The 57671-nt window shown below is 46.5% G+C and carries 47 protein-coding genes and 1 CRISPR repeat array (2 of these 48 cut by a window edge); of the genes, 20 read left to right on the top strand and 27 right to left on the bottom strand.

The genetic code is table 11. The annotated features are described in order from the left end of the window. Positions 1–2637: a CRISPR direct-repeat array (repeat unit 37 nt; unit sequence GCCGCAATTAACCTAAATCCCTATCAGGGATTGAAAC); it reaches 3554 nt to the left of the window's first position. Positions 2638–2695: 58 nt separating this feature from the next. The 4 genes from QUA80_RS07510 (at position 2696) to QUA80_RS07495 (ending at position 6229) form a co-directional block, all read left to right on the top strand. Further along, positions 2696–2872, top strand: a complete 177-nt coding sequence (locus tag QUA80_RS07510; RefSeq protein ID WP_333422898.1) for a DUF2442 domain-containing protein — start codon at positions 2696–2698, stop codon at positions 2870–2872. A 424-nt stretch (positions 2873–3296) separates the two neighbouring features. Beyond that, positions 3297–4202 (top strand): D-hexose-6-phosphate mutarotase, encoded by a 906-nt coding sequence (locus tag QUA80_RS07505; RefSeq protein WP_333422865.1) that lies wholly within the window; start codon positions 3297–3299, stop codon positions 4200–4202. A 220-nt stretch (positions 4203–4422) separates the two neighbouring features. Then, entirely contained in the window at positions 4423–5949 is a 1527-nt protein-coding gene (locus tag QUA80_RS07500; protein WP_333422863.1) for a phosphomannomutase/phosphoglucomutase, read from the top strand. A gap of 52 nt (positions 5950–6001) precedes the next feature. Continuing rightward, positions 6002–6229: a hypothetical protein gene (locus QUA80_RS07495; protein WP_333422861.1), complete on the top strand. Its 228-nt coding sequence runs from the start codon at positions 6002–6004 to the stop codon at positions 6227–6229. Between the two features lie 486 nt (positions 6230–6715). On the opposite strand, the gene QUA80_RS07490 is transcribed toward QUA80_RS07495, so the two are convergent. From QUA80_RS07490 to QUA80_RS07480, 3 genes are all read right to left on the bottom strand, one after another. Continuing rightward, positions 6716–7117 (bottom strand): hypothetical protein, encoded by a 402-nt coding sequence (locus QUA80_RS07490; protein ID WP_333422859.1) that lies wholly within the window; start codon positions 7115–7117, stop codon positions 6716–6718. Positions 7118–7353: 236 nt separating this feature from the next. Continuing rightward, positions 7354–8940, bottom strand: a complete 1587-nt coding sequence (locus QUA80_RS07485) for a serine hydrolase (protein WP_333422857.1) — start codon at positions 8938–8940, stop codon at positions 7354–7356. 296 nt (positions 8941–9236) lie between these two features. After that, positions 9237–10025, bottom strand: coding sequence for an RNA methyltransferase (locus QUA80_RS07480; protein WP_333422855.1), 789 nt, complete (start codon positions 10023–10025; stop codon positions 9237–9239). 229 nt (positions 10026–10254) lie between these two features. Here QUA80_RS07480 and QUA80_RS07475 point away from each other — a divergent pair, with 229 nt between their 5' ends. The 3 genes from QUA80_RS07475 (at position 10255) to QUA80_RS07465 (ending at position 12838) form a co-directional block, all read left to right on the top strand. Continuing rightward, complete coding sequence (locus QUA80_RS07475; RefSeq protein WP_333422854.1) at positions 10255–10410, top strand: DUF2256 domain-containing protein; 156 nt, start codon at positions 10255–10257, stop codon at positions 10408–10410. Between the two features lie 71 nt (positions 10411–10481). Next, positions 10482–11417 (top strand): isoaspartyl peptidase/L-asparaginase, encoded by a 936-nt coding sequence (locus QUA80_RS07470; RefSeq protein WP_333422852.1) that lies wholly within the window; start codon positions 10482–10484, stop codon positions 11415–11417. Positions 11418–12085: 668 nt separating this feature from the next. Then, a complete protein-coding gene (locus QUA80_RS07465) occupies positions 12086–12838 on the top strand; it encodes a hypothetical protein (protein WP_333422850.1) in 753 nt (250 codons plus the stop codon). Positions 12839–13000: 162 nt separating this feature from the next. Here the strand turns inward: QUA80_RS07465 and glmU are convergent, their stop codons facing one another. Together glmU and QUA80_RS07455 are read right to left on the bottom strand one after the other, a co-directional pair. Then, positions 13001–14392: a bifunctional UDP-N-acetylglucosamine diphosphorylase/glucosamine-1-phosphate N-acetyltransferase GlmU gene (glmU, locus tag QUA80_RS07460; RefSeq protein ID WP_333422896.1), complete on the bottom strand. Its 1392-nt coding sequence runs from the start codon at positions 14390–14392 to the stop codon at positions 13001–13003. A gap of 84 nt (positions 14393–14476) precedes the next feature. Beyond that, positions 14477–14782, bottom strand: a complete 306-nt coding sequence (locus tag QUA80_RS07455) for a hypothetical protein (protein ID WP_333422848.1) — start codon at positions 14780–14782, stop codon at positions 14477–14479. A gap of 114 nt (positions 14783–14896) precedes the next feature. On the opposite strand from QUA80_RS07455, the gene QUA80_RS07450 reads away from it, so the two are divergent. Next, positions 14897–15943: a hypothetical protein gene (locus QUA80_RS07450; RefSeq protein ID WP_333422847.1), complete on the top strand. Its 1047-nt coding sequence runs from the start codon at positions 14897–14899 to the stop codon at positions 15941–15943. A 26-nt stretch (positions 15944–15969) separates the two neighbouring features. Beyond that, the gene (locus tag QUA80_RS07445; protein ID WP_333422845.1) at positions 15970–16794 is read left to right on the top strand and encodes a sulfurtransferase; all 825 of its coding nucleotides are present in this window, start codon (positions 15970–15972) and stop codon (positions 16792–16794) included. Between the two features lie 331 nt (positions 16795–17125). Here QUA80_RS07445 and QUA80_RS07440 read toward each other — a convergent pair whose 3' ends face one another. The 8 genes from QUA80_RS07440 to rfaE2 form a co-directional block, all read right to left on the bottom strand. After that, the gene (locus QUA80_RS07440; RefSeq protein ID WP_333422843.1) at positions 17126–18598 is read right to left on the bottom strand and encodes an MBOAT family protein; all 1473 of its coding nucleotides are present in this window, start codon (positions 18596–18598) and stop codon (positions 17126–17128) included. 763 nt (positions 18599–19361) lie between these two features. Beyond that, positions 19362–19520 carry a hypothetical protein gene (locus QUA80_RS07435; protein ID WP_333422841.1) on the bottom strand — a complete coding sequence of 53 codons (159 nt, stop codon included), beginning with the start codon at positions 19518–19520 and terminating at the stop codon, positions 19362–19364. Between the two features lie 52 nt (positions 19521–19572). Further along, positions 19573–21111 (bottom strand): ATP-binding protein, encoded by a 1539-nt coding sequence (locus QUA80_RS07430; protein ID WP_333422839.1) that lies wholly within the window; start codon positions 21109–21111, stop codon positions 19573–19575. Then, the gene (locus QUA80_RS07425) at positions 21108–22127 is read right to left on the bottom strand and encodes an ATP-binding SpoIIE family protein phosphatase (protein WP_333422837.1); all 1020 of its coding nucleotides are present in this window, start codon (positions 22125–22127) and stop codon (positions 21108–21110) included. Before QUA80_RS07425 ends, QUA80_RS07430 begins: the two co-directional genes overlap by 4 nt. Before the next feature lie 220 nt (positions 22128–22347). After that, positions 22348–22746 (bottom strand): anti-sigma regulatory factor, encoded by a 399-nt coding sequence (locus tag QUA80_RS07420; protein WP_333422835.1) that lies wholly within the window; start codon positions 22744–22746, stop codon positions 22348–22350. 135 nt (positions 22747–22881) lie between these two features. After that, entirely contained in the window at positions 22882–23286 is a 405-nt protein-coding gene (locus tag QUA80_RS07415; RefSeq protein WP_333422833.1) for an STAS domain-containing protein, read from the bottom strand. Between the two features lie 56 nt (positions 23287–23342). Beyond that, positions 23343–24212, bottom strand: coding sequence for an STAS domain-containing protein (locus QUA80_RS07410; RefSeq protein WP_333422831.1), 870 nt, complete (start codon positions 24210–24212; stop codon positions 23343–23345). Positions 24213–24329: 117 nt separating this feature from the next. Beyond that, complete coding sequence (gene rfaE2 / locus QUA80_RS07405; protein WP_333422829.1) at positions 24330–24824, bottom strand: D-glycero-beta-D-manno-heptose 1-phosphate adenylyltransferase; 495 nt, start codon at positions 24822–24824, stop codon at positions 24330–24332. 496 nt (positions 24825–25320) lie between these two features. Between rfaE2 and QUA80_RS07400 the strand changes: the two genes are divergently transcribed. From QUA80_RS07400 to QUA80_RS07390, 3 genes are all read left to right on the top strand, one after another. Further along, entirely contained in the window at positions 25321–25551 is a 231-nt protein-coding gene (locus QUA80_RS07400) for a hypothetical protein (RefSeq protein ID WP_333422827.1), read from the top strand. A gap of 67 nt (positions 25552–25618) precedes the next feature. After that, positions 25619–26449, top strand: coding sequence for a hormogonium polysaccharide biosynthesis protein HpsJ (gene hpsJ-B / locus QUA80_RS07395; RefSeq protein ID WP_333422825.1), 831 nt, complete (start codon positions 25619–25621; stop codon positions 26447–26449). Between the two features lie 90 nt (positions 26450–26539). Beyond that, positions 26540–27457, top strand: coding sequence for a glycosyltransferase family 2 protein (locus tag QUA80_RS07390; RefSeq protein ID WP_333422823.1), 918 nt, complete (start codon positions 26540–26542; stop codon positions 27455–27457). A gap of 518 nt (positions 27458–27975) precedes the next feature. Here QUA80_RS07390 and glgB read toward each other — a convergent pair. The 3 genes from glgB to QUA80_RS07375 form a co-directional block, all read right to left on the bottom strand. Continuing rightward, the gene (gene glgB, locus QUA80_RS07385; RefSeq protein WP_333422821.1) at positions 27976–30270 is read right to left on the bottom strand and encodes a 1,4-alpha-glucan branching enzyme; all 2295 of its coding nucleotides are present in this window, start codon (positions 30268–30270) and stop codon (positions 27976–27978) included. A 618-nt stretch (positions 30271–30888) separates the two neighbouring features. Then, on the bottom strand, positions 30889–31161 hold the full coding sequence (locus tag QUA80_RS07380) for a hypothetical protein (RefSeq protein WP_333422819.1): 273 nt from the start codon (positions 31159–31161) through the stop codon (positions 30889–30891). Positions 31162–31595: 434 nt separating this feature from the next. Further along, a complete protein-coding gene (locus tag QUA80_RS07375; protein WP_333422817.1) occupies positions 31596–31820 on the bottom strand; it encodes a serine protease in 225 nt (74 codons plus the stop codon). Positions 31821–32157: 337 nt separating this feature from the next. Between QUA80_RS07375 and QUA80_RS07370 the strand changes: the two genes are divergently transcribed. Continuing rightward, positions 32158–32736: a hypothetical protein gene (locus QUA80_RS07370; protein WP_333422815.1), complete on the top strand. Its 579-nt coding sequence runs from the start codon at positions 32158–32160 to the stop codon at positions 32734–32736. A 210-nt stretch (positions 32737–32946) separates the two neighbouring features. After that, a complete protein-coding gene (locus tag QUA80_RS07365) occupies positions 32947–34848 on the top strand; it encodes a penicillin-binding protein 2 (protein ID WP_333422813.1) in 1902 nt (633 codons plus the stop codon). A gap of 250 nt (positions 34849–35098) precedes the next feature. On the opposite strand, the gene QUA80_RS07360 is transcribed toward QUA80_RS07365, so the two are convergent. Beyond that, positions 35099–35716, bottom strand: coding sequence for a type II secretion system protein (locus QUA80_RS07360; protein WP_333422811.1), 618 nt, complete (start codon positions 35714–35716; stop codon positions 35099–35101). A gap of 210 nt (positions 35717–35926) precedes the next feature. Between QUA80_RS07360 and QUA80_RS07355 the strand changes: the two genes are divergently transcribed. Further along, the gene (locus tag QUA80_RS07355) at positions 35927–36247 is read left to right on the top strand and encodes a hypothetical protein (RefSeq protein ID WP_333422809.1); all 321 of its coding nucleotides are present in this window, start codon (positions 35927–35929) and stop codon (positions 36245–36247) included. On the opposite strand, the gene QUA80_RS07350 is transcribed toward QUA80_RS07355, so the two are convergent. The 6 genes from QUA80_RS07350 to QUA80_RS07325 form a co-directional block, all read right to left on the bottom strand. Beyond that, a complete protein-coding gene (locus QUA80_RS07350; RefSeq protein WP_333422807.1) occupies positions 36244–36882 on the bottom strand; it encodes a Uma2 family endonuclease in 639 nt (212 codons plus the stop codon). The two genes, QUA80_RS07355 and QUA80_RS07350, sit on opposite strands and share 4 nt — an antisense overlap. Positions 36883–36998: 116 nt before the next feature. After that, complete coding sequence (locus QUA80_RS07345; RefSeq protein ID WP_333422805.1) at positions 36999–37619, bottom strand: type II secretion system protein; 621 nt, start codon at positions 37617–37619, stop codon at positions 36999–37001. 59 nt (positions 37620–37678) lie between these two features. Continuing rightward, entirely contained in the window at positions 37679–38734 is a 1056-nt protein-coding gene (gene hpsC / locus QUA80_RS07340) for a hormogonium polysaccharide secretion pseudopilin HpsC (protein ID WP_333422804.1), read from the bottom strand. A gap of 57 nt (positions 38735–38791) precedes the next feature. Further along, on the bottom strand, positions 38792–39529 hold the full coding sequence (locus tag QUA80_RS07335; protein ID WP_333422802.1) for a prepilin-type N-terminal cleavage/methylation domain-containing protein: 738 nt from the start codon (positions 39527–39529) through the stop codon (positions 38792–38794). 2 nt (positions 39530–39531) lie between these two features. Next, on the bottom strand, positions 39532–44511 hold the full coding sequence (gene hpsA / locus QUA80_RS07330) for a hormogonium polysaccharide biosynthesis protein HpsA (RefSeq protein ID WP_333422799.1): 4980 nt from the start codon (positions 44509–44511) through the stop codon (positions 39532–39534). Between the two features lie 793 nt (positions 44512–45304). Continuing rightward, positions 45305–47890 (bottom strand): PAS domain S-box protein, encoded by a 2586-nt coding sequence (locus QUA80_RS07325; RefSeq protein WP_333422797.1) that lies wholly within the window; start codon positions 47888–47890, stop codon positions 45305–45307. 2 nt (positions 47891–47892) lie between these two features. Between QUA80_RS07325 and QUA80_RS07320 the strand changes: the two genes are divergently transcribed. Together QUA80_RS07320 and QUA80_RS07315 are read left to right on the top strand one after the other, a co-directional pair. Next, positions 47893–48249 carry a hypothetical protein gene (locus tag QUA80_RS07320; protein WP_333422795.1) on the top strand — a complete coding sequence of 119 codons (357 nt, stop codon included), beginning with the start codon at positions 47893–47895 and terminating at the stop codon, positions 48247–48249. 484 nt (positions 48250–48733) lie between these two features. Further along, positions 48734–48901, top strand: coding sequence for a hypothetical protein (locus QUA80_RS07315; RefSeq protein ID WP_333422794.1), 168 nt, complete (start codon positions 48734–48736; stop codon positions 48899–48901). Here QUA80_RS07315 and QUA80_RS07310 read toward each other — a convergent pair. Together QUA80_RS07310 and QUA80_RS07305 are read right to left on the bottom strand one after the other, a co-directional pair. Further along, a complete protein-coding gene (locus tag QUA80_RS07310) occupies positions 48898–51036 on the bottom strand; it encodes an ATP-binding protein (protein ID WP_333422792.1) in 2139 nt (712 codons plus the stop codon). The two genes, QUA80_RS07315 and QUA80_RS07310, sit on opposite strands and share 4 nt — an antisense overlap. Before the next feature lie 148 nt (positions 51037–51184). Next, complete coding sequence (locus tag QUA80_RS07305) at positions 51185–51529, bottom strand: slr1659 superfamily regulator (RefSeq protein WP_333422790.1); 345 nt, start codon at positions 51527–51529, stop codon at positions 51185–51187. Between the two features lie 567 nt (positions 51530–52096). On the opposite strand from QUA80_RS07305, the gene cynS reads away from it, so the two are divergent. From cynS to QUA80_RS07290, 3 genes are all read left to right on the top strand, one after another. Next, the gene (cynS, locus tag QUA80_RS07300) at positions 52097–52540 is read left to right on the top strand and encodes a cyanase (RefSeq protein ID WP_333422788.1); all 444 of its coding nucleotides are present in this window, start codon (positions 52097–52099) and stop codon (positions 52538–52540) included. A 359-nt stretch (positions 52541–52899) separates the two neighbouring features. Continuing rightward, positions 52900–54279, top strand: coding sequence for an ATP-dependent protease ATP-binding subunit ClpX (gene clpX / locus QUA80_RS07295; protein ID WP_333422786.1), 1380 nt, complete (start codon positions 52900–52902; stop codon positions 54277–54279). Positions 54280–54334: 55 nt separating this feature from the next. Then, entirely contained in the window at positions 54335–54943 is a 609-nt protein-coding gene (locus QUA80_RS07290; protein WP_333422784.1) for a type IV pilin-like G/H family protein, read from the top strand. Here QUA80_RS07290 and QUA80_RS07285 read toward each other — a convergent pair. Further along, positions 54935–56209 carry a serine/threonine-protein kinase gene (locus QUA80_RS07285; RefSeq protein ID WP_333422782.1) on the bottom strand — a complete coding sequence of 425 codons (1275 nt, stop codon included), beginning with the start codon at positions 56207–56209 and terminating at the stop codon, positions 54935–54937. The two genes, QUA80_RS07290 and QUA80_RS07285, sit on opposite strands and share 9 nt — an antisense overlap. Positions 56210–56296: 87 nt before the next feature. Beyond that, positions 56297–57671 carry the 3' portion of a serine/threonine-protein kinase gene (locus tag QUA80_RS07280; protein WP_333422779.1) on the bottom strand. It continues 605 nt past the right edge of the window, so only the last 1375 of its 1980 coding nucleotides appear in the window; its start codon lies off the right edge, out of view; it ends in the stop codon at positions 56297–56299.

Here is a 57671-nt window from a genome sequence, read left to right as displayed (position 1 = left end):
CAGGGATTGAAACATCGCAGTACCCAGCCATTTCCAAGTCCCTTTAACGCCGCAATTAACCTAAATCCCTATCAGGGATTGAAACGGCGCTAAATTTGAAGAGTTCAGAAAAGATATACGCCGCAATTAACCTAAATCCCTATCAGGGATTGAAACTCGGAGCTAGTGAAATTATTACTAATAATTTACAGCTCTGAGCCGCAATTAACCTAAATCCCTATCAGGGATTGAAACAGAACAGTGCGCCAGTAAAATGACAAAATGGCTGCGCCGCAATTAACCTAAATCCCTATCAGGGATTGAAACTTTGTGGATTACACTTAATAGTTTATAGGCATCCAAGGATGAGCCGCAATTAACCTAAATCCCTATCAGGGATTGAAACTTATTTGATGAAGCTGCTATTTTTTTGGGTGATTCTGTTGCCGCAATTAACCTAAATCCCTATCAGGGATTGAAACTTTAGCCTGACGGCGCGTGATAAGCCCGTCAAGTCTTTGCCGCAATTAACCTAAATCCCTATCAGGGATTGAAACTTGAATGTTGCCGCGCAAGGATTCTTAAATCAAGCCGAGGCGATCGCGGCCGCAATTAACCTAAATCCCTATCAGGGATTGAAACAACTGTTGTAATCGATAATAAGGTACATAATTAGAGCCGCAATTAACCTAAATCCCTATCAGGGATTGAAACCCACCTTACCCAGCATCACCAGTCGGATAAGCCTAGCCGCAATTAACCTAAATCCCTATCAGGGATTGAAACAAATATCAATAAAAGGTGCTGAGGCAGGGATTAATATAGGCGGGCCGCAATTAACCTAAATCCCTATCAGGGATTGAAACATTAGTAAGACCTTACAAACCCCCAAAAACTTAGCCGCAATTAACCTAAATCCCTATCAGGGATTGAAACTGGTGCGATGCCTACTTCAATTTTCGCCCCAGCAAGCCGCAATTAACCTAAATCCCTATCAGGGATTGAAACTTCGGAATGCTGCCAAGTAGCCGATCGCATTGTATGCCGCAATTAACCTAAATCCCTATCAGGGATTGAAACTGACTGCTTTGCTGGTGAGGTGCGCCCCAATCATCCCGCCGCAATTAACCTAAATCCCTATCAGGGATTGAAACGACCAATGCTAAAGCTATTGATCTTTCTTCAGTATTGCCGCAATTAACCTAAATCCCTATCAGGGATTGAAACAGCTAAATAGCAGTACCACTGACTGCCACTGCGTTCTCGCCGCAATTAACCTAAATCCCTATCAGGGATTGAAACTCGAGAAATAATTTTATTTTTTAAAAAAGGTAGCGGCGACTGCCGCAATTAACCTAAATCCCTATCAGGGATTGAAACGAACAGCAGCAAGATCCTTACGCAGAAGATATTGCCGCAATTAACCTAAATCCCTATCAGGGATTGAAACCCGTCAGCAAGCGGCGATCGAACTCGAACGCCAAAAGCCGCAATTAACCTAAATCCCTATCAGGGATTGAAACTATTTCCCTATCGTAATAGTGATTCTTACAGGTAAAGCCTGCCGCAATTAACCTAAATCCCTATCAGGGATTGAAACGATGCTTTAGTTGCTATTACTACAAAAAATCTTATGCGCCGCAATTAACCTAAATCCCTATCAGGGATTGAAACTTTAATTTTGACTTTAACCGGCCAATATCCGCGATGTTTGTGCCGCAATTAACCTAAATCCCTATCAGGGATTGAAACCGGCTATTGGTAAAATACGTTCTAAGCGATTTCCCATTTCGAGCCGCAATTAACCTAAATCCCTATCAGGGATTGAAACTTTGCAGCTCGCTTGACAGATTCTTCTTGATGGTTCTCGCCGCAATTAACCTAAATCCCTATCAGGGATTGAAACTTATCAATCTTTTTATCTCGTTCAAATTGTTGAGCGGCCGCAATTAACCTAAATCCCTATCAGGGATTGAAACTGCAAAAACTAGCCAAAGATTTTCTGTCCCAAATTTTTGAGCCGCAATTAACCTAAATCCCTATCAGGGATTGAAACGCCAAATCTCTAATCGCGATCCACCGAGAAATTTTAGGCCGCAATTAACCTAAATCCCTATCAGGGATTGAAACAATCTCAGGGCTTACCCTCTGGCTGGCTCCCCCTTTCAGCCGCAATTAACCTAAATCCCTATCAGGGATTGAAACTTTCTGGGCAATTATTGCCGAGTTGTTAGCCTTGAGCCGAGCCGCAATTAACCTAAATCCCTATCAGGGATTGAAACCCGATCGAAGTAAACCACGTACCGCCATTGAAGCTCGTGCCGCAATTAACCTAAATCCCTATCAGGGATTGAAACGGGAAAAATCGCCAAAAGCCAAGCAGAAAGGGACGGGCCGCAATTAACCTAACTCCCTATCAGGGATTGAAACTTAAGCCATCAATTAATCTATCCAATTCCTCTAAGCTCACGCTGCAATTAACCTAACTCCCTATCAGGGATTGAAACTACTCAATTAGTTGGGATTCGTCGAAATCTAGCCAACCTGCGCCGCAATTAACCTAACTCCCTATCAGGGATTGAAACACTTGGTAGCGCTTGAAGGCCACTTCTTTTGCCCATGCCGCAATTAACCTAACTCCCTATCAGGGATTGAAATTGGATTCACGATCCAAAAACTTGGGAAATTACACTCGATAGTAAAAGAAAATTAGCAAATTTTATTCAGGCTTGGTATCAGTATTTGGGCAATTCAAACGGATGAGAGACTTAAGCAACTCAATTTTACCAAAGACACAATTAGCCTCGATTTGATAGATGGGCAAACCATGACCGTACCTCTACTTTCGTATCCCCGATCGCAGAATGCGACACCCGTACAGCGGCAGAAGTAGCAAGTATGCGGCGCTGGCTAAGGCATCCATTGGTAAGAAATAAACGAAGACCTCAGAATGGAAAATAATTACCTGAGTTTCAAAGCTCTTGTTTGCACTTAAATCAACAACCTTTTAGCGCTTTGCTTAATCGTATTATCTGGGTAGATTTTGAAAGTCAATGATTCGGGCTACTGGTATGGCATCTACGGTAATCAACAGTAACAAATTGCATAAAATCGATTGATGTGAAGACGTGAAGCTAGCATTAATCATGTGCTAATTCAAGAGTCGGAACGGAAGTTCGATCGCACGCAACACACATCATTCTCCACATCACCACTGTGTTAACCGATCGCACCCTCCCAGGTCAAACTCAACTATACAAAAAAATCTAGCCACCATAATATCGGATAATTGTGAAGCAATTAACCAGGCAAACAGCATGAGTATTGACCAATTAAACACAGACTACGGCATTGCCGGCCACCTCACCTTCGCCACCGGAAACGGCGGTTTCCCGATGATTCACATCGACAACGGCCAAGCCAAAGCTTTAATTTCTGTGTATGCCGGCCAAGTGCTCTCCTTCCAACCAGCCACCGAAACCGCAGACTTGATGTTCGTCAGCGAAAAAGCCTACTACGCCGAAGGTAAAGCCATCAAAGGCGGTATACCCATCTGTTGGCCCTGGTTTGGCCCAGATCCCGAAGCCTTGGGGCGTCCCAGTCATGGGTTTGTGCGGAATCGCCTCTGGAATGTCGTCAACACCGCCACAACCCCAGACGGCGCAACCAAAGTCACTCTAGGGCTCAAAGATACCGATGAAACAAGAGCAATTTGGCCCCAAACCTTTGAACTGGCGATCGCAATTACGATCGGTACCAGCCTCACTGTAGAATTAATCACGCGCAATCTAGGTGACAAAGCCTTTCCCCTCACGCAAGCTTTGCACACCTATTTCCAAGTCGGCGATATCAACCGCGTGCAGGTTTTGGGTTTAGAAAATAGCCAGTATCTTGATAAAGTTGATGGTGGTGTAGAAAAAACTCAAGGAGGTCCAGTAGTAGTAACAGGTGAAGTCGATCGCATTTATCTCGATGTCTCCAATGAATTAGTCATTGACGATAGCGCCCTCAATCGTCGGATTCGCATTAAATCATCTGGTAGCAAATCCACCGTAGTGTGGAATCCCTGGGTGACAATTTCTGCAAACATGGCCGACCTTGATGATGCAGATTACCAGCACTTTCTCTGCGTAGAAACGACAAATGCGGCTACAGATACTGTCGAAGTTCCCGGTCACGGTGAGTTCCGATTGCAGGCAATTTACAGCGTTGAACGCGACTGAGGAATGAGAACTCAATCTCAGCGGTGATGGGGCAAAATTTCAGATAATTGGATTCAAAAACTCTATCACCATAACCCATAATAGCGAATCCGAGATTTCTACCGTCTTGATTTATTAGTCCGCGCGGGCGAAGCCTGGTAAGCTTAGGCGAACGTTGTTTGTATCGGTTTCAACTGCCGGTGTCTCTTTACTTTCTACCTTCTAATTACCATCAACTATCATGCAAAACTTCAACTGGACAAAACTTCAAAATGGCTCGGATATTCGCGGGATCGCCCTCGAAGGAGTTCCCGGCGAAAAAGTCAACCTAACGCCGGAAATTGCCACAATCTTAGGTAAATCCTTTGTCAGTTGGCTGGTGCAAAAAGTCAACAAACCCGCCGCAGAATTAACGATCGCGATCGGGCGTGACAGCCGCCTATCAGGGCCAACCTTAATGCAATCAGTCACGGACGGGATCGCCTCAGTTGGTTCAACAGTTTACGATTTTGAAATGGCTTCAACCCCCGCCATGTTTATGAGTACCATAACCCCTGGTTTTGATTGCGACGGCGCGATTATGCTCACTGCTAGCCATTTGCCATTCAATCGCAACGGCTTAAAGTTTTTCACCGCCAAAGGTGGCTTACAAAAACAAGATATTACCGATATATTAACACTAGCTGCTACCAATGAATTTCAGTCAGCGGCAGCGCCCGGTAAAATTATCAAAAATGATTTTATCTCAGTTTACGCTCACCAATTTGTCACAAAAATTCGGGAAGCAGTCAATCATCCCGATAACTTTGAGCAGCCTCTGACAGGGTTAAAAATTGTTGTGGATGCGGGGAATGGTGCTGGCGGATTTTATGTCGATCGCGTTTTAAAACCTTTAGGTGCAGACACCACAGGGAGTCAGTTTTTAGAACCCGATGGCACTTTCCCCAATCATGTGCCCAATCCCGAAGATAAACAGGCAATGCAGTCAATTTGTCAAGCGGTAATTGAACATCAAGCTGATTTTGGGATTATTTTTGATACCGATGTCGATCGCAGTGCAGCAGTGGATGGAGTCGGCAATGAACTTAATCGCAATCGCTTAATTGCTTTGATTTCTGCGATCGTATTACAAGAGCACCCTGGCTCTACCATTGTCACCGATTCTATCACCTCCGATGGCTTAACGCAATTCATCGAACAGGATTTAAAAGGAATTCACCACCGCTTTAAACGCGGCTACAAAAATGTGATTGACGAGTCGATTCGCCTCAATGAAGCCGGACTGGAATCATGGCTAGCCATTGAAACCTCGGGCCATGCAGCTTTAAAAGAAAATTACTTTCTAGATGATGGCGCTTACTTGGTCAGTAAATTATTGATTGAGTTGGCTAAATCAAAGCTGGTCAATCAATCTTTGCCGGATTTAATTGCGAATTTGAAAGAACCGGAAGAAAGTGCAGAATTTCGGATTAAAATTGGTGTAGATGATTTCAAAGCGCACGGCGATCGGGTTCTCGAACAACTGCAACAATTTGTGTCAATGCAAGCAGACTGGAAAATCGTTCCGAAAAACTATGAAGGTCTGCGAATTTCCTGCACGTCAGCTAGCGAATCCGGCTGGTTTCTGTTACGCTTATCACTACACGATCCGGTGATGCCTTTGAATGTTGAGTCTAATGTTAAGGGTGGTGTCGCTCGCATAGTGACTCGGCTTTTAGCTTTTTTCCAAACAACAGAAAACCTGGATTTATCGGCACTGTCGAGGTAAGCTTCACTCTAGACTATTAGTTAGTAAACCAAACCGTAGGAGGAATTCGATCGTGTGGCTTTTAATCATTAAATGTTCTGCAGCAAGCTGGGATATCCATTCCAAAGCTTTCAAAGCGATTGCTGCCAAGTATCCGGCTACTCCTCTTGCTTCCAAAAAGATGAAAGCCGATGGTCAACGCATCATGGAATATCAACTGGAAAACGTCAATGACGTAGAAGAGTTTATGGAAGAGTGCTTGACCTTAGATGGTTTCACCGCCTCTTTTGAATCACTATAAATAGAGGTCAATCGATTTTAGATTTTAGATTTTAGATTTTAGATTAAAGAATTGAAGCATTCACCCCAGGAATAAATTCGGGGGCTCCTTTATCGGATACAGGTTTTTTATTTCTGGGTCCTGAGTGTGTGAAGGAATGAATCCGGGGGCTTGTATCCTGGATGCTTTCGGTCACAAGACTCTAGCAATGCTCAATCTGTATTTCCTAGCCTTTGAGAATGAAGAATGGGGAATTAATCGTGAGGTAATAGCGGGGAGATTTGATCCAGTTTTATGAATTTGGAAAACTGCTATTAAATCTCAATGCAGAACAGCTTGTTTGTTACACGGATTTTTTGCGGGCAGGAATAGTTGGAACAGTTTGTATAGTGCAGGCTACAACTCTTGATAGTTCGTTGACAGTTCGATCGCCTGTTAGCGCAGCTTGCACGAGACGATCGCCCAAAATCATGCTACAATTGGCGATCGAGACTGTCCAAAGCGTTGTTAAAGTGGGTTTGAGTTGCGAATTGGCCCGTTGTAATCGACTGTTACCCTCCCCTCTTGGGAAACAGTAACAACCGTCTCTACCGTATAGACCGACGAACCGGGTCTGTAACCTTTAAAAGTAAATGTCCAAGTACCATTGCCATTGTCTACAAAAGGCGATTGGGCCGAAACACCGTGCATCGCAGCTTCGGCTCGATACTGCCCCAAACCTCCATTAGCAATTTCTGCTGCTTGACGGGCTAAGTTTTTCGCCCGATTGAGTTCGATATTGTTGGAAATAACAGTAATTTCGTTGAGTTGAGTTTGAGGAGAACCAACGGGATTGCTCAACGCGGGGAAGATTCCAACACCTAAAGTTGAGAGCGCTAGCAAACAAGCAAGTCGGATGTTTAGTTTCATAATACAAGCTGATTTATAGTTTGTAAACTCTACAGGAGATGCGCTAAAAGACCCGGAACAGCCAAAAATTGTTTGAGCGGCCTCGAATTTTTGACCCCAATCAAATTCAGTCACCTCATTGCGGCGGGTTTTTTACTGAAATTGTTGCCGGATTGGACTATTGCAAGTCTTACCCGCCGCCAAGCCGTCTGGAATATATAATAACCAATCCATCGAACCTGAAATCAATCATCGATTTATTTTTGAATTTTCACGTTTGAATCGGCTGGCGTTTCCCCGTCGTTCAAATAGCGGTAACTCATCCGAGAAATATCCCGAATCAATGTTTGAGCCGGCTTCTCGGTTTCCGGCGGATGCTTCACCATCACCGCCACCAAATAACGCTTGCCGTTCGGCAAATCCACCATCCCGGCATCCGCTAGCATTGTATTAATATTGCCAGTTTTGTGAGCAATAACTGAACCTTCGCCCAAACCTTTCGGCAGCAAAGAATCGTTTTGAGTTTGGCGCATGATTTGAAAAATACGATCGCGCGACTTGACCGAAACCAAATTTCCGCGATCGACCTGGGCGATGATATTAATCAAATCCTTCGGACTGGTAGTATTAGTTCCCTCCAAATCCGGCAAATTATTCCGCAGAACCGTGGTACTCAAACCCCAGTTTGCAAAATGCTGATTCAAAACCTCAGCACCTCCCAACAACTCAATCATCATATTTGTTGCCGTATTGTCGCTGACAACAATCATCTTTTTCGCAACTTCCAAAGCCGAATATTTCTTACCCGGAGCGTCGTCTTGCATCTCCCCAGAACCGCCCGCAATGTGTTCCGGACGCAGCGTCAACATCTGATCTAACTGCACTTTGCCTTCATCTACTGCTTGGAAAAAAGCTACTAAAATTGGTAGTTTAATCGTGCTAGCCGAAGCAAAAGCAGCATCGCCGTTAAAATTTAGGTAGCTTCCTGTATCTAAATCAACTAGAAATATTCCGGCTGTCAAAGTAGGATTTTCTGTGGCTAAAACCTGAACTTGGGTTTTCAAAGCTCCTAATTCTTGATTCAGTTGCAGCGCTTCTGGGGCTGCGGGTGCCGCAGATGCGCTTTCGGCTGGGTTTGGCTGCCCTGGGGCGGTTTGTTCTTCTGCCGCTACACTCGATCGGCTCACGGCATTTACCACCGACAGCAGGGTACCGCAAATCACCGCTATCCCAACTCCCAAAATCAGCAAGCGAGTAGCGTAAACCAACGGCGGCACGTTCGCAGGTGCTGGTCGTTTGCCCGGTCTCTGGCTCGCTTGCGGGCGCGGTTTAGGCACGGGGGCTTTTTTGGCATTTGGGGGCATTTCCGTGTCCGGAATGCGCGCTGGGGGGGGAATGGGGCGACTTCCACGGGTGGGAGGGGGAGCGGCAGTTCGGAGCGGGCTGGCGGGATTGCTGGCGATCGAACTCAGATTTTCCCGTTCCAGATTCGGGTCTGGAAACTCGAACATATCGACAGCAGCGAGACCTTTTTTGCGCGGTTGGCGACTCTTCGACTGGGGAGTTTTGCTGGTGGTTCTGGGTTTTCTGGGATTAATTGCCGATCTGGGATCGGATAAAAAGTCTTGTGCAGTAAATTCTTCCGAAGGTGAGGGAGAATTGGGTCTAATTGTGCTGCCGCGGCTTGGTTGCGGTGGCAAAGTCGCAGGTTCTGGCGATCGAATTTCCGGGTTGCCGTTTTGCGGTTGGGGAGGGCGGCGGCGGCCGGAGTTGCCAGACTGACTTGCTTTGCCGGACTTAGGCTGCTTTGAGCCGGAGTTGGGAGAGGATATCGAGGATATCACCGATAGTATCGATCCTTTGGGAAACCGCTCTGCCACGTCTTACTCCTTCATCACTACTGTAAATTACAAGTTTAAGATTTTTCAGCTTGCCAGCCAATCAATTTTAGATTTTAGATTCTAGATTTTAGATTTACCCCAGACGCTGCACGCTATCAGAAACCCGGTTTCTTGCCGGGAAATTACCCCAAAGCTTAGGTTTTTAGTCAAGAAACCCGGTTGTGAAGGTGACAAGTGGGTAAGTCAAGTTCTAGCGCCAAAAATCCTCAATCTCACATCGCAAATTATCAGCATTTCCCCTAGCTATTCGTTGGATTTTCTGGCAACGCCCCATCTAGAGTATCAGAAACTGTCTCTCGCGGGTAACTTTTTATTGCCCATTCTGTTTGGCGCAGCACCCCCCTCAGCATAGCGACTTCATCCACTGTCGGATATGCCCTGTTGTACAAACGGCGAAATTTTTCCATCCGACTTGCTGCTGTGTGCTGCTGCAAATATCCAATTTTGAGCAGCAGCGTTTCTAATTGCTGGTAATATCCCTCTAAATTTTCCAAGGGAGCCGATTCCTCCTGCCTGCTGACAACTGACAACTGACAACTGACAACTGACTTGTATAATTCGTAACAGCAGATGGCGACTGCTTGGGCGAGATTTAGGGAAGTGTAGGCATCGCTGGAGGGAATGCGGATCAGTCGCTGAGCGCGGTTTAATTCGGCATTGGTCAAGCCGCAGTCTTCTCGGCCGAAAATAAGAGCGCTGGGGGCTTCTAGGAGCCAAGGCAAGGCGTTTGCGGGATCTTCTAGTTGTGCGGGCAACGATCGACAATCATCGCCTGTAGTGGCGATCGATCTGACACACCCAGCCAAAGCCGACGGCAAACTCTCGACTACTTTCGCAGTTTCCAGGATGTCGGCGGCGCGAACAGCCATCAGTCGGGCCTCTTCGCCCAAATAATCGCACTGGGGATTTACCAAAATTAATTGGTGCAAACCCATATTTTTCATGACGCGGGCCACAGAACCGACATTCAATGGGCCTGCGGGTTCGACTAAGACTATTCGGATGTTGGTGTCGGCCGTTTCGAGCATTTTTAATTGGGGAGATTTTTAGCTGAAATTGGGTTGTTTCTTCAGCAACAGGCTTTGCGGCCTGTTCCACAATCAAATTTAACTATGAGTGGAACAGGCATCTTGCCTGTTCACAATTGCAAGATGCCTGTTCCACAATCAAATTTAACTATGAGTGGAACAGGCATCTTGCCTGTTCACAATCAGAATAATACAATATCTAAGTCAGTAATGTACTGTCAAAATTAGCATGGCAAAGCAGCGATCGAAATCCGATTTACCGACAAAAAATTGCCCGGTGTGCGATCGACCTTTTACTTGGCGCAAAAAATGGGCGGACTGCTGGGATGAGGTTAAATACTGCTCCGAACGCTGTCGCCGCCGCCGTTCGGGCGATCGAGATTAAGAATTGAGGGCAAGTTGCTCGATCGAGGTAAGATTGCAAAGGAAAAATTTTAGGTTATTAGGTTATAAATTATGGCATCGCAACAAATAAAACCAAAGCTAGTTATTCACGGCGGTGCCGGCAGTTCTCTACACAGTAAAGGCGGAATTGAGGCGGTGCGGAAATCGCTTTACGATGTTTTGGAAGAAGTTTATCCGCTGCTGAAAAACGGTGCAAGTGCCGTAGATGCAGTGGTCAGGGGCTGCCAATTGCTGGAAGATGACCCGCGATTCAATGCCGGTACGGGTTCTGTGGTGCAGTCGGACGGTCAAATTCGGATGAGTGCTTCGCTGATGGACGGTTTGATGCAGCGTTTCAGCGGGGCGATTAATGTTTCTCGCGTTCAAAACCCGATCGAACTTGCTAAATTTTTGCAGAATTCGGACGATCGGGTACTTTCTGATTTTGGTTCGGCGGAATTGCTGCGAGAACTTCAATTGCCGATTTACGATCCGATGACGGATTTGCGCTTGCACGAGTGGATGCAGGAACGCCAGGGCAATTTTAGCAAAGCAATGGCTGACGTGGTGGCCGAACCGGCGGGTATGGGTACGATCGGAGTCGTAGCTTTGGATGTCCAGGGACGCTTGGCTGCTGGGACTTCGACTGGTGGCAAGGGTTTTGAGCGCATCGGGCGGGTTAGCGACTCGGCGATGCCGGCGGGAAATTACGCGACCCGAAATGCGGCGGTAAGCTGTACGGGGATTGGCGAACACATTATGGACGAGTGTTTGGCGGCGCGAATTGTGATTCGGGTGACAGATGGTTTGAGTTTGAAAGCTGCTTTTGAGCGTTCTTTTGCTGAAGCTGACGATCGCCAACGGGATTTGGGCGCAATTGGAATTGATGCTACCGGTGCGATCGCTTTCGGCAAAACTAGCGAGGTGATTTTGGGTGCTTTTCACAACGGTATCCAAATGGGCGATACTTTGGAAATGAGCAAGGGAACGCTGATTTTTATTGCTTAAAAGGGATCTTGAAATAGTCAGTCTGCGGTTCAGATACCCGACTTTTTGAACAAGTCGGGTATCTGAACCGCGTTAGTTTTATATCAAATCCGGTGGCATCAGAATTGATATTATATAGCGCTTCTCATAAAGATGAGGTATTTACTAATTAATTAATTAATTAACAATTCCTCAATCCACCAATCTAAAATCTAAAATCTAAAATCTAAAATCTAAACTTGTACCTCATCTATCTGAAAAACGCTATATCTAGTCCGATCGATTGACCGTAATATCCCAGCCGGGCGGGTTTTTGAGATTGGAGATTGTTGGCAGATAATTACGCAGGCGCAAATAAGCCTAACAATGTAACAAAATGTGAACCTACACTTGCCTTTACAATTACTTTCCTTCGCAGCGCGAAAAGTAACGTTTAACTAGCAAGAAAATCATTAATATATTTTTAAGATTCATCTACTTTAAATCATAAAAAGCTATCTTCAAACTAGCTGCGGGTACACTCGCGACATTGGTTGGCCGCCCGACATTCTAGTGCTAAGCTATTCGCCAAACAAACAGGGTCATAGCATAGGACGACTTCAAATCATATATTATAAGTTAACAATTCGGTAGCTCGGGGTCAATAAGTCGATCTGTAGCCTCATTTTTGGAATCAAAGAAGGAAGTAAATGAAAATAATCAAGGAAACAGCAACTGAATTAATAATTCAGACTCAAAGCATATTTGATTTTTGGCTCCCTAGTTGTTTATTAATGGCATTTGGACTGTTCTGGCTGACTTTTGATTATCATAAAACAACCCTGATCTGCCAGAGATTGCAGGCAAAACAAGGAAATTGCCAGTTGGTGCGATCGAATTTACTGGGGTCGAACATCAAAGAAATTCAGCTTGCTTCATTGCGGGGAGCTAAAGTTGAAAAATCTGGCTATAAAAGCAGAGTTGTACTTTTGACTTCTGTTGGCGATGTTCCTTTTACTGCTAACTCGACTACCTGGGGGAACAAAGACGCTGTTGCTTCTAACATCAATTTTTTTGTAAAAAATCCAAAAAATCGATTGCTGCGCTTAAGCCAAGACGATCGCTGGTTGGGATACATAGGAGGCATATTTTTGCTCGCAGCAGTCGGAGCGATCGTCTTGAGAAATCGTGAAACCTACAGCTTCGATGGAACTTTAAACACATTGACTGTGAAACAGCAGGGTTTGTTAGCGCGTAAAGTCATTACACACTCTCTGTGCCAGATTTATGGCGTAGAAGTCGATCGAACAAAAGATATGCAAAATGACACTTGGTACCAAATCAGACTGTTAGTTTCTGGAGGAGCTCGCATCTCCCTGCCCAATACTATGAACCTCTACCAGCAAGAAAAAATTGCCAAAGCGATTAACAACTATCTGAACGCCAAAAATAATACAAAATAGCCGATCGCCAGAAACCCGATTTCTCAAGCTTGCGGACTTATGCAGAAACCGGGTTGTTCACCAAAATCTCGCGCCATTGCGCCATCGCTCCCGTTATAAAATGGTATCGAGCGCGCAAGTCCCGATGGGTGAGAACTCCTCATCAAAAAAGCCAACAATCGTTCACTTTTTTAGTTCTTTCAACTTCCAACCTGGTTTGACAACTTGCCGGGAACGGGCAACTACTAAACAGTCATTGGGCACATCTTCCGTCACCACAGAACCCGCAGCTACAGTAACATCTTCTCCCAAACTTATCGGTGCTACCAGCACGCTGTTGGAACCAGTTTTAGTCCGATCGCCTATTTGAGTTTTGTGCTTGTTTTTTCCGTCGTAATTCGCCGTAATCGTCCCAGCACCGATGTTGACTTTTTCTCCCAAATTCGCGTCGCCTAAATAAGACAAGTGAGCCACATTAGTTCGATCGCCGATTTGAGTATTTTTCAATTCTACAAAATTGCCGACGCGGCAGTTCGCCCCAATTTCTGCGTGTCCCCGCAAGTGTGCGTAAGGGCCAACGCGCGAATTTTCTGCCACAATACTGTCAGAAACCACCGAATAAAGCACAGTCACATTTTCTGCAATTTGACTGTTTTCGATCAAACTGCCGGGGCCGATGCGACTCCCAGAGGCGATCGAAGTGTTTCCCCGCAAGTGAGTTTGCGGTTCAATTACCACATCCGGCTGCAACTCTACGGTATCGTCGATCGTAATGCTGTTGGGATCTAGCAGCGTCACTCCCGCCGTCATCCACTTGTCCTTTACCCGCGTTTGCAAAATATCGCAAGCTGCGGCTAAATGCTTGCGATCGTTAATTCCCAATATTTCTTGATAATCTTCCACATCCACCGCCATCACAGGACTGAGGAAATTTACCGTATCAGTTAGGTAATATTCTTTTTGGTCGTTGTCTGCCTTCAATTCTGGCAAAATTTTCTCTAAATCCGGCCAGTGAAAGCAGTAAACACCTGCATTAATTCGGTGGTTTTGCTTTTGTTCTGGTGTGCAGTCGCGGTCTTCGACAATTTGCTGGACTAAGTTTTGACTGTCGGTAAATACTCGCCCGTATCCTTGAGGGTTCGGCAAATTAGCTGTCAATAAAGTAGCAGAGTTTTGGTGCTGTTTGTGAACAGCCATCAATTGTTTGATAGTTTCTGCCCTCAGCAAAGGTACATCTCCATTTAATACCAGCAAATCTCCTTTCCATCCCTTTAAGTGAGGCAGCAATTGTTGGATGGCGTGACCGGTTCCCAATTGTTCGGTTTGTTCTACAAATTCTAGGGAAGGAGATTGAGGATTTTTCCCCCCCGATCTTTCTTGACCTCGAATTAGGGATTCTTTAACGAGTTCGGCTCGATAACCGACAATGACAATTTGCCGGGAAATTTCAATTTCTTGACAACTTTGGAGGACTCGTTCAACTAGCGATCTACCGCCCAATTCGTGTAGAACTTTGGGCAAGTCAGATTTCATGCGCGTGCCGCGTCCAGCCGCTAAAATTGCTATTGCTACCATTGTGCGATCGAGTTTTTGGCTATAAAAACTTGAATATTGACTAACTGATGATATCATTCGCTGTCCGTCGATGGCACTGCGATCTCACAAATTTTTCATCTCAAATTTGCCATCTCGCATCCGCGCGATCGAGGCTTTTTTCAGCCGGATGTCGGTTTTAGGGACGATGCTTGCGGTTCGACTTAAGGCCGTTGCGGTATCTGAAGTTGCGTCCCCGGTATCAATTACCAGGTTGAAGCAGCAGTATTTGGCAACTTGGCGAGAGGATTTTTGGCTGTACTGTAAACCTGAGTTCGGTTCGCCGAAAGGACTGAAGTCTTTTCCCAAGGGATGCCAGGGGTAGCGAAAGTGATAATTGACATCTTTGGGCTTGGATTTGCCGCGATACATTATACTATTTGTTGAATTTCAGTTATGGTGTTTTCAACTCCAAAAAACTATTTGTGACTTTTTCATTTTTTCTGCCTTCTACCTTGTATCTTCTGCATTATCAGGTGTCCAGCTATGACAGAGCTTAATTTTCAGGAACTTGCCAAGCAGGGAAATCTCGCCACTGCGATCGCATCTTCGCTCAACAGCCAGTTGCAATCTCAAGGCATCACAGCCTCCGCGAATCTCGACGGCGACTGTTTGGATGTAATTCTTGAGGCAGAGCAGGTACCGGTAGAAGATACTTTAGTTGATTTTGTCCGCAGCGAGCTGACGAATTTGCAGCCGGATTCGATTCGGAAAGTGAAGGTTGAAGGCCGAGAAAGCGGTAAGATAGCTGCTGCTTGGAGTCAAGAGTTTAGTTTGGAGAACAGCACTTTTGAACGGCAGAGCTTTGGGGAAGAATCTGTGGCAAATCATGCTGTTGCGAATACGGACGATCGCACAGAAACCCAGAATAATATTGAGGATGAGAAACCGCCGGAACTTGCTGAATTTGAGAACCGGCTGCGATCGACTTTCATTGTAGTCGGGCTGGTGACGGGTATGTTGGCGATGGCCGTGGTGGCGTTTGTCGGTAAGATTTGGAACCAGCCGGGAGACACTGCGGGGAATAATCCCGATGAAACAGCAAATTTAGCAACTGCACCGGATACTTTTCGAGAGGCCGTTAACAGCGCACTCCAAGCAGCAGAACTGGGGCGATCGGCAAAAACCAAGGAAGATTGGGCGAAAATTAGCGATCGCTGGCAAGAAGCGGTTTCATTAATGAGAAGAGTACCGATGTCTAGCCCCAACTATCAACTAGCTCAAGCAAAAGTGATCGAGTATCAGAAATATCTACTTTACGCTCAAGAAGCAGCAGTAAATCCCCCTCCACCCACTCCAACTCCCGCAACTGCAGAAAAAGCACCTTCGGAGAAAGCAACTCCTAAAAGATCCAATTCGCCAAAAGAAACTTCGGAGAAAGAAAGTCCTAAAAAATCTAATTCTAAAAAAGAAACTTCGGAGAAAGAAAGTCCGCCACAATCCAATTCAAAAAAAGGAACTGCGGAGAAAGAAACTGCTCAGCCATCTCCTGCCGACAAAGCAGAATCAGAGAAAAAAGCTCCTTCCCGATAAATGTTAAAATAGAGATTTGAAGAATTATGACTGACAACGACTTAATCGTTTCTCCTGAATGGTTAGCCACGAATACCGACAATCCGCAAGTGGTAATTATTGACTGTCGGTTTTCCCTCGCCGACCCTGAATTGGGACAAAAACAATATCAAGAAAGTCACGTTCCGGGAGCTTTTTATTTAGATTTAAACCGCGACCTTGCGAGTTCTGTTGGCAAACACGGCGGCAGACATCCGCTGCCAAATATTGAAGAATTAGCTGCGAAATTGAGCGCGATCGGCATTAATTCAGCAGAAACTTTAGTCGTCGCTTATGACGATTCGCGGCTGGCTTTTGCGGCTCGCTTGTGGTGGCTGCTGCGGTATATGGGACACAGCAAAGTAGCTTTGTTAGACGGGGGTTTCAGCGCCTGGAAAGCGGCGGGCTATCCGGTAACAAATACTTTGCCAGAAGCCCGCGAGGGTAAATTTATTGCTCGTTTGCAGCAGGATTTGGCGGTAGATATTGAGGCTGTAAAAGAACGAAAAGACTTGCCGGGAAAGGTTTTGGTTGATTCCCGGGAAAGCGAGAGATATGAAGGTTTGCGGGAGCCGATCGATCCGATTGCAGGTCACATTCCGGGCGCGGTTAACTATCCTTGGCAAGGGGTGACGGATGACACTGGAAAAGTGCGATCGACTTCCGAACAAAAACAGCGGTGGGTGGATGTAGAAAAAGCGGACGAAATTATTGTTTACTGCGGTTCTGGGGTGACTGCTTGCGTCAATTTACTGTCTTTAGAAATCGCCGGAATTCCCGATGCTAAACTTTATGTCGGTAGTTGGAGTGACTGGTGTTCTTATCAGTTGTAGAGTGTACGAGCGAGATGATTGTTGACTGTTGACTGTGAGTTGTAGGGTAGCCGGCATTGGTGTCAACTTAACGTTAAACCCTCAGTCCGGCAGCGGTTGAAACAAGACCCTCAAAGCGAAATTCCTCGCTATGAGGACTAATGAGTTCTTCAGTCCTCTTTGAGAGGACTTTAGCTATGAGACAGGGAATTCATTCCCTGGCTGTTGGGTGAGTGGGAGGACTGGCGAACTAAAAGCTTAAGTTGACACTAATAGGTAGCGGGGAATCACTTCGGCGCACCTCAATGTCGTCGTAGGGTGCGCTGCACCTTACGCCGAATTAAAAAATACCCTAAAAATCAAAATAAATATAAGGCAAACCGCCCTCGGGAGCCAACACCCAAACCGCATACAAACAAAGCGGCACCAAGACTAATTTCACCGGCCAATTTAACTCCAATTTCAAACCCCGACTCAACGCATAATTCCCCAGCATCGCCGCAGCCAAAGCGGCCAAAATCCAAGTTAAATCCACTCTTTCCAAACCCAAAGCTTCGCCATAAACTTTATCTGCAAACTGCACGTCAGCAGCGTGTCCCCACAAGTGCGAAATCGCCCATCCAGAATCCTTTAAATCGGGAAGGCGGAAAAATATCCAACTACCAAAAACCATCGCCTGAGTCAACAGCCAACCGATCGCAATCCCGATCGGATTTTCCCACAAAAACTCAATCTGCAAGCGCTTAAACAGCACATCAGTCAGCCTGTGAACCGCCAAAGCTAAACCGTGCAACCCCCCCCACACAATAAATCCCCAAGCTGCCCCGTGCCAAATTCCCGCAATTAACATGACGATCGACAAATTCAGACAAGTGCGCCACAAACCGACTCGCGAACCCCCCAAAGGAAAATACAAATAATTCCGCAGCCAATCCCCTAAAGTCATGTGCCAGCGCCGCCAAAAATCCGCTATGCTGGCACTAAAATAAGGGAAATCAAAATTTGGTGGCAAATACCAACCCAGCAGCAAAGCAGTACCGCGCGCCATGTCAACATAGCCGCTAAAATCGAGATAAAGTTGCAGCCCGTAAGCAAAAATTGCCAGCCACAAATCCTCGCTACCCGCCCGCTGCAAGTTGGTAAAGCTTAAATCGACATAAATTCCCAAGTTATCTGCGAAAAGACCTTTTTTTACTGCACCGAAGGCGATCGTCCAAAGTGCCTCAGAAAGGCGATCGGGCGTCGGAAAATTCTGGGATTTCAGTTGATAGATCAAGTTGTGATACCGAGTAATCGGGCCGGAAATTAGTTTCGCAAAAAACAACTTGTAAGCAGCAAAGTGCAGCAGCGAAGTAGCAGCAGGCGCGCCTCGATACACGTCAATCAAATAAGCAATGCACTCAAAGCAAAAGAAACTCAATCCCAGGGGTGCGATGACGTGAGTTTTCACCCAGTTAGCACTGTCGAGAGCAAAAGGCCAATTGAACAAAGTGCCGATCGAACTCAAGAAAAAAGGCACATACTTAAAACCCAAAAGCAGCAACACATTCAGCCCAATTCCTATCCACAGCAGCAACAAACGGCGACGGTTCCAAGATTCATTAGCAATCCGCCAATCTAGAGGTTCCCCAATCGCCATAGCCAAGAAGTAATTAAACAAAACGCCGACTAACAGCAGCGGAATGTACACAATTTGCAGCGAAGCGTAAAAAATCAGACTAGCGGCCAGCATAATGAACAGCCGCCACCACCGCAGCGGAACCAACCAGTAAGCCGCAAACAAAACTAACAGAAACAGGGCATATTGAAGGGAGATGAAAGTCATACCATTTTAGATTTTAGATTTTAGATTTTAGATTGGGGAATGGCTTACTCTATATGGGTTTGGATTTTGCTTACAGTTGCATTATTTCTTTTAACAGGTCTCATTTTTCACGAATAAATAAGCTCTAATATTGCATCGAGACACGGCGCCGCACCCAAAGCGTGTCAATAATTCGGCTAAAACCCTCTGTATGTCTCATTTTTACCCCAGCCTCGATCCCCCTCGCATCCCGCGGCTGTTTCATTCTCAGGAAAACGAAGGTTTTGCGGGGGTAGTGCCAAGAGTGCCTACCGCCACCGACGACCCAATGGGCGTTTCACGCCTCGGGGCAACCACGGGGGCATTGCTGCGGAACGAGAATGAAACAGCCCTGCCTTGCATCCGCCTTAAAAAGGTTGACTTTGAAAGTGCTTCCAGTTTCCCCCTTAAGAAGCTAGGGGGGATCGAGACTCTCGTCAGAGTCATATTTATCATGGATTTTAGCCGATCGCTGACACGAAAAAATGCTCTCGGTAAGTCCCTACTAAATAGTGGGCAACTGAGAGCTGCTATATTTTACAGCACAAATTTTAAATGCTGTTGCAAATTAAATAAATATTGCCTGCTATCAAATAATATCAGTTTTAGGACTGACGCACGGGTGGTCAGAAACCGGCTTTTTATGGCAAAAATACTGCATTCCGACCTTGAAAACTGGTAAAAACCCGGTTTCTTTGCAATTTATGCGTCCAGGACTAAGTTTAAAAAAGTCTTGCTACAATCCTCAACCTGATACCAATTCAGTCCTGGACTGCACAACTTTATCGGCAGACAAATCGTCGTATTCCCAAGTTTCTAAATGTTTTGTCGCAGGTATTTGACAAGTAGCCGAACCGGAATTCAACTCTTCCAAAACTTGAAATCCTGTCATGTCCGGCATCATAAATATCGATAAAAATTGCTTGCGGTTGCTCTTTGATAGCCGAGAGCAAACCTTAGCGCCGTTGGTCGCTTCGATCGCAGTACAATGAATTTCTGCCAGCAAGTCTTTCAGCAAATACCGAAAAACTATCTTCATCCTCCCCACTCAAAACTTTTGCTGCTGAATCCGGCGCTGGCGAGCGAGAACTTGCGATCGCCAGCGGTATTTCATCTTTCCGATCTGCCGACATTTCCAAAGGGTCTTCTAGATCTCCAGGATACAGTATCGGCAGTTTGACAAAAAAAGTCGAGCCGACTCCGGGCGAACTTTTGATTTCAATACTTCCCCCCAAAAATTCCGCCAGTTTTTTGCACAGAGACAATCCCAAACCAGTGCCTTTGACGCGCTTCTGTAAATAATTTTCCAGTTGGACAAATTCTTCAAAAATCCGCGTTTGGTCGGCAGGGGAAATGCCAACGCCCGTATCTGCCACGGAAAAAGTAACTGTTCCCTCGTCTCCTATTTCTGCTGCAACTCGAACTTCGCCTGCTTCGGTAAATTTGAGCGCATTAGAAATCAGATTGCGTAAAATTTGAGAAACTTTTCCCTCGTCGGTGGTGAGGGTTGGAAGTTCGAGAGGCGCTTCAAAAATCAGAGCCACAGCAGAGTTTTGGGGCAGCAGGGGGCGCATCATTCCCCGCAGCGCGCTGAACAAATCTTCGACTTCAAAATCAGCCAAGCGAACAGTTAGTTTTCCGGCTTCCACTTTGGCTAAATCTAACGAGTCGTTGACAAGTTCTGCGAGAGACTCGGCGGATTTGTAAATGTAACTTACTTGCTTGTCCTGTTCGGCTGAAAGTTCTCCGTCGAGGCGATTTAACAATATTTCCGAAAGGCTCATAATTGCCGTTAGCGGAGTGCGAAACTCGTGGCTCATATTGGAGAGAAAGCTGGTTTTGAGTTCGCCCTCTCGCCGGAGAGATTCGGCTTTGTCGTTCAATTCAGCGTAAAGTGCCAGGACTCCGCGATTGGTATCTTCTAGTTGTTGATTTAACTGTACGAGTTCTTCTTGACGCTGGCGGAGTTCGTCTAAAGTACGCAGTAATTCTTGATTTTGCTGCTGAATTTCGGCGTAGGGATCTTCGGGAATTTGGCGCGCTAGTTTGTCAACTAATTGATTTAGTTCGATCGCACTCAGCGCAGGCATCTGTTTGGAAAACTGCTTAACTAATTGTACAGTCGTTCCGCGATCGGGCCCCGAGTCGATTTGCACTTCGTCCATCAACCGTTTCGCTGCTGCTAAACCGAGTCCCGCGCCGGTTTGCGATCGAAAATTTGGGCCCAACACAGTCGCTAAATCAGCAATTCCCGGCCCGGTGTCAGAAATCCGAGTCCGAAAAATTTGGGGCGATTCCCCTTCGACAATGAATTCTACTTTGCCGCCGCCTGCATATTTGAAAGCATTGCGGGCAATTTCGGAAACTGCTGTGGCGATGCGCGTTTGTACTTGGGAATCGAATCCCAGCCCTTTAGCAATTTGGCGAGCTCTTTGGCGTACTTGTACGATGTCTTGTTCAAAACGGACTTCCGTCGTCAGGATTGGGTAACTCACGCTGCTTCTCTTACCTTGGCTACTATAACTGTCATGTCATCGCGAGTGCGTTTGAAGTCCCGGTAGAGCACGGCTGCGATTAAAGCAGGATGTCTGGAGGCTAAACCCGGATAGCGGTTTAAATTCCACTGCGCCGCCAAACCATCGGAGTGCATGATGAGTAGGGACTGCTGCGACCAAGGATAAACAAATTCTGCTACTTTTCGCATCATATGTCCAACTGTGCCGTTGTAGGAAACCATGCTGCGGGTTTGGTTATCTGTTACAACTACACCGCTGATGTTGCCAATTCCGGCAAAACAAATTGTTTGTTGGGTAGGATCTATTTGGGCGATCGCCGCTGCCGCTCCTCTGGTACTTTTTAAAGCAGCGTGCGCCTTCTCTAAAATTGCTTTCGGCCCGAGTTTGGCGTTTTCTTGAAATACCCGCACTGCTTCGCGAGACGCTTCCTGGGCCAAATCGCCGTAACCTAGCCCGTCAGCAACTAAAATCAGGTTTTTGTCAAGGTGATTTTCCGCCGCCCAGGAATCGCCGCAAATTTGCTCTCCTGTTTTTGGCAAGTGGATGACCCCAAATTCCAAGTAATTGCTGTTTTGGGAGGCTTCCCGGCTATTTTGGGTCGGTTCCAGCCGGGCTAATAAGGCTGTCCCCAGTTTCGGTACAGAATGAATATCAAAAAAATTAGAGAGGCGTTTAATTGCCCCCAGTCCGGTTCCCGGGGTTCCCGCTGTAGAAAAACCGTCCTGCAGACACAGCCCGACATTTGCCATTCCCTGGCCCCGGTCTAGCGCTACTATTTCAATGCTATATCCTGCTGCTGTTTTGAATGTTCGCAGCAAAAGTTCTCCTTCGCGGGCGTGCTTGACCGCGTTTTTTGCTGCTTCGGTGGTAACAATTGCCACTTTACCGCGATCGGTCTCGTTAAATCCGACTTCGGCCGCGAGGGCGACTGCGATTCGCCGCGCTTCTCCGACTTGACTTTCTTCTGTTACGGGCAGGGCTACGGCATCTATCATTTTTTATAAGGTCTCATAATGAAATCCTCCACACGCCAACCCTCTCCGGGTACAGTGCGGGATTCCAAGAATCACTTCTTGGCTTTGCTGGTTGCTCTTTATACCAATTAAAAAAATAATACAACTATACGCAAGCTCCAAACCCCGATCGTCCTCACTCGTGCTCAATTCTTTAATCTAAAATCTCAACTCTCAAATCGTCTTGTTAAAGATTACTTCCTCACCGCCAGCGGACGATCGAAATTTTAGTCCCCTTACCTACTTTGGAAACAATCTCAAATTCGTGCATCAACCGCTTAGAACCGCTGAGTCCCAAACCCAAACCGTGATTAGAAGTATAACCGTCAGTCATTGCCAATTCGATGTCTGGAATTCCCGGGCCCTTGTCTTCAAATATCAGCCGCAGCCCTTTGCGGGTGCCTAATTGGAGCATTTCGATAGTTACAGTTCCCCCTTTGCCGTAGTCCACAGTATTGCGGGCGAGTTCGCTGGCTGCGGTAACGATTTTCGTTTGGTCTACTAAACCGAATCCCATTGCTACAGCCCAAGTTCGCACTTGCTGTCGGACGTGGACTATATCGGATGACGATCGGATTTCTAGTGTCTCACGTTTTGACATGGCGGCTACTGTACCAAAATAGAACTTCTCCACAAAACATAGGACTTACGCTCATCAACTTAGTTTCTGCTTAGAAAGCTTAAGTTTGTCAACAATGTATCTACAAACAAATCAGGTTTTTTTACTGCCTGTGCCTCAGTCATGGGAAAATTTATCGACTGCTTCCGCTTTCTCGTCAGGAGACAAACCCAAGGATTTTCGCAATAAAATCATGCCTTTTTCAACGCTTAAAGCTGTGCGAACTCCTGTCAGCGAAAGCCCCAACTCAACGAGGGTAATCGCAACCGCTGGCTGCATCCCGACCACAACAGTCTCCGCATCTAAAATTCGCGACATACTAGCGATATTGTTGATGATGCGACCGATAAAAGAATCTACTATTTCTAGGGAAGAGATTTCTATTAAAACACCTTTTACTCCTGTTTTGACGATGCGGTTTGTCAGGTCGTCTTGCAAAGTCATTGCTAAGCGGTCGTGCATATCTACTTGAATTGTTACTAGCAGAAATTCTCCCATTTGAAGTATCGGTATCCGTTCCACAAATCCACCTCTATTTTAATTTCCACTTAATTTTTTAGGCAAATAGGCAATAATTTTTATCTTTCCTCTTGAATATTTTTTATAGTTAAACCTTGGCGCTGCAAAGCGACTTTAAAAGCATCTGCTAAAGTCGCTTTTGTCAGAATATCCTGCAAGTCAACTCCCAAATGAACTATGGTTTGAGCTATTTGCGGGCGAATGCCGCTGATGATGCACTCAGTACCCATTAAACGGGCGGCGGCAACAGTTTTTAATAAATGTTGAGCAACTAAAGTGTCAACAGTCGGCACACCTGTAATGTCTAAAATCGCAAATTCTGAGCCGGTTTCCATGATTTCCTGCAACAGAGTTTCCATGACTATTTGAGTGCGGGCGCTGTCGAGAGTCCCGATCATTGGCAAGGCAAGAATTCCTTGCCAAAGCTTGACTACGGGAGTTGACAATTCGAGCATTTCTTGCTGCTGGCGTTCGATGACTTCTTCGCGAGCTTTGAGAAAGATTTCTGTCACCCAAAGGCCTAGCTGGTCTAATAAACTGGTGGAAAGCCAAAGTTGTTCGACAAGTGCGTCGCGGTTTTGTGTGAGTTCGCGACAAAGCCGATCGAACAATGGCTTTTTGAAGCATAAAATGAAACTAGCTATCTCTGAGGGAGTAAAGCCTCTCTGAACGCGCGATCGCGAAACTTCTGCTAGCAGCACCCGCATATTTTCCCATTCGGGTGTCTGGATGTCGCTAAAGTTACCGTGCCCGACTGCAATGTGGAGCAATTGCAGGAACTCTTGACACTCGGATCGCAATTCTTTGGCTCTCATCAAGTCGTCCCGCCGCAGCCCGGTATTTTGCAGTTCTTTGAGCCAATCTGCTAGTAGCTCTGCTTTGTGTCTTTCTAGGATTTCCGCGATCGTGTTATTGCTTGTGAGTTCCATTGAAATTATCTCCTGCGTAACAATTGGGATGAAGTTGTACGAGCGATCGCACTAAGAGTTTTTTTTGATGGGGCAACTTTTGAGTTTAGCTCACTGTTTGCTATTTGCGATCGGGGGTTAAACGCCTAACTCCAAAATGCGTTTGACGATCGCGCTGGTAGAACTGGGAACTTCTATTTCGATCAAGGAAATTTTGCCACCTCCGGCGATAACAGCCGGTGCTTCCGGCAGAGTTTCGAGTTGATAGTCGCCTCCTTTAACGTATATATCTGGCTTCAGGATATTTATCAGTTTAGTTGCTGTAATCTCGGAAAAAATTACTACGGCGTCTACTGGTTTGAGGGCTGCTAACACTTCGGCTCGCTGATTTTCCGGTACGATCGGGCGGGGCGGCAATCCCGGCTGCTGCGGTTTGATAGCTTGCACGCTGGCGTCGCTATTGAGGCCCACCAGCAGCGATCGCCCCAACTTTTTTGCTGCCTGCAAATAGCGGACGTGGCCGCAGTGCAGGATATCGAAGCAGCCGTTAGTAAACACGATCGGACGCCAGTTGTCCGGATCGGACGCGATCGATCTTTCAAGTTCTCTCAACGTGTAAACACCAGAAACCATTGCTCTGACCACCAGCAAATTTGAACAGCGATGAATTATCCTACCAAAAAATGTGATAGAAGAACATCTTTGCCATTGAACAATCAATCACTCAAGCTGCCAATAATTAGTCCTTGGCAATTAGTAACTGGTAATTAGTAATTGCTCGCTCTTAAGCAAGAAGGAATAAGCAAGAATGCTATAGCGTCGAAGCTGAGCGGGTCAACAGAAGGAAAAAGTAAAAAACAGCTACTGGTGTATCTGTGACTTCCCGTGGTGCTGTTGGTAATTGGAGGTTAAAAAGCTTGGGAAACAATTATTTATTCCAGCCTTCTCTTATATCAATTACTATAAGACAGGGGATGCGAGTTCCACAGCCTCGGGCAGGCGATCGGGTGGTGGGAGCCCTAGGGGGTAAAACCCAACAAAGCCCGATCTTCATGTGTCTATTATCTCTGACACCGCCGCGAGCGAAAGCTAGTTAAAAGCACCGAACCCAAGCGCGCACAACTCATCTATGCCCTGCACTCGTCAGACTCTAGAAAAAGCCAGCAGTGGCTTGCTGCCGTTTCTGTGCGCTATCTTGACCAAGCTTTACAGCCACCCCAGAAGCGCGCCGCCTGCTGTGCCAAACTCTCCATACCCGTGCAGAAACTCGACCCTTTGGGGTCGCAACCGCACCCCAGAAAACCCAGGGGAAAGTCGAGGTGAGTACCCGAACGAGCTATTTTGGTGGAAAATAACTTAACTCGTTCAACAAAATCCAGTCAACTACCCCTTTGAATCTAACGGTGTAGAATTATCTAACACGAATTATGAAAGCAACTAATAGCCGTCAATTTTCTTCAGTAGCTGCTCGAACTCTAAAAGTAGTCGGGATTATCTTGATTCTGTCTGCTTTGCTTGACTGCATTGTTCTGTCGCTGCCGGGAGAAACCTCCGACATTCTCAATCGAGGCTGGCAGCTTGCGGCAGCAACTCAGATAGTTGACCGAGGCATTATTCCTTTGATGGGTATAGCCATGTTAATGACGGGCTTTTGGGTGGACAGCAGCAGTGGAGTCTCTCAAGAGAGGCGCAATGTTTGGCTGGACTTGCGATTCTGGGCGCTGTTGATTTCCAGCTTGTTAGGGCTAATTTACCTGTTGCTGGTTCCCGTTCACCTCAACAATACTCGTTTGGAACTCAAGGATGCTCTCACTCAAGTGGATAAAGAAGCGGGACAAGCGGAAGGTCAACTAGAGGCGCAAATTAAAAGCGATCAGTTTAAAGCTCAGGTAGAACAGCTCAAAAGCCAGCGCCGTACTCAGATAGCCGACCTGCTGCAAGACGAGGGGAAACTGCAACAAGCACTCAAGAGTCCAGATGTTCCCAAGGAATTGAAAGCTGTGCTTGAGGAGTCGAAAAAAGACCCGAAAGCACTCGACAAATTCCTCGAACAGCAAGCCCAAGAACTGCCAAATCAAGCTCGCAACGAGATTCGCACCCGCAAGCAACAAAAAGAGAAAGAGTTAAGAACTCGATCGAGAAATTCGAGTTTGCAGACGGGAATCAGCAGTTTGCTGTTAGCGATCGGCTACATTACTGTTGGTTGGACTGGATTGAGAACTATGGGAATTCTGCGGTTCGGCCGCCGCAAAATGTGATCGGCGCTGGCAGGGATCGCGCAAGTCGAGACATCCCTGAGAAATAAATACTTGATTTGCCTGATAGTTTGCCCTTACTGAAAGCTGGGAATGTTCTCAATTTATATTCTGACTTACAACGAAGAGATTGATATCGCCGCTTGCATTGAATCGGCACTGCTTTGTGACGATATCATTGTAGTTGATTCTTTCAGCAGCGATCGCACCCTTGAGATTGTTCAGAACTATCCCGTGCTCCGGGTGCAGCACCCTTTTGAAACTCACGGACGCCAGCGGACTTGGATGCTGCAAGAAGTCCCGTGCAAATACGAATGGGTTTACATCCTCGAAGCTGACGAGCGGATGACGCCTGCACTTTTTGCTGAATGCTTAAAGGCGATCGAAAGTCAAGAATATATCGGCTATTACGTAGCGGAAAAAGTAATATTTATGGAGCGCTGGATTCGCCGCAGCACTCAATATCCCCGCTATCAAATGCGCTTGTTTCGCAAAGACCAAGTGTGGTTTACTGACTACGGTCACACTGAACGGGAAGTCTGCAACGGGCCTACTCACTTTTTGAAGGAAAGCTACCCTCACTATACTTGCAGCAAAGGTCTTTCCCGCTGGATTGAAAAGCACAACCGCTACTCGACTGACGAGGCTGCTGAAACTCTCCGCCAATTAGAAGCAGGTCAAGTAAATTGGTGGGATTTATTGTTTGGCGCGTCGGAGGTCGAAAGGCGGCGCGCTTTGAAAGATTTTTCTTTGCGCTTGCCTTTGCGCCCTGTCGTGCGCTTTTTCTATATGTATATTTTACTCGGCGGGTTTCTTGACGGTCAAGCGGGATTGGCTTGGTGCACGCTACAAGCTTTTTATGAATATCTAATTTTGCTGAAAGTTTGGGAAATGAAGCATATGCCGCTGCCCAATTTAGACGGAGTGGAGGAACCGTCTATTTCGGAAGTAGTAAAAGTTGAGCCGTCTAAAGTTTCTTATAATCTTGGCGCTTCCGATACTCGAAATTAAAAATCCGTAAGCGGTAATCGGTAATCGGTAATCGTTAATCGTTAATTCGCAATTAAACCCAGGCGCATCTAAATTTTACAGTCAAGTGCGATGAAATTTATTGTGGGGTTCCCGCCAGAAAAATATAACGCAAGATGCCGGACAGCTTAATACCGCGTTAAAAAAATAATTCAACTTTAGGCAAGCTCTTAACGAGGAACTTCTTCAGTCATTCCCAATTCTTCAATTCTAAAACCTAAAATGGTATATAGCGCTTCTCATAAAGATGAGGTATTTACTAATTAATTAACAATTCCTCAATCCCCCAATCTAAAATCTAAAATCTAAAATCTAAAATCTAAAATCTAAACTTGTACCTCATCTATCTGAAAAAGGCTATAGTTTCCGTTCTGGATATTGGCCGCAACAAAACAGAAAAAAAACCCGGTTTTTTGGAGAAACCGGGTTTCTGAATACCCTCAAAGTTCTACGTTTAATAAAGTTTTGATTTTTCACTCAAAACTATCACCACTCACAACTTAAAACTCTTGAGATTTTGCTGTTGTTTTTGCCCGATCGAGCTTTAAAATCAACACCCCCAAAGGTGGCAAACACAAGTCGATCGAATAAGCACTGTTGTGGAACCACCACTCATCAGTCCACTTACCGCCCAAATTCCCCATATTGCTGCCGCCGTACTCGCGCGCGTCGCTGTTAAACAACTCCGTATAGAAACCTGGTTCCGGCACTCCTACCCGATAGTGAGAGTGCGGCTGCGGCGTAAAATTGCACACCGTAACCACAAACTCGTCGCCATCCTTCTCTCGGCGCACAAAAGCCACGACGCTGTGCCGGTTGTCGCTGCAATCAATCCACTCAAACCCGTCCTCAGCAAAATCTTGACTGTAAAGTGCCGTTTCGCTGCGGTATAAATTGTTCAAATCCTTAAAAAACAGCTTCAACTTTTGGTGCGGCTCAAATTGCAGCAAACGCCACTCCAAATCCCCCCAAACGTTCCACTCTTGCCACTGGCCGAACTCCATCCCCATAAAGATCGTTTTCTTTCCGGGATGAGTAAACATAAAAGTAAACAAACACCGCACGTTTGCAAACTTTTGCCATTCGTCTCCTGGCATTTTCCCGATGATGTGGGCTTTGCCGTGGACAACCTCATCGTGGGACAAAGCCAGCATGAAATTCTCGCTGTGGTTGTACCACATACTGAAGGTTATGTTGTTCTGGTGGAACTGGCGGAACCACGGGTCCATGTGGTAATAGTCGAGCATATCGTGCATCCAACCCATGTTCCACTTCAGGTTGAATCCCAAACCGCCTACATAGGTCGGCCAAGATACCATCGGCCAAGAGGTAGATTCTTCGGCGATCGACAGCGCACCTGGGAAATAGCTAAAAATGACGTGATTGGCCTGCCGCAGAAAATCCGCCGCTTCGATATTTTCCCGGCCCCCGTACTGATTGGTCAGCCATTCTCCGGGTTCGCGGCAGTAATCCAAATAAAGCATCGAGGCCACTGCATCTACGCGAATCCCGTCGATGTGGTACTTGTCAAACCAGAACAGAGCGTTTGATACTAGGAAATTCCGCACTTCGTTGCGGCCGTAGTTAAATACTAGGGTTCCCCACTCTTTGTGCTCGCCCTTGCGGGGGTCGGCGTGTTCGTACAAGTGAGTTCCGTCAAAGAAAGCCAAACCGTGTCCGTCTTTGGGGAAATGTCCCGGTACCCAGTCCACCAGTACGCCAATGCCGTTGGCGTGGCACTGGTCAACAAAATACATCAAATCTTCAGGTTTGCCGTAGCGGGAAGTTGGGGCGAAATAGCCGGTTACTTGATAGCCCCAAGAACCGTCGAAAGGATGTTCTGCTATGGGCAGCATTTCGATATGAGTGAATCCCAAATCTTTGACGTAGGGTATCAGCCGATCGGCTAATTCCCGGTAAGTCAGAAAGCGCGCCCCGGGATTCAGTTCCGAAACTTGTACTGGTGGTTCTATTTCTCCATTTGGTAGCACGGCGGGTTCGTCGGTAGCCGCGTGCAGCCAAGAACCGATGTGGCATTCGTAAACCGAAATCGGCTGGGTCAGTGGGTCTGTGTGCCGCCGCTGTTCGATCCAAGCGCTGTCGTGCCAAGTGTAGGTATCTAAGTCGGTGACAATTGAAGCTGTTTTCGGCCGCACTTCTTGCTGGAAACCGTAAGGATCGGACTTTTCGTAGGGATGTCCGTCTTGGTTTTTCACTTCGTATTTGTAGGAAGTTCCCACTTCTAGTCCCGGAATAAATAATTCCCAGATCCCGTTTTGCGATTTCCGCATTTGATGTTTGCGGCCGTCCCAATAGTTAAAATCTCCTAAAACAGAGACGTTGCGGGCATTTGGGGCCCAAACGGCAAAATATACTCCTGTGATGCCGTCTACTTCGGTGAGGTGCGCCCCCAATTTTTCATAAATCCGGTGGTGGTTGCCTTCTGAGAATAAGTGAATGTCAAATTCTGTGAGTTTGGGCGATCGAAAGGCGTAGGGGTCGTAGATAAAGCGATCGTGTTCCCCTTCTTTGACCCGCAGTTGATAGTTTGCTAGTTCTGGGGTTTCGATCGTGCATTCAAAAAAGTGAGGGTGGTGTACCGATTGCATCGAGTATTCTGCCCTCGCTTCTGGCACAACCACCGATACGGCATCTGCATTCGGCAGATAAGCTCGCACGGCCCAGGCTTTTTTGCCGTTGTGTTCGATCGCGTGGGGGCCTAGCACTTCAAATGGATCTTGGTGCTGATTCCACACAATCCGGTCAATTTGTTCAAAGGGGACGGTCGCGGGCATAAAACTACCTACCTGAATCTTTTAACTAAATGGCTTTCAAAACCTAGAGCGGCGCTGCACTTTACATTTCGATACATTTTTTATCGCTAATCGTACCACTGATTAGTATGAATTTGCCTGCTGTCTGGGCGGCAGCGCGCGCCCTTGCCCAGACAGCAGGCAATCTGATTGCCTTTTCGGCGGTCGAACTGGGGTTTTACTACTAACGGCTAACATCTAGGTATTGAAATCTTAAAACAAATTGATTTTTTTATATTTACCCCCAAATATCATTGACTTTTTCTAAACAGTGTGATATTCGATAGTTTTTCTAACTCTCAGGACGCTCCGCACTCTTGACGGTTCCGAAACCGGGTTTTTACACAGATCTCCCTCGCACACACTGGTCGGATTTTCGCGAAAAAACTGGGTTTTTGCGCCCAGAACTAACTCTGATGGATTTGCCAGCGCAGGGAGGGTCAAGGAGAGTGAGTTTTGGGAGTCGCTAATCATTATATAGCTGGAATTTTCTGGCTTTGACGATCGCCCTGCGGTTGCGGTTTCACATCCCGGAGGCAGAGTTTCCCTGCAAAGTCGGTGAATTCGATCGATGGGATCTAATAGCCAAGGACACTCAATTCAGTATTGAGGAATCACAGCTAAAGGACTCAGCAGCGCCGCTGCTGCAATATCTGGCACGATCGAGGAATCCCGTACCACACAAGCACCATCCTGCCAGCGAAGGTGCAACAGGCCTAAAGAGCGCTCAGGCGCAACGGGAGGGAGTTTTGCCGCCCGGTTAATGCCGAACTCGCGGCGCGCCAATTGAATTGCTAACTGGCTCAAAACAGACGGGTAGATTTGCTTGCCCGCACCGGCGCAAAACTCGCAGTCAATCAATCGAGTAGCCATGCCCATGCTTTCATCGAGCCAGTCTCCGAGCGTCTAAGCCTCAGCTTGCTTTTCTCTCGTCTGCCGGCAACAGAGGTGGGAAAGGAAAGCGAGACTCGAGTGCAAAAAAATTTGCGTGGAGTCAGCCATCGCCCGAGGTTGACCTTCGAGTTAAGGCTGCTGCACTGGCACTGTCCTCAAATCCCCCGTCAGAGGCTTGAGTATCAAAACGTGGAGGCGGGCAGTCAAATTTTCGACTTGAAAAGGAATACCCTTGTAACCCAGCGCTAAGAAGACTTGGCGAGAGTAAGGGAACCTACGGAACTTTAGTAAAAGCATCAGACAGCTAACACCCAACTTGAAGCCTAGACCTACGAGATAGAAAAATGCGAGGAGCGAACCATTTTTCACCCCCAGGCTAGGCCCGTTGGGCCAAGACTCCGGGATAACCCTAGTTAGGGAGACTTTTTCGGAGAAGGGGAAGCAGTTCCACCAGGAGAAGGAGACTTCTCAGCCCCAGGAGCGGTCTTTGGAGATGGAGAAGAAGCAGGAGGAGGAGTAGTAGTGCTGGCAGGACCGCTCGGAGAGGGGCTGGGGCTCGGGCCGGTTTCACCGCCGCAAGCGCCGAGGGCTGCTGCCAAGCTCAGTACCAAAGTCAAACGAATTAATCCCTTGTTCATAAACACTCCTTAACATTGAAAACCCATCGCCAGGAAGGGAATAGTGTACTTGAGAAACAATGCTGGCACGAATAGAGCAACGATTCGCTCGTTGATTACAATACTGCATTTATTAATAAATTTCACATAGATTCTGGCGAACCTGCAAAGATTTCCTTTTTTTTGCCAATCCTGAAGTCAAAGAGACGAGTGGTAGGATGGGTTGGTTGGTTTGTGAGGTATCTTTGGTAAAGACAACCGATCGAACCCAGATTGCTACAATTGGCGATCGGCAACTGAAAAAACTCCTAACCTCAATCAAGCTAAAGCTGCCCCACTTTACGTATTGGTGAACTCTATGACCGCTGCTATCAGATCCCCGGATTCTCGCCGCTCCCGATCGGCCCGCAAGCCCGCTTCAGCCCCAGCCAACAGCAAAGTGACTTCTATTGCCCGAGCTAGGCGGGCGAAGACAGGGCCGGTATTGCCCAACTACTCGCCCGCCGACTCCCAGGCGATTGCTCAGCCCTCGGCATCGGTAGTGAAAGTCCTGCCAGAGCGCCAGCAGCAGCCAATGTGGTTGCTATCGCTCCTGCGGGTGCAGCGCGCCTCCTCAGCGGCAGCGGTGCTCCTTCTAGGTGGCGCTCTGACTCTCTACGGCTTGACTGTTTACAGCGAGCAGCGCTGGAGCCAAGAGTATCAAAAGCTGGAAACTCTGCGCCGGGGAGAACAGCAGTTGAGTGCGGCTAGCGAAGTCTTGAAACACCAACTTGCTAAAGAAGCCGAAAATCCCGAAACTGGTTTGACCCCGCAGAAGCCTGCAGACACAATTTTCTTGTCGCCTGCCCCTCCAAGTCGATCGCCCGTTACTGTGGCACCAAACTCAGAACAGGCTCTCAAGAATCGAGTGGGTGTGGAAACACCGCTGGGGTATTGAGGCAATGTCAACGCGGAGATGGCCCGAGGGGAAGAATGTCCGAGGGCCGCAGACTCTGAGTACCGGAGAATTTGACAGTTTAGCTTCGGATTCATGTCCTCAGGCTTCTTGTTTGACTTTTGTCCAAGTCGCGATCGATGTCCTTCTTCCAAGCGGAAGTTAAAAGTTAAAAATAAGTAACTTGCTGTTTGATTTTTAATTTTTAATTTTATGAGCTACGACCCCCGTTTTGACCGCTACAGATCGCCCAACTTCCAACGCCCAAAGCCGTCGGGCGATAGCACTTTGTGGGACAAACCAGCCAAACCAACTGTGTCCGGCACAAACGACCGATCCCCACAACAGACCGCTCCACCTTGGGGGCGGCCGGTGGATCGTTTAAAACGCAGCAAGTTCCGTTTGTGGGCAGTGTGGGCGGTGTTGATGCTGGGGGGGCTGGGGCTGGCTGTGAATTTGTTTTATTTGCAGGTGACGCGAGCTCCGGCGCTGCGAAAACAGGCACAGCAGCAGCAAACTCTCAAAACGAAGCCGTTTGTGCCGAGACGCCCGATAGTTGACCGCGCAGGGAATGTTTTGGCGATCGACAGACAGGTGTACACGCTCTACGCTCACCCGAAGTTGTTCAACCACTCGAAGGCGGAAATTGCGGCTAAATTGGCTCCGATGCTGGCGATCGAACTGAGTCCGGGAACTACGTCGGAAACTGAACTGCTGCGAAGGTTTAATCTTGGTGAAACGGGTATCACGATTGCGGAGTCTCTGGCTCAAGAGGTTGCCGATCGCGTCGCCCAGATACAAATTAAAAATAGTCCGGTGGATGGCCTGGAGTTGGTGCGGCAGCAGCAGCGTTTTTACCCGCAGCAGGAGTTGGCGGCGGATATCCTCGGTTATGTGGACGGGGAACGCAAGGGACAAGCTGGGGTGGAATACAGCCAGCAGAATTTGCTGGAACGATCGATGCCGTCGATTCAATTTAGCAGGTCGAGCGATGGGAATTGGGTTCCCGATCGCCTGACGGCGGGATTTGTGCAGCTTGATGACTTGAAATTGCAACTGACGATCGACAGTCGCTTGCAGCGGGTGGCCCGAATTGCTCTCAAGGAAAAAATGAAGGAACAGGAAGCGAAGCGGGGCACGGTGATTGTGATGGATGCCCGTAACGGTGAATTGCTGTCAGTTGTAGCAGAACCTTCTTATGATCCGAATCAATATTTTAATTTCGATTTGTCGCGGTATAAAAATTGGGCGGTAACTGATGTTTACGAGCCTGGTTCGACTTTTAAAGCGATTAATGTGGCGATCGCTCTGGAAGCGGGTGCGGTGAAACCTAACACCGTTTTTAATGATGAAGGTCGAATTTACATGGATGTCTGGACTATCCAAAATTCCGATTACCAATCAGCAGGCGCCCGGGGTCCTTCTACTGTTACAGAGATTTTGAAACATTCTAGCAATGTGGGAATGGTGCACGTAATGAGAAGTATGAAACCTTCTCTTTACTATCAAGCTTTAGAAAAACTCGGACTCGGACAAACTGCGGGAACTGATTTGCCTTTTGAAGTAACCAGCCAGCTTAAAAATCGAGAGCAATTTATTAACTCTCCGGTGGAAGTTGCTACTACTGCTTTCGGTCAGGGTTTTTCGATTACTCCGATGCAGTTGGTGCAGCTTAACGGAGCTTTGGCCAACGGGGGCAAGTTGGTGACTCCTCACGTTGTGCGGGGACTTTTTGATAGGGAAGGTCAAGCTTATTGGAAACTTCCGAGGGCTGTTCCGAAGCAGGTTTTTTCGCCCGCAACGACCAAGAAAGTTTTAGAAATGATGGAAACTGTGGTTGATGGCGGTACGGGGAAAGCTGCACAAATTCCTGGGTATCGGATTGCTGGGAAAACGGGGACGGCTCAAAAAGCAAATGGTGGTGGGGGTTATTCTAAGAATGCGATTATTACTAGCTTTGTGGGGATAATGCCAGTGGAGTCTCCTCGGTATGTGGTTTTGGCGGTGATTGATGAACCCAAGGGCGGTACGGGGGGAAGTGTTGCCGCGCCGATTGTGGAGTCGGTGATGGAGGCGCTGATTTCTATTGAGAAGATTGCCCCGAGTAAGAAGTAGTTGATTAGATCTGAGATGTTGTACCATTCTCAATAAGCTTTTTATGAACAGGCTTTCCGGCCTGTTCCACAAGAAAATTCACTCTTTGTGGAACAGGTATCTTGCCTGTTCTTGAGAATGGTGCAAGATGTGAGTTATATCGTATGGTGCGTCAGGAATTGGCAATCGATCGCATATAACCCATCGATAACGAGGCGATGGAGGACACGGCAATGCCGTTTTCCTACCCCAAAATCATCAGATCGCCCTGTCAGTAACAATATCTTTTGTCTTGAGCTTTTGGTTGTCTGTGGGAAATGCGTTTATGTCCTAGGAGAGTGGAGATAATGATGCAGCGTTGGCTGTTTTTTAAATCGCGATGAGATAGTGTTAGGGTTCCTTTGGCTCTAATACTGGTTAGGGTGCAGTCGTGGTCGCTTCGAGATACGGGGCAACCTCTGTGGTTGAACATGACTCGCCTGATTGTGCCGTTTTCTTTTTGCTGGTTGCTTTCATTTACTTGTAGGAGTGTTGTTTCAGATTTATCTATTTGAATTTGCGGTTCTAGGTTTTTCCATTGACTGGCTGGTACTTGGCCTGGGGAAATGTCGGCTTGGTGAACTGCTATTTGTACATTTTCTCCTACTTCTTTGAAGCTGGTTTGCCATGAAATTTTGTCGCGTTTGGCGTTGCTGTGGGCAAGTTCCATTGCCGAATAAGCTCGATCGAGCGATGCCTTTAAACGCTGGTTGTTGATGAACATCAGCCAAGAGGGGGCGACGATCGCACTAAATATTCCTACGATTAAAAGAATTATCAATGTCTCAATCATTGTAAAACCTGCGGCAGGTGTAGTGGCTCTGCCTTTGAGCGTTTTATTTATTGACACGTAGATGCACTCCCTGATATTTAGATGGCAAAAAAATAGCTAGGAGGAGCTATTTTTTCTTGGCTATATTTTAACGGTTGGGTTTGGTAAGTGTGTAGATCGGTATTTACTGAAAATATATGGGAATTTAAAAAAGCTGCGGTTAAGGATATATCAGGGCTGTTTCCCTACAGATACGGCCTGCAATGTATATTTTGTGAGGACACGGCAGTGAGGATACGGCAGTGCCGTTTCCCTACAGCAAATTTGTCGATCGCCCGATCGCATCGATTGCCCGATCGCATCAATTGCCCGATCGCATCAATTGCCCGATCGCATCGATTGCCCGATCGAATCAATTGCCCGATCGCATCAATTGCCCGATCGCATCGATCGCCCGATCGCATCGATTGCCCGATCGCATCGATTGCCCGATCGCATCAATTGCCCGATCGCATCGATCGCCCGATCGTATCCATTGCCCGATCGCATCGATTGCCCGTGTTGATTCGATCGCACTGTGTGGATGAAAGTCGATCGCCCCTGCGCTAATTTTGGGCTCTCACCCAAGATCGAAAGGCTTTCATGGCGACGTTTCTGCCGGCTGTTTTGCTTTGTTCTAAATACTGGGGGATGAGCTCGGTGATGGGGAAATTGGGAAACTGGAGACTGCGATCGGACTGTATGTATTTTCCATCTTGCAGTACGCTGATTTGCAGGTTGCGGCCGTTGTAGCGCCACAATTCGGGAACTCCTAATGCTTCATAGTTGTTGAACTGAGTGCGGGAGGTGAGGTCGATTTCTATGGCTAAATCGGGAGGTGGGTCAGTTTCTAAGTCGATGCGGTTTTTGCCTCTGACTGCGGCTTCGTTTTGGATGTAAAAACAGGTATCTGGTTCTACTCCTTCAGCCATTTTTTGATTTTTGAATGTGGTGGAACCTAGAGACCAAAATTCAATACCAAGTTCTTCGAGTAGTGCTTCGACTAAGTTACCAATCAGGACTTTACCTATTTCGTGTTCGGGTAGGGGAACCATGATTTCTAATGTTCCTTTGCTGTATGAAAGTCGGGATGCGCGACTTTCTCCCAATTCTGTTAATAGGGTTTCAAACATCGGCCAGGTTATGTCTTTGAGTAATAGTTGATTTCCTGGCTGGACGATTATTTGTTTTAGTTCTAATAGCATAGTTTGACACTTTTAATTATTATATTTGAAATATAATTAATTTAAGTTAATTTATCTTAGCAATTCAGTAATTATGGGGAATTGCTGTTAGAGATTAAGATTAAATTTATTGAAAGCTAGGGTACAGTCCTGCAATCATTTCCTTCAGCAGTTCTCATTCCTCCTAGGATAGTTTCAACGATCACGCACTGCTTTGTACCGCCATCAGCAGGAGCAACTGTTACCACAAAAGGTAATTTTGGATTGTTTAAATTGTTGGGATCGACTACACCGTTATAATTAAAAGTAAGTTGTGTAGCAGCCGTGCACGCAATATTAGGAGGACAGCTAGCCACAGAAAGTTTAACTTGTTTAGGTTTAATTTCGCCTCCAGCGTCGAAAGTCACTGTTTGTAGCGGAGGATTTTGGGCTGGATCGGTCTTAATTGTAGCTGTTGGTGGGTCAACCAATGGATTTAATGTAACTACTCTATCGCTCTTAGTTCGTTTTGCTTCGCTTTGTGCAAGTCGTAATGATTGCAAAACGCGATCGTTCACTGTGCGAACTCTTTGTCTGTTGATGAATGCCAGCCAACTCGGGGCGGCGATCGAACTTAATATACCTACGATCAACGCTATCACCAGCACTTCGAGAAGGGTGAAGCCTTTATCGCTGTTTCTGAAGCGAGTATTTTTGTAATTGGGGTTTGCTTTTGTTGCAGCAATCTGCAAAACTTTTAATAATATTGGGGTTTTCATTTTACTCTCCTGTTTTTATTCGCTGCTGGCGCGATTCGGAAATCATTTTTAGACATCAGTTATTTTCCTACCGCACCGAGACCTTGTACTTGCACGCTTGCTGTTGGGAAATATGCCGATTTGTTGGCATCATAATTAGCATTGTTGGGTTGGAGCCGACGCAGGCTGTTTCCTCTGATAGTTACTCTAGCTACGTTTCTCGCTGTATCTACACAAGCGTAGAAGCTATTTCTACCGTCTGTATCAGTTACTTTTAGCGTGCTTTCGTCTAGAGATTTTGTTGTATCTTTTGGGTCGCTAGGATTACCCAGAGCCGTCTGACATTGAGTGCCTGCCAATGGCACTGTACTGTCGTCGATGTAGTTAACCAGTACCTCTGGCTTGGTTGCCCCGGATTTAGGATTTATCAGTCCTGCGGCAAGTGTCACATTTTCTGTGGGTTTGGTAAAATCAAAATCTTTATAAAAAGCTGGATCTGGTTGTTGAGTATCGGGGTTTGTATCACTAACGTTGTAGTAAGGATTATTTGGATCTGTTGCGTAAGGGTTTCTTACTCCATCTCTAATTTCATAGCGAGCAATACGGGTAGGACAATTGCCTCCTGAAGGCTGACACCAAGTAGGTTCATTGTCTTTAAACTGATAGTAAGCAACTAATGATAGTACGTATGTGTCGTTGCATTTAGTAGTATCATTAGGATCGTCATCGCAGGTTTTTGGGGTGGCAATGGTCGAGTTAATAGGTACAGAGTTTTTAATTTGTTGCCGCTTCCAGAATACGAGAATCGGAGTTTTAGTGGCGTCGCCTTTAGCAGGAAGTTGATCTTTGATATCGTTGATTCCTTTGCCATCGTAAATATAAATAGCTTGACTCAAATCTTGGGAGATGAAATCAACTGCCGCCTGAATGTCTTGCTCGGTATTTGACTTGACTTGTTCCCTCCTGTCGGTATTCAGCATATCGACTACAAAACCGAGCATCGGCGTAAGGATTAAAAATGCCATAATTGCTCCGACTAATAGCTCGACCAGAGTCATGCCTTTTTCTGTTTGAGCTGGCCCGGAGCGGTTTCGCTGGTGCTGACTTTTGAGAAGCAACCTGAGTAGACTTTTCATTTTTAATGTTTCCTTTGGCGAGTAGTTAGGAGTCATTTTTATCTAATCACAAGGAATTTAATTTTGACACTTTGTAGGATCGCCTTTGAGGCGAAGGCAGATTGACTTATACGAGGGAGATCCAATGGCAGGAATCTCTGTAGACATTTCTACTACTGGCATTGTCCGATCGCCCAAACCAGAACCCACAACTGATTGCTTTCTCGCATTCTTTGGAGCCTTCAAAGTTACAGTGCCATCAAAGGAATCAGCCCTGTAAACCCGAACTAAGAGCTGGTAGCCTTTTGATGTGGGATCGCCACCAGTAATAGATGTATCTTGATTTAGCCAAGCGCCCTGAACGTAAAAGTCTTTGTTGCTACTCGTGTTACAACCTCCTCCATCCATGTCAACGCAGTATGTCTGGCCGACTGTGGGAACTGGTGCACCCGCCAAATCGCCTGCTGGTGCCGCTATTGGGAAACCCGATCCTGTTACACCGAATTTGATCGCCCCCGTTCTGAGAGCGTCAATGTAAGTTCTCGCGGCCTGTGTGGCCAGTTCCGTTCGCCGCGCTTGTACGCGAGTTGCTACTGAGAAAGCCATCACAGGGGCGATCGCAATCATCAGCACCGAAACTACAATCATCGCTACCAACGACTCAATAATCGTGTATCCACAATCTTGTGGCTTCGATTTTTGGGCGCAACTGCCAGATTTATTCTCGGTCTGCTGGCTGCTGAATTCTATTTCTGTCTTTGCTCCCTTGAATAACAAGGGTTGCGAGTAGCTGTTGTCTTTTAGTAGTTTATTCATGATTAGGAATCTGCTTTAATTTTTTGGCAGAAAGATGTTGGGCGCAAGTCGCTACTGACAATTGGCGTTGTCCCCGTGTTATCGAAAGCACACATCAAAGTTTGTACCCACTCGTCATTCCGAGGTACTTCTCTGAAGAATTCGGCCGGTTTAGTCTGTGTGCTAGGAGCCGTAAACCGTTGGGTAAACAAATCGGGTGGTTGAGATAATAGGCCGACATCAAAGCCCCAATTCCGACCGGGCGGGCTGAAGAAAGGAATTGAACCGCCACCGTTAGAAGTCTTGTAACTATCGGGATACCACCCTGTAGCAAGACTACAGGTCGCAACTGTCGTCGGACAGAAAGCACTGCGAGGAAGAGAATTCGCTAACCGCGACAAGAAGGGTGCGTTACTATAGGCACTGCGATTTAACTGGATGAATGAACCTATAATTTTGGTAGTAACTGCGCCATCTCTCCAGTTTTCAATGAAGCGGGGCAAGTTTTGTAGACCACCATTAAACTCACCTGTAGTGGTACCTGGTATTTTCCGTGAAGGAACGTCCCCTGACCCAACTATTAGATTGAATTCTTGAGTGCTCGGAGTAGCAGGTGTTGGTAGCAGCCACTTCGTTCCTTCTACGATTTGGCCTTCTTCTAGTACGCCGTCTTTTGGAACACTATCTGTTGCATGAATTTGCAACACCGGCATTAATAGCGGCTGCTGCTTTAGATTTGATATGATTGTTGCTGGTGCTACGTCCCCATCTATAAATTGAAACTTACTGGACGGATCTAAAGCTGTTACCGCGTTGAGAAAAAACAGGGACTGTGTATTACCGAAATCTAGAGGGGGGGTACTACTCGTTGCTGAAGCAAACCAGAGAGAGTTCGGCTGCGGAGGCGGGGCGCTAGAGCTGTCAAACTCTTTAATTGTGTCACCATCAAGTCCTAAAGCTGTTACGTTAGTGTTAGTTGGAGTACCACCTAAATCATCGGCGGTAGTCCTTTTAAAAGCAACCCGACGGGGAAAGCGTTGCAATTCAATAGCCGGAGGCCTAGCAGTTGTTCCTGCTTTATGAGTAGCAGGAGCGAAAGTTGTATCCGAAGTAATCGCATCTGTTTTTAGTGTTGCATCTGGATCGACATACCAATCATTTTCCGTACACGCCGAAACAGGCAACTTTGTGCAGACTTCCATTAAATACTCTGGATAATCTCCTCGTCGCTGGATAGGCGTTACAAAGTTATTGAAGTAAGAGCTATTTAGACCCTCACCATCAATAGTCAGGTAGTTTGCCTCCGTCATAGTGCCGGAATTGTCAACAACGCCACTAGCATTAAATGCACCACTACTGAGTCCATTGGTGACAAAGTTATTGTTGTAGAATCCTTGATTCCGGCGAAGCTGAGTAGCAGGTAGAGTGGGAATAGTAGAAGTAGCAAATGTCGCCCCGTCTGCATTATTTCTCAGGTCAAAATCTCCCTCATTGCGGAAGCCTTCACGGAAAGTGCCAGAAAGTATAGTGACCGCATCCCCCAGCACTGTTGCGGGTCGCCAGTCATCACCGGTACAATTAGGAAGCCGCGGGTCGCCTAGACGACAGGCAAAGCTTTCATTGAGGGTACTGCGATCGTAGAAGGCAGTATCCGAACCGTCTGTAAACTCTTGTTGGGTGTGTTTGTTAAACTCTCCTTTGATATAAACTGGCAAATTTGATACCAGGGTTAAGCCTTTTTCCTTTACCACGTCTTCCACACTATCAACTTCAGCAGGGGTATCGCCCCCCCGGAACAGCTTTTCTCCATTGATTAGCATAATCCCGTTCGGACGGCGGGTAGGGTCGAGCCGAGAATCTGTTGGACTGACGGTTTTGCTCTTATCTTCATCAAACACGCCTGAACCTGTACTGGTTTCTTGTCGATCGCTGCGATCTGGTAGCGCATCGTCTCTAGTTGCATAAATGATGCCACTGTTGGGCAGCAAATACTCTGGTGAAGGCCCTGTCGCAATGTTCTGTGCAATGGGTTTCTTCCGCAGTTGATCTATATCCAAGACAGTAGCCCGGATTTCTAAAGGTTGCCGTTCCTCCAGTGCAAGATCGTAATTCCCTGATAATTGGGCTTTGTTGTTTCCTGTCAGGGGACTGCTGAGAGTAAAGGTTTCGTCAACAATCGTAGTTGAGTCGTTGCGGTCTATGGCCTTAATGTCTCTCCCATTCAAAAATGCCACTTCCTTGATAGCGCCAGGAGGAATAGAAACTGAAAGCGTACCCAAGGGGAAGCTTGTGGGGTTCAAAATACCTAAAGAGCAATTAGTAGCATCAATGGCTGCGTTATCCGCCAAGGTGCGACTAGCTGGAGACTTCAGCAGAGCTTTTCTTAAGGGCTCATTAGCAAAGCGGCCGTTAGGGAAAACATAATTTGCTTGTGTCTCTAGTTCTGGCTTATCACCACCACTGAGCAAGCCGGTGGTTGTGCTTGGGTTTGAAGCAGAAGTGGGTCTTGCCGTAGTAAGAGGAGGGGCGTAAACTACCCCGTTGTTTGAGCCAATGTTAGCGTCGCGTGTACCCAATGCTGGCTCTCCGCTAACATCATCAGGAAGACCACTTAGGTTTCTCGCTGTTGAAGAGGTACTGGGGTCGTAATAACTGCTGATGCAGGCAATTGGAGTTTGGCCTGGATCGGGTTGAGTAGGATCGTAGGGATTATCTGCATAGTGATAAACTGCCGTTGCTCGCATCCGCAAATCGCCCTTGGCATACTTGGGAGTATTGGGGTCAATGGTACTAACCCCTGCTGGTAGCGCTGCTGAAGTGGGAGGCAATGGATTAGTAGCCCAACCGTTCGCAGGTGCAACAGCATCTGCAGTGCCATTGTTATACACTTTTTGCACTCCCAGTACAGGGGACATGGGCATAGTGTCCGGCCAGACAATAGGGTATGTTTCTGTAATTCCAGTAGTTGCCGGATCGTCGTATGTCGGTGATGCTTCTACCGCAGTTGTTGTCGGATTGTCCCATCCAGGCGGAGGTAGAAAAGAATCCACGCGCTCGTAAACTCCGCCCCCTGTTACTACCCGCAAGCCCCCAATGCCATCAACTGGTGTTTCAGGTGCTTGGGCCGCTGCTAGTTCCCAGAATCCCGCGCGGTCGGTCGATCCCACGTCAGCGAGTTGCGTCACGCGAGGGGTGCGAGTCCGTTCTTTTGTAGTGTCCCCTCCATCCCATGTTGGGCTTGACCCCTCAACTACTTGCGGCGGTTCTAGCCCGATAAATTTAGCACCATCCCACCGCTGCTCTGGTAAGTTGTTGCCTACTTGGATGCGATCGCCCAGAAATTTTTCATCTGTAGGAGGGTCTGGATTGGGGTTTGTTGCTGGTAGATTAACAAGTTCTATACCAGGTGGCCCTGTCAGATCTCCCTTAATCGCAGTATCGGTCTTCTTAAGAAGGTTCCACTCAGTTGCAGGCCCCAGAGTATCCCCAGTACCCTGTATTACAGATGAGGGAGTTGCAGTGGTGTCTCCAAAAGGTACTTTCCGCATTCTTGCTTTAAAGTAACCCTCCAGCGCTCGTCTGCGGCTAGTGACAAAATCTGGCCCTTTTGTAAGTTGCTGGACTGATACTGGGTCGGCAGCTATTGGATATGTATAGCTATCTAAGGCTGGAGGAGTGGGAGTAGTTTGTTGAATCCATGAGTCTACTAGAGTTGAGAGGCGCTCCGAATAAGCTTGGTTGTTGTAAAGTACGTTTAATCGATCGGTGCTAGTGGATGAGCTAAGTGTTTCTGTAATTGGAGTTCCACCTTGTGTGAAAAGATCCACGCCCACAGTTTTACTGCGAGTGATAACCCCATCATTAACTATATTGCCGCTAACAATTATCTTGCTGTTTTCTTGCTCGTAAAAACAAGAATTTGGGCTGCTGACTTGCAATAAGCTTAAGGTAGCATTGGTGGTTGCCAAGAAATTGCTATTTGTGAATATCCGCCCGTTTATGCTAAAAGTAACCCCAGCAGACATTTCTAAGTCATCTTCATAAACAACCGCATTATTACTGAGGGGAATCCGACTTTGGTCTTGCTGGTACTCTAGAGCCGAGAAGCTTGGAGTTCCTTTAAACTCTTCGTATTTTGTAGTATCCAGCCCAGCTATGCCTGTCTTCGTGATGGGTAAATTAACTGTGTAAACAAAGAAACTTTTTTTGAGCTTGCCTTCCGATTTATACCAACCAGAATCACCAACCAAACTAGCGCTAGTACCGGCCGCCGCAGCACATTTCAGATCTGATATCTTCCCGGCCATCGGTGGAGTTCTTGCCTCTAAAGGCTGTCTGGCTCTGATAAAACTCCCTGCATCTGGCGAAGTAGTTTTGCGCTCTGGACTGCGGAAGTAAATACCATAAAGTGTAAAAGTGTCAAACAAACCGTTGTTATCCGTATCAACCGCATATCTCCATGCAGTGTTGATCTGTTCGTCTTTTTCAGCATCTGGGAGCGCAGAGTCAGGGTTAATCGCTCCATCGCGGTCGAGGTCATACTTCAGTTTCAGCCGCGTTTCATCGCCGAAAGTATAAATATCTTTAGGAGGAGTAGCCTTGAGGGAATCAGAAGCCGACATCATCCGGTACATTTCATCGTCGGATGGAGTCGCCGTCGGTCTTTGCGGGTCTTCCCGCAGCATAAACTGAATTTTTGCTTTTGCCCGATCGAGCGCGGGAGTTGCGGCCGCCAGCACCTGCTGGTTCACGCGCACGTTGCGAGCAGTATTCGCCCGATCGAACGATCGCAGCGTAATCGCCACAGTCAACAAGATCACTACCAGCAACACCATCGTCACCGTCGGCAACACAAACCCCGCCACCGGCAGTTTTGCCCTGCGGCCCATAGCCATCAGCGATCGCAGCATGGCTCTCATCAGCCGCTTCGCCCCCGATCGAGTCACACCGAGAACCCGCCGCAGCAGCAATACGATAACTTTGGATAATTTGCTCTTAAACATTGACGCCTTCCTGAATAATTTCAGAGATGGTATTGCGGGTAGTTACTGCTAGACAGTACAATCCCATCTTTATATTGTTCCCATTTTCCGCAACTTGCATATCAGCCTCTGGCAAAAATTTATATCTCTACTTTTTTGGCTGAAAAATAAAACCCACAAATCGCCCACCAAGCTCACCGCCAATAATATATTTTTCAGCGAAAGATTTGCAGGGCAAAGATTAGAGCTCTGGAACTCCACTCTAGTCTAGTTCGATCGAGATGTCAGTGCCCAGCGGTAAAGTCATCGAAAAAGCTGTTTTTGTGCCGTGCTAGCCTCCCCAGCTACCCTTAATAACGGGTACGATTTACATAAGAGTCGATCGTTTACCCATATTGTAGAAATCCTGTTTGCTACAACCTTAATTTCTCGTTTTCTGCTGCCTAATAAGTAAGTAGATGAGTGGAAAAATACACACAGCCTATCCCCGGTTGATGAAGCACTAGGGACTCAGGCTCAGCCCACAGGTGTCAACAATCGCCTGAAAGCCTCGATAAATCTCGTTTTTACCTGAGTCCAGATCCCCCCAAATCCTCCTTAATATCACGGAGACTTTGAGAAGACTCTTGTCCCCCACTTCTTAAGAGGGCTGGGGCGGGTCTGGACTCAATAGTCCAACACCCTTCTGTGACTGGGTTTGACGTTAAGTTGACACCTATGGGTTCTTGGAGTGTCCCTAGGGCTCGATCGACAGGCGGGCGTACTTCACAAACCGGGAATACGCTGTAAGTTGACACCAACAATCACATTTTTTTTAATTTGCCTGTTTGCTAATAGATTGCTTCGGCCAAGTAAACCGAAAAGTTGCTCCCTCACCTTCGGCAGATTCCAGCGAAATACTGCCCCCTTGACCTTCCACAATTTTCTTCACCAACGACAAACCAATGCCAGTATTTTCAACTTTATCGCGAGCTTCCAAGGTCTGAAAAATCACAAAAACTCGATCGTGATATTGAGCAGAAATCCCCGGTCCGTCATCCGCCACCGAAAACTCGTAAAAATCCTCTAACTCTTTAACCGATATTGTTACGTTACCGAATTCAGATCGGTTGTGCTTGATTGCGTTGCTAATTAAATTAGAAAAAACCTGCTGTAACGGCAATTTTTCGGTCACAAAAGTTGGCATTCCCGGTTCAATTTTCACCTCAAATCCAGGCGGCGGTGCCAGCGAATCAATAATTTCTGCTAATAAAATCTCTACTTTTACCACTTCTGAATCTGCTTGAATCCGTCCGACCCGGGAATATTGCAGCAGTCCCTCAATCAAACCTTCCATCCTGTGAACTCTGCCCCGCAGCAAGTTCATTTGGTGCAGAGTATCCTCTGTCATCGAGTCGCTGAGGTCTTCTTCTATCCAACTGCTGAGATTTGCGATCGCCCTGAGCGGCGCTTTCAAATCGTGAGAAACTACATAAGCAAACTGGTCTAATTCTTGATTCCGCTTTCTCAAAATACTCGTCGTTTTAGCCAGCGCCTGGGCCGTCCAGCTCAATTCTTCAGCGCGCAACCGCAGCGATTCCTCAGCTTGTTTGCGTTCCCTAATATCTTCTACCACACTCATCAGAAATTGACTGCCATTTTGTTCTCGCAGCAGCGAAACAGTCAAGTTTGCCCACACCAACTGTCCATCTTTGCGGATGTAGCGCTTTTCTAGAGAGAAGTTTTCAATTTCTCCTGCTAACAATTGGCGCAAAAGTTCCAGTTCGTTTGCCAAATCTTCGGGAAAAGTAATCTCTTGAAATGTTTTCTCCACCAATTCTTGGCGGCTGTAGCCCAAAATTTCGCAAAGTTTTTGATTGACTAGCAGAAATTTGCCTTCCACAGTCTTTTGAACCATGCCGACTGCCGCCTGCTCAAAAGTAGCGCGAAACCGCTGCGCGCTTTCTATTAAAGCTATTTCTGAGCGTTTGCGATCGCTGATATCGTTGCTGATTTCCAAAATAGCAACCGGTCGATCTAGATCGTCGCGCTGCAAAGTCCACCGGCTGGCCACCGTTATTTTTGTCCCGTCTTTCTTAGTTCGCACCAGTTCTCCTTGCCAAGAACCCTTCTCGAAAAATACTTTTTGAATTTCCTCGAAAGGTTGCGTCCATTCTGTTTGCAAAAGCTTGTGAATATTTTTTCCTACTGCTTGCGACTTCCGCCACCCGTAGAGCCACTTCGCCCCCAAATTCCAATAAGAAATCACGCCGTTCAAGTCTAGTACCGCGATCGTATCGTTCGCCAAATCCAGCATTTGCGCTTGCTTGCGCAGAGTTTCCTCGGCTTCTTTCCTTACTCGGGCATCGCGGCAAATCGCAATAAACAAGTGTTGATTTGCCAGACGCATTTCGCTGACAGCCAACTCCATCGGAAACTTCGTTCCGTCGCTGCGAATACCAACTGTTTCTTGCTGGTAAGTCTTGAGTTCAGCATCGGGATTTAATACAAAATATTCGATCGAATAATCCCCCGCGCTGCTGTCAGGCTGCGGTTGAGCTATCAACTGCCGCAGGTTCGAGCCAATTATGCGATCGGCTTTCTCCTCAAAAATCTTTTCTGCCGCCCTATTAAAAGACTCAATATTTCCCCGTGCGTCCAAAGTAATAATCCCGTCAGCCGCATTGTCTACCACAGCTTGAATGCGAGTTTTACTTTCTTCCAATCCAGCTTCCCGCTTCCTCAATTCTTTCTCTAAACTATCAAATAAATACCAGGAAGCTGCTGCACCAAAACAGCAGAAAAGCAAACCAGCAATTTGCACAAAATTAGTGAAATCTATCAAATCCCGTCTTTGCCGATCTAGAGCTTTCTGGTAGGCTTCGCCCGCATTAGCAAACATATTAATTTTTGCGCGCAGGTTATCCATCTTCAATTTGCCTTGAGCGAACACCTGAATTGTTTCCGGCGACTGCACGCTGGTTCGCGAACTTTCGAGCTTATTCAAAGTGTTTTGCAAGAAATTTATATACTGTTCGGTACTGTTTTTTATAGCTTCAAATCGCTGAGCTTGCAGTTTGTTTTCTTGAAGCACAACCTGGAGTTCAGCCAGCAGCGGAGGCAAACTCTTCTTGGCTTCTAAGTAGGGTGATATAAATTCGCGGCGCTTCGTCAACCCGTAACCTCGAATGCCAGTTTCCGCATCTACCACGAGGGTTAACAAGCGGTTAGTTTCCTGAAGTATTGCCCTATTAGTATCTGCGCGGTCTCTGATCTTTAGGGTAATCTCCCGGAGCCCTGCAATTGCTATCAGCGAAGCAAACAGACAAATCACTGGGATGGCAACGATGATTGTTCCCCGCTGGCGAATCGGTCGGTCTGTCCAGACAAAGTGGAGGCAGCGATCGAGCAAATACTTCACGGATGTTGAAGGAGAAAGTTTGCTGGCAGTATATCAATTTTTGGCAATTTATGCTGTGGATAAGTTCGTTTGTTTTGTTTGGCGATCGGCGGGGACTAACCGTGGAAGCTAGATTAGGCCCCTGCGATGGCTACCTGCTAACAGTGACAGCAGATTTTTTAGCAAGCTTTTTGAGGGGAGGCAAGGAGAAGGAAAGGCGTTTTTTCGGCAGCGAGACTGCTGGCGAAGGCGAAAGACTCGTTTCTACTTTACCTTGGTTTTCGCCTTCGGCTGTTGCTTTCAAACTAGAGTCGGTTTCGCAAGCGCTCTCAACATTTGTAGCTACAGTAATCCACCTGCCTGTAGCAGGATCGCGATAACAAGTGAAAGGATTTGTTTTTAGGGGTTGACTGCAAGGTTTAATCATGTAGATGCACTCCTTTGATTCTGAGAATTTTCGCACTGCTTTCAGCGGCATTGCTATCTCGCCAGTAGAAGCAGCAGTTTGAAGGCAAAAATCAGAATTGTGTTTCTGTTTCCAGAGACCTTTGATAATTTCTGATTTTCTGTTAACTTTTGCCTGCTACTGGTTAGCGACCGTAGCATTACTTAGGACTGACGCACGATTGTTGAGAAACCGGGTTTTTTTACGAAAAGACGGGTTGCAGACGGCAGATTCGGTAAAAAACCCGATTTCGCACGGGCCCCGATGGTAAGTCCTGATTGCTTTTACCAAATTGCCCTTCTACAAGCAACACCCACTCCCTGCATCAGGTTGAGGTGCGACTTGTGAATGCAGCGAGACGCCATATCCTGCTTGCGGGACAAGTTTGGGATAATAGAAGTATTCTAGGCTGAGAAAAAATGCTAGTTTGTGATGAGCAACAGAGGTCGATCGCGATCGGCGTCACAATTATCAATAAGAATTGGGAATTGGGAATTGGCACAACAGGGAATTGGGAATTGGGAATTGCGAATTGGGAATCGGTAATCGATGATTCTTCCCTCTTCCTTCTTCCCTCTTGCTTCTAACTAATATCAACTTTTGCCTTTAAGTGAACAGTAAAAGTAGATCCAACACCCAACTGACTTTCAACAGAGATATCGCCGCCCATCATCTGGCAAAACAAGCGGCTAATGGCCAATCCCAAACCGGTGCCCCCGTACTTGCGAGTAGTCGAAGCATCCCCTTGAATAAAAGGTTCAAACAAACCGTGCTGCTGTTCTGCCGACATCCCTATCCCCGTATCAGATACCTGCAAATAAAGCCAATCGCTGTCTCCTAATGGTTTGCGAGTAGCGCTCAACACCACTGTTCCACCTTCGGTAAACTTCAAGGCATTGGATAGCAAATTAAACAGAATTTGCCGGACTTTAGTCAAATCTGCATACATCGATCCCAAATTACCCGAGCAAGAAACTTGCAATTGATTGTGATTTTTTTCGACCAAAGGGTGCAAAGTTGCAACGACTTCTTCTATTAAGTTGCCGAGGTCAAAATTTTCTAAATAAAGCTCCATCCGACCGGCTTCTATCTTAGAAAGGTCGAGAATATCGTTAATTAAAGTCAGCAAATGTTTGCCGGCATTATAAATTTTTTTGGTATCGGGAATGATTTCTTTGAGTCCCGATTCCAGTGCTTCTTCTTGTAGTATTTCGCTGTAACCGATAATGGCATTGAGCGGTGTCCGCAGCTCGTGGCTCATATTGGCTAAAAAAGTGCTTTTAGCTCTGGAAGCTGCTTCAGCTTTGTGTAAGGCTTCTTGCAAAGCTATTTCGGCTCTTTTGCGCTCGGCAATTTCGATGCGGAGCAGTTTATTGGCGGCGGTGAGTTGAGCGGTGCGCTGATCGACGGTCATTTCTAGCTGCGCTTTGGCTTTGGAGAGTGCTTCCTGAGCCCGCTGGCGTTCAAATCCTTCGATCGCCAGTGCTACCAAATTTGCCAAAGAATCGGCGAAGGTGCGCTCTTCCAGAGCCCACTGGCGGGGCGCGCCGATATGTTCGAGAGAGAGGATGCCCACGATCTTGCCGCCGAGCCTAATTGCTACATTTAATATGGATGAATTGGGCTTGCTGGCATTTGGCAGCACAGCGGAAGGTTCCGCCGCTACCGCAGATGAGTGGGACAAATTTGTTTTTAGAGGGTTTGGAGTGTTGGGCGCAGGTTCTAAAGCTTTGTCCGATCGCAAATTTTCGCCTGGTGCGTCGCCTTCGACATCTAAAATTGAAAATTTTAAATCGCTTGCGGGTATGGATTCGCTGGTCAAATGATTTTCGCGGGTGCGATCGTACAAGTCGAGACAAACTAATTTGAGGCTGGGGATTTTCAACTTAGAATGATTGCCCCCCTCGTCTTGCTCTGGGGCGGCGTCTGTATCGAGCGGCTCTGTTTGGTTGTGGGCGAGCACTCTCTCTGTAAAACTTAGCTGGGGATCGGTCGGGTAGCGAGTTCCATATCTGAAATGGTTGTAAAGCCAGACGCTGACTTTTTCCACTTCCAAAGTGCGGGCTGCCGCCTCGGTAATTTCGCGAATTCCCACATTCAGCGCACCGCTGTTGAAAGTTCTCTGCCTACCTAGCTGCAACAAAGCCAGACTCTGGCGGCGGAGCCGCTTTTCGCTCTCTTGGAGGGTTTGTTCTGCTTCCTTGCGCTGGGTGAGGTCGTACAATGCACACAATGCGGTCTGTTCGCCGTTAAACTGAAGGGACTGAACTGAAATCATCGCCCAGAAGAGAGTGCCGTCTGCCTTTTTGCAATGGAGTTCGTAGTTTTTGACATAACCGTTTTTGGTAATTTCCTCTATTATCTTCGGGCGATCGCTCGGGTTGACGTAAAAGTCTGGGGTGCTGCTGCCGATCAATTCTTCTAGGGGCATGTTCAGCAGAGAAGCCAATTGAGCGTTGGCATACAGAATTAAGCCGTCCGAGAGGCGAGAAACCAATACCGGAACCGGAGTTGCCGAGGCGATCGCCCGAAACTGCTCTTCGCTTGAGAGCGCTGCCACCTTAGCTTTGCCGAGCAAGTCAGCTTCCATGGTATCGGAATGTTCGGTGGTAGTCTGCAGCAAAATTTCTAGGTCAGCCTTTTCGCCCTTCAAGTTTTCTAGTTCCGCACTCAGTCGCTGAACGTCCAAAAGTAGCTGTTCTCTCGATGGTTCTTCCTGCATAGCAATTGACAATTGGTAATTTTTAGTCTGTTGAGAGTTTTTTTGCGATTTGGTGGTAACTGAACTGTGACTTATTCCCATTAACTTGGGCCGCCCTTATCTTGGTGCTCGGATTTAGCCTGCACAGATTTTTACCTTTTTCGATTTACTATTCTAATTCTAAGTGCAAGGAAGGCATCAGCCGCTGCAAGTTCTTGAGGGATTTTCCCTGCCAGGGTATGTGTTTAGAGCCTTTTATGGCGATTTTAATATTTTTTTGCTGGCGCACTTTGATGACAAATTTTGAGACAATGTTAATTCCAGAACTATTTAAAAATTCTAGCTTTCGCAGGTCTAGAGTAATTGTGTTTGGCGAGGATTCAGCCACTTCGTTGAGCAGATCGACGATCGGCGTGTATTCTTCCATCTGGCTGAGCCGGAACGAGCCGCAGCAGGTCACTGTTTGGGTAGCGCGATCGTACAGGATGGTGTAATCTTTGGTCTGAATCTCCATACTTTTGTCAGTTGCCGGTTGTCAGAGGTAAAGGGGCTTTGGCTGTGGGAGCGAAGATTGAGCTTCAGGCTAGCACGATAAAAATTCTGCCGCTTGCCGACTGCCTTTCCCTGTGTAACTTCTACTACATATACTGCTAACTGTACCATTGCCCCAGGGCAGTAATGAGTTATTTTGGGATTTATCAGTTGTGATACCCGTTGAAAAAAAGAATGCAACTGTTGAGTAGCTCTCAACCCTGGCAGTCATCAGTCGTTGCCAATCTAAAATCTACAATCTAAAATCTAAAATTGTATGAGTTGTGGGGGGTTGATGAGGGAGCATGTCAATGAAAGCAGCCAAGCTAGAAATCTCTGTTTTGAGGCTCTCTTGCTGCGAGGCAAGAGGCAGAAGGAAGGAGCCAGAACCAGTGTTTTTACAAATATGAGATGCTCCCGTTGATGAGAGCTGCTTTTGCTGAAGTTGCGAGTTATCAATTCTGTTTTTTTCTCAGCTTGGTATTGACAAAATCACCAAAATATGAGAAATATTTCACATCTGGCACAGTAGTTAGTTGGAGAATATTTAATGGCAATTTCAGAAATCACAGAAAAGCTTTTGGCTGCTAAAAAAGCTAAGGGAATTAGTTTTACCGACTTGGAAAAAGTTTTGAGTCGCGACGAAGTTTGGATTGCGGCGGTTTTTTACCGTCAAGCAACCGCATCTGAAGATGAAGCCGAGAAAATTGTCTCGGCTTTGGGACTAGACAGTCAGACGGCTGCGGTTCTCTGTGAACCTCCGTTAAAAGGTTCTTTGGATGCCTCCGTTCCAGTTGACCCTTTGATTTATCGCTTCTATGAAATTATGCAGGTTTACGGGATGCCGCTCAAAGCAGTGATACACGAAAAATTTGGTGACGGGATTATGAGCGCGATCGACTTTACTTTGGATGTCGAGAAAGAAGCAGACCCAAAAGGCGATCGAGTGAAAATAATTATGTCGGGAAAATTTTTGGAATACAAAAAATGGTAAGCCCCTGCCACTTTACCTTCAAGTGAAAATAAAAAATTCAAATTTGCTCGCATGACTGATGACTAATGACTAAAGCCTCAAAAGTGTTAAGTTAGAAATAGAGATCGCGAAGCTTGACTCCGCCAAAAAACGGAGACAAGCTCCCGACTTAAGTCGTGCAGATCCCCAAATTTTAGACCCTAGTTCAGCTCCAAAATTCATCTGTGGAGTAAATCTAAAATCTAAAATCTAAAATCTAAAATCGACTGACTGGCTTGGGTGTCCGATCGGGAAACCTTTCTAGGGCAAAGCTAAAGTCGATCGCGCGGCAACTTCCCCAGTCGAAACAAGCAACCGCAACCGTAAAGTAAGAGGCAAATATGTCAAAATATGACTCCCATCTGAGATGCTCCTTTTGCGGCAAGTCGCAAGAGTACGTCCGCAAGTTAATAGCTGGGCCCGGCGTCTACATTTGCGATGAATGCGTGGAACTGTGCAATGAAATTTTAGAGGAGGAGTTCTTTGACTCCAGCAAAACAATTGGTCAACAGATTCCCCAATCAGAGGTGCGAGAGTCTCAGGGACAAGGAACGCGGCGTCCGGGTCGATCGAATAAATCGAAAATTGTTTTAGGTCAAATTCCAAAACCGACAGAAATCAAGCAGCATTTAGACAACCACGTCATCGGCCAGCACTCAGCAAAAAAAGTCCTTTCTGTAGCAGTTTACAACCACTACAAGCGCTTGAGCGTCGATCAAGCTAAAGATAGCGACAAGTCTTCCCCCGACAGCGATGTCGAACTGCAAAAATCCAACATCATGCTAGTGGGCCCCACAGGTTGCGGTAAAACTTTGTTAGCGCAAAGTTTGGCGCAAATGCTCGAAGTCCCTTTTGCTGTAGCGGATGCGACGACGCTGACAGAAGCTGGATATGTCGGGGACGATGTAGAAAATATCTTGCTGCGGCTGTTGCAAATGTCCGATTTTGATGTGGAATCGGCGCAGCGGGGCATTATTTATATTGATGAAATTGACAAGATTGCTCGCAAAAGCGAAAACACTTCGATTACAAGGGATGTATCGGGAGAAGGAGTGCAGCAAGCGCTGCTAAAAATGTTGGAAGGAACGGTGGTTAACGTGCCCCCGCAAGGCGGCCGCAAACATCCTTACCAAGATTTTATTCAAGTTGACACTAGCAAAATTCTATTTATTTGCGGCGGTGCTTTTGTCGGTTTGGAAAAAATAGTTGAACAGCGTTTGGGTAAAAAATCTTTGGGCTTTATTCAGCCAACAGAAAGCGACAGCAACTCGACTTTGCCTGCGAAAGACAAGCGGGCCGCTGATATTTTGCAGCAGGTACAGCCGGACGATTTAGTCAAGTTTGGTTTGATTCCTGAGTTTGTCGGGCGGATTCCGGTGGTAACGGTAATTTCGCCGCTGGATGAAGCAGCTTTGATGCAGATATTGACCGAGCCCCGAAATGCGCTGGTGAAGCAGTATCAAAAGCTGTTGAAGATGGACAGCGTGGAGTTGGAATTTCAGCCGGAAGCGCTGCGGGCGATCGCCCAGGAGGCCTATCGACGCAAAACCGGCGCGAGAGCTCTCCGCAGCATTTTAGAAGAGTTAATGCTGGATGTGATGTACGAGTTGCCTTCTCGCAAGGATGTGGCTAACTGTATGATTACTCCTGAAATGGTCGAGAAGCGATCGACTGCTGAATTGCTGTGGCATCCCGCATGGAGGCAGCACGAAACAGCATAATTTGTAATCTGTAGGGTGCTTGTGGCGCACCCTACAAGCTTGGCAAATTTACTTTATGACAGTTAAAAAAATGTCAACAGATATAGATAAAACAAGTAAAAAAATCAGATTTTTAGTATCCAGTGTGCTGGTACGGACTGTAATTTACAGCGGTTTTATGGCTGGCCTACTAGCATCTTTTTACAATTTCAAACTTAACACTATTAAAATCTTAAGTAGTGGCAAATCTTGGGCAGCAGAATCAGATATGGCTTCGATCAATAAAGCGCAGAAAGATTACTATGCCAAAAATAACAAATTTAGTGATTCCCTGGAAGGGTTGGGTCTACAAGGTGGCGGCAGAGATAACTACAGGCGTCAAATTCAGTCATCATTAATTAAGCCAGTTCAAACGTTGGAGAATAAGCGCGAACCAGCACAATTTGAAACCGCGATCGCGATTGCTATACCTATGGATTACTCTATGGAAGGGGAAAAAGACTACGGTGCAGTATACATAGGAGCAGTATTTGCTTTCAAAAAAGATGTTAGCAATCAACTAACAACTATTTCAGCCATCTGCCAAAGCGAGCCGGAAAAGGAGGGCTATCGAAGCAATCCGACGCAGCCCACTTTTGACGGCACAGAAATTCACTGCCCGCCCGGTACACATATTTTAAGGTAATACCTTTAAACTATTTTGCGCCATTCTTTGATTGTCTAAATAAAATTTAAACTTCCAATTCCCAGGCTTGGCATCCTTTGTAAAATTGTACCCGCACCAAGTATTTAGTCGATCTGCCGTTGTTCTTAAACGAGATATACCCTGGGCTGCCAATTTTCCTTGAGAGTCAAATACCCTACAAATACCTTCATATTCTCCCTTTGACAAGTTAGTGACACTGACAGCAAAATAGACTTTCTGCTGTTTTTTTAAAGACACAAAATCTATAATTTGTTTGGATTTTAGTTCGCTAGTTAACATCACTTGAGTCACAGGTTTTAAATTCTGTTGGCTGGTTTCTGGTTGGGATTTAACTACTTGTTGAAGTTCAGGATATTTCAGGATAAACTGGAGAAAAATAGCAGCACTTGCTGTCAACACTCCGATTGATATCAGTGCAAGTTTTGATTTTTTAGGCTGGCGAACTACCTCCAGGGAAATTAAATCATTGAGGGCTGCATCTGCAGAAGCATAGCGGTGTTTGAAATTCGGTTCCACCATTTTTTGCAGCCAGTCAAGAAATTCTGGAGTTAGCTGCGGTAAGCTATGTTTAAAATTAATCCGCCCCGTGTCGTCCATAAAGCTGCCAATTTCGGTAGAATTGATGCCGGTTAGCAAGCAAATTAGCGTGGCGCCGAGGCTGTATAAATCGGATGCGACTGTTAGCTGGCGGTTGAACATTTGTTCTGGCGGCATAAAGCCCAACGTGCCTTTGACAACGCTGCTGGCAGCGACTTCTCCCCCCCCGATTCTAGCAAATCCGAAATCGACAAGGCTGACATTGAGGCGATCGTCCACCAAGATATTTTCCGGCTTTAAATCTCGGTGGATAACTGGCGGCACCCGGTTTTGCAGGTATTTGAGTATTTCTAACACAGAGATAGCAATTTGCTTGGTTTTCTGCGGTGTTTGCTGCAGCGAAGTTGCCAGGGAATTAGCATTTTTGTATTCCTGCACCATGCAGAAACCCGATGCAGTTTGGAAAGAATCTAAATAACGGGGGATGTTGGGGTTATCGAGTGCCCGCAAAATCTGAATTTCTTTTTCATAAGCTTGGTATTCCGCCCAATTAGCACCAGTCTGGGCAAATTGAAATTGTTTGACAACAACGGAACGTTTGGTATTAATTTCGGTAGCGAGATAGGTAACTCTCCCGCCCGCGCGGTTGTGGCCGAGTTCGCGAGTTACTTGATAGCCGTAATTGGAAAAATCAGGAAAATCATTCATAGCTTGGCAATCACAACTTCAGTTCCAAAAAGGTTTGTAGTAAGGACTTCAGTCCTCAAAAAATCAGTAAAACAAGCGAGCAATTATTTAAGGTTTAATTAAACTTGCTTGTAATTTGCGATAATTAGCAATAATTCTCTTCGGCTTAAAAACAATCATCTCAAGTAATGGAATAGCCGTGACAGCTAAAGAGGCGATTGTCGCTCCTCCTACAGCTACTATTTCCATTGGTTCAACCCATTCTCGTTGAGTGACAACGTTTAAAAACAGTCGAAATGCTACTAGCAAGCTAGTACAAAATCCAGAAAATAGAAATTTTCTTTTGTTGAGATCTATGTTAATAATTCTTCTCAGGGTAGTCTGCTCGTCAATCGGATTATGAAAAATCGTATAAACTATCATGCAACACCAATTGGTTAGCAAAATAAAAAATGCGGACCAGGAACCCTCACCCTCGATCATTGCCCCGAGAATAACCAATGCAAATAATAAAAATTGCAGGATAATAGCCAGAGTCATAGCCAAAGCCCTATTCATCATACTTCCAAGTGCAGCTCCACATAAACTAAAGAATATCGGCGCAATTACCATCCAGAGCGAGGCAGCAATTGATAGAATTGTATTGTTCGATTTGGGGAAATTACCAACAACTTCAATAAAAACAGACAGACCCAAAAAATATAATAAAATTAATCCTATTAGCGCTCCAAATAATCCTCCTACCCAAGTTTTTTTATTTCCATTTGATTCGGCTAAGAGCGTGATTTCAGCAACTGCAAATCCATAGACTAAGCTCATAATAATACCGAAAGCAATGTCATAGGCGTCGCCCCTGTTAAAGAGAAAGCCGAATAACACCAAGCAGCAGATAAAAATCAGGTTGCCTTTAGACAATAAAGTAGTTAGTTCTGGTATAGGGAGGGGAGCTGTTGTGACTTTGATTTTGAGTTTATAAGTGTCGGGGTCAGAATTAGTATGCAAGATTATATAGCGCTCATAAGCTTGACTTGCCAGCAATTGTTTGGTATCAACTAGGATTTGGCAAGCAACATTATTGCTATCAAATTTCTGCGGCTCAAACGAGATCCAATGGTGGTCGTAAGGTGTGTGTGGCGGGTCGTTCGGATGGGCGGCAACTTCCCATCTGCCCGCAAGCATTGTATCTGGAATTGGGTTGCTAATTTCGATTATTTCTTTTATTGTTTCTCCCAATTCTGTAGCGGTTAATTCCAGGCGATCGCGATTACTTCTGACTTTCGGCAAGCGGGTAACATCGAGAGATTGCAGAACGGCTAAAGCATCAGCCGCTGACTTGTATCGGTCTTGCAGTCTCGGTGCTACCATCCTTTCCAGCCAGTTCATCCAACCCTGCTGCAACGGCGGTACTAAATGCCGATAATGAATGCTATAATTAGCATCGATCAAGTTGCCGACATCCGCAGATTTCGTACCAGTTAACAAG

This window comes from Microcoleus sp. F4-D5 (assembly GCF_036704885.1).
Classification (GTDB): Bacteria; Cyanobacteriota; Cyanobacteriia; order Cyanobacteriales; family Microcoleaceae; genus Microcoleus.
The sequence above is the reverse complement of the archived record's forward strand: the minus strand, read 5'-3'. Positions and strand labels throughout refer to the sequence as shown.

Excerpts from the sequence above, each read along its gene's own strand:
- QUA80_RS07505 (WP_333422865.1), top strand. The coding sequence starts at position 3,297 with ATGAGTATTGACCAATTAAACACAGACTACGGCATTGCCGGCCACCTC.
- QUA80_RS07500 (WP_333422863.1), top strand. The coding sequence starts at position 4,423 with ATGCAAAACTTCAACTGGACAAAACTTCAAAATGGCTCGGATATTCGC.
- QUA80_RS07490 (WP_333422859.1), bottom strand. The coding sequence starts at position 7,117 with ATGAAACTAAACATCCGACTTGCTTGTTTGCTAGCGCTCTCAACTTTA.
- QUA80_RS07480 (WP_333422855.1), bottom strand. The coding sequence starts at position 10,025 with ATGCTCGAAACGGCCGACACCAACATCCGAATAGTCTTAGTCGAACCC.
- QUA80_RS07475 (WP_333422854.1), top strand. The coding sequence starts at position 10,255 with ATGGCAAAGCAGCGATCGAAATCCGATTTACCGACAAAAAATTGCCCG.
- QUA80_RS07470 (WP_333422852.1), top strand. The coding sequence starts at position 10,482 with ATGGCATCGCAACAAATAAAACCAAAGCTAGTTATTCACGGCGGTGCC.
- QUA80_RS07465 (WP_333422850.1), top strand. The coding sequence starts at position 12,086 with ATGAAAATAATCAAGGAAACAGCAACTGAATTAATAATTCAGACTCAA.
- glmU (WP_333422896.1), bottom strand. The coding sequence starts at position 14,392 with ATGGTAGCAATAGCAATTTTAGCGGCTGGACGCGGCACGCGCATGAAA.
- QUA80_RS07455 (WP_333422848.1), bottom strand. The coding sequence starts at position 14,782 with ATGTATCGCGGCAAATCCAAGCCCAAAGATGTCAATTATCACTTTCGC.
- QUA80_RS07450 (WP_333422847.1), top strand. The coding sequence starts at position 14,897 with ATGACAGAGCTTAATTTTCAGGAACTTGCCAAGCAGGGAAATCTCGCC.
- QUA80_RS07445 (WP_333422845.1), top strand. The coding sequence starts at position 15,970 with ATGACTGACAACGACTTAATCGTTTCTCCTGAATGGTTAGCCACGAAT.
- QUA80_RS07440 (WP_333422843.1), bottom strand. The coding sequence starts at position 18,598 with ATGACTTTCATCTCCCTTCAATATGCCCTGTTTCTGTTAGTTTTGTTT.
- QUA80_RS07435 (WP_333422841.1), bottom strand. The coding sequence starts at position 19,520 with ATGATGCCGGACATGACAGGATTTCAAGTTTTGGAAGAGTTGAATTCC.
- QUA80_RS07425 (WP_333422837.1), bottom strand. The coding sequence starts at position 22,127 with ATGATAGATGCCGTAGCCCTGCCCGTAACAGAAGAAAGTCAAGTCGGA.
- QUA80_RS07420 (WP_333422835.1), bottom strand. The coding sequence starts at position 22,746 with ATGTCAAAACGTGAGACACTAGAAATCCGATCGTCATCCGATATAGTC.
- QUA80_RS07410 (WP_333422831.1), bottom strand. The coding sequence starts at position 24,212 with ATGGAACTCACAAGCAATAACACGATCGCGGAAATCCTAGAAAGACAC.
- rfaE2 (WP_333422829.1), bottom strand. The coding sequence starts at position 24,824 with ATGGTTTCTGGTGTTTACACGTTGAGAGAACTTGAAAGATCGATCGCG.
- QUA80_RS07400 (WP_333422827.1), top strand. The coding sequence starts at position 25,321 with ATGCCCTGCACTCGTCAGACTCTAGAAAAAGCCAGCAGTGGCTTGCTG.
- hpsJ-B (WP_333422825.1), top strand. The coding sequence starts at position 25,619 with ATGAAAGCAACTAATAGCCGTCAATTTTCTTCAGTAGCTGCTCGAACT.
- QUA80_RS07390 (WP_333422823.1), top strand. The coding sequence starts at position 26,540 with ATGTTCTCAATTTATATTCTGACTTACAACGAAGAGATTGATATCGCC.
- glgB (WP_333422821.1), bottom strand. The coding sequence starts at position 30,270 with ATGCCCGCGACCGTCCCCTTTGAACAAATTGACCGGATTGTGTGGAAT.
- QUA80_RS07380 (WP_333422819.1), bottom strand. The coding sequence starts at position 31,161 with ATGGCTACTCGATTGATTGACTGCGAGTTTTGCGCCGGTGCGGGCAAG.
- QUA80_RS07375 (WP_333422817.1), bottom strand. The coding sequence starts at position 31,820 with ATGAACAAGGGATTAATTCGTTTGACTTTGGTACTGAGCTTGGCAGCA.
- QUA80_RS07370 (WP_333422815.1), top strand. The coding sequence starts at position 32,158 with ATGACCGCTGCTATCAGATCCCCGGATTCTCGCCGCTCCCGATCGGCC.
- QUA80_RS07365 (WP_333422813.1), top strand. The coding sequence starts at position 32,947 with ATGAGCTACGACCCCCGTTTTGACCGCTACAGATCGCCCAACTTCCAA.
- QUA80_RS07350 (WP_333422807.1), bottom strand. The coding sequence starts at position 36,882 with ATGCTATTAGAACTAAAACAAATAATCGTCCAGCCAGGAAATCAACTA.
- QUA80_RS07345 (WP_333422805.1), bottom strand. The coding sequence starts at position 37,619 with ATGAAAACCCCAATATTATTAAAAGTTTTGCAGATTGCTGCAACAAAA.
- hpsC (WP_333422804.1), bottom strand. The coding sequence starts at position 38,734 with ATGAAAAGTCTACTCAGGTTGCTTCTCAAAAGTCAGCACCAGCGAAAC.
- QUA80_RS07335 (WP_333422802.1), bottom strand. The coding sequence starts at position 39,529 with ATGAATAAACTACTAAAAGACAACAGCTACTCGCAACCCTTGTTATTC.
- hpsA (WP_333422799.1), bottom strand. The coding sequence starts at position 44,511 with ATGTTTAAGAGCAAATTATCCAAAGTTATCGTATTGCTGCTGCGGCGG.
- QUA80_RS07320 (WP_333422795.1), top strand. The coding sequence starts at position 47,893 with ATGTTGAAGGAGAAAGTTTGCTGGCAGTATATCAATTTTTGGCAATTT.
- QUA80_RS07315 (WP_333422794.1), top strand. The coding sequence starts at position 48,734 with ATGCTAGTTTGTGATGAGCAACAGAGGTCGATCGCGATCGGCGTCACA.
- QUA80_RS07310 (WP_333422792.1), bottom strand. The coding sequence starts at position 51,036 with ATGCAGGAAGAACCATCGAGAGAACAGCTACTTTTGGACGTTCAGCGA.
- QUA80_RS07305 (WP_333422790.1), bottom strand. The coding sequence starts at position 51,529 with ATGGAGATTCAGACCAAAGATTACACCATCCTGTACGATCGCGCTACC.
- cynS (WP_333422788.1), top strand. The coding sequence starts at position 52,097 with ATGGCAATTTCAGAAATCACAGAAAAGCTTTTGGCTGCTAAAAAAGCT.
- clpX (WP_333422786.1), top strand. The coding sequence starts at position 52,900 with ATGTCAAAATATGACTCCCATCTGAGATGCTCCTTTTGCGGCAAGTCG.
- QUA80_RS07290 (WP_333422784.1), top strand. The coding sequence starts at position 54,335 with ATGACAGTTAAAAAAATGTCAACAGATATAGATAAAACAAGTAAAAAA.
- QUA80_RS07285 (WP_333422782.1), bottom strand. The coding sequence starts at position 56,209 with ATGAATGATTTTCCTGATTTTTCCAATTACGGCTATCAAGTAACTCGC.